The 56,677-nt window shown below is 70.7% G+C and carries 47 protein-coding genes, 2 pseudogenes and 1 riboswitch (1 of these 50 running past the window's edge); of the genes and pseudogenes, 24 read left to right on the plus strand and 25 right to left on the minus strand.

Annotated elements, in window-relative coordinates; genetic code table 11:
• Window positions 1-5, minus strand: a riboswitch (cyclic di-AMP (ydaO/yuaA leader) (it extends 170 nt beyond the left edge of the window).
• Window positions 6-250: 245 nt separating this feature from the next.
• The 3 genes from ABZV34_RS20175 to ABZV34_RS20185 all read right to left on the minus strand — a co-directional run bounded on the left by ABZV34_RS20175 (window position 251) and on the right by ABZV34_RS20185 (window position 2,951).
• Entirely contained in the window at window positions 251-1,141 is an 891-nt protein-coding gene (locus tag ABZV34_RS20175) for a hypothetical protein (protein WP_356278315.1), read from the minus strand.
• 243 nt (window positions 1,142-1,384) lie between these two features.
• Window positions 1,385-2,020, minus strand: coding sequence for a GNAT family N-acetyltransferase (locus ABZV34_RS20180; RefSeq protein ID WP_356278124.1), 636 nt, complete (start codon window positions 2,018-2,020; stop codon window positions 1,385-1,387).
• A gap of 220 nt (window positions 2,021-2,240) precedes the next feature.
• Entirely contained in the window at window positions 2,241-2,951 is a 711-nt protein-coding gene (locus ABZV34_RS20185) for a helix-turn-helix domain-containing protein (protein ID WP_356278127.1), read from the minus strand.
• A 131-nt stretch (window positions 2,952-3,082) separates the two neighbouring features.
• On the opposite strand from ABZV34_RS20185, the gene ABZV34_RS20190 reads away from it, so the two are divergent.
• On the plus strand, window positions 3,083-4,303 hold the full coding sequence (locus ABZV34_RS20190) for a saccharopine dehydrogenase C-terminal domain-containing protein (RefSeq protein WP_356278130.1): 1,221 nt from the start codon (window positions 3,083-3,085) through the stop codon (window positions 4,301-4,303).
• Window positions 4,304-4,465: 162 nt separating this feature from the next.
• On the opposite strand, the gene ABZV34_RS20195 is transcribed toward ABZV34_RS20190, so the two are convergent.
• Entirely contained in the window at window positions 4,466-7,840 is a 3,375-nt protein-coding gene (locus ABZV34_RS20195) for a pyruvate carboxylase (protein ID WP_356278133.1), read from the minus strand.
• A gap of 531 nt (window positions 7,841-8,371) precedes the next feature.
• Here ABZV34_RS20195 and ABZV34_RS20200 point away from each other — a divergent pair.
• From ABZV34_RS20200 to ABZV34_RS20220, 5 genes are read left to right on the plus strand one after another with little or no spacing between them, the layout of a single operon-like run.
• Window positions 8,372-9,997 (plus strand): TIGR02677 family protein, encoded by a 1,626-nt coding sequence (locus ABZV34_RS20200; RefSeq protein WP_356278136.1) that lies wholly within the window; start codon window positions 8,372-8,374, stop codon window positions 9,995-9,997.
• Window positions 9,994-11,166 (plus strand): TIGR02678 family protein, encoded by a 1,173-nt coding sequence (locus ABZV34_RS20205; protein WP_356278139.1) that lies wholly within the window; start codon window positions 9,994-9,996, stop codon window positions 11,164-11,166. Before ABZV34_RS20200 ends, ABZV34_RS20205 begins: the two co-directional genes overlap by 4 nt.
• Window positions 11,163-11,306 (plus strand): hypothetical protein, encoded by a 144-nt coding sequence (locus ABZV34_RS20210; protein ID WP_356278142.1) that lies wholly within the window; start codon window positions 11,163-11,165, stop codon window positions 11,304-11,306. The genes ABZV34_RS20205 and ABZV34_RS20210 overlap by 4 nt, the downstream gene beginning before the upstream one ends.
• Window positions 11,303-15,547: a TIGR02680 family protein gene (locus ABZV34_RS20215; RefSeq protein WP_356278145.1), complete on the plus strand. Its 4,245-nt coding sequence runs from the start codon at window positions 11,303-11,305 to the stop codon at window positions 15,545-15,547. The genes ABZV34_RS20210 and ABZV34_RS20215 overlap by 4 nt, the downstream gene beginning before the upstream one ends.
• Window positions 15,544-16,815 carry a TIGR02679 family protein gene (locus ABZV34_RS20220; RefSeq protein WP_356278148.1) on the plus strand — a complete coding sequence of 424 codons (1,272 nt, stop codon included), beginning with the start codon at window positions 15,544-15,546 and terminating at the stop codon, window positions 16,813-16,815. Before ABZV34_RS20215 ends, ABZV34_RS20220 begins: the two co-directional genes overlap by 4 nt.
• Before the next feature lie 309 nt (window positions 16,816-17,124).
• On the opposite strand, the gene ABZV34_RS20225 is transcribed toward ABZV34_RS20220, so the two are convergent.
• From ABZV34_RS20225 to ABZV34_RS20235, 3 genes are all read right to left on the minus strand, one after another.
• The gene (locus tag ABZV34_RS20225; RefSeq protein ID WP_356278151.1) at window positions 17,125-18,900 is read right to left on the minus strand and encodes a helicase-related protein; all 1,776 of its coding nucleotides are present in this window, start codon (window positions 18,898-18,900) and stop codon (window positions 17,125-17,127) included.
• Between the two features lie 83 nt (window positions 18,901-18,983).
• Entirely contained in the window at window positions 18,984-19,616 is a 633-nt protein-coding gene (locus ABZV34_RS20230; RefSeq protein ID WP_356278154.1) for an HAD-IA family hydrolase, read from the minus strand.
• Window positions 19,617-19,797: 181 nt separating this feature from the next.
• Entirely contained in the window at window positions 19,798-20,220 is a 423-nt protein-coding gene (locus ABZV34_RS20235) for a YjbQ family protein (RefSeq protein WP_356278157.1), read from the minus strand.
• 118 nt (window positions 20,221-20,338) lie between these two features.
• On the opposite strand from ABZV34_RS20235, the gene ABZV34_RS20240 reads away from it, so the two are divergent.
• The 6 genes from ABZV34_RS20240 (at window position 20,339) to ABZV34_RS20265 (ending at window position 25,729) form a co-directional block, all read left to right on the plus strand.
• On the plus strand, window positions 20,339-20,422 hold the full coding sequence (locus tag ABZV34_RS20240; RefSeq protein WP_349817350.1) for a putative leader peptide: 84 nt from the start codon (window positions 20,339-20,341) through the stop codon (window positions 20,420-20,422).
• A 150-nt stretch (window positions 20,423-20,572) separates the two neighbouring features.
• Window positions 20,573-21,469, plus strand: coding sequence for an ABC transporter permease (locus tag ABZV34_RS20245; RefSeq protein WP_356278159.1), 897 nt, complete (start codon window positions 20,573-20,575; stop codon window positions 21,467-21,469).
• The gene (locus tag ABZV34_RS20250; RefSeq protein ID WP_356278161.1) at window positions 21,442-22,275 is read left to right on the plus strand and encodes an ABC transporter ATP-binding protein; all 834 of its coding nucleotides are present in this window, start codon (window positions 21,442-21,444) and stop codon (window positions 22,273-22,275) included. The genes ABZV34_RS20245 and ABZV34_RS20250 overlap by 28 nt, the downstream gene beginning before the upstream one ends.
• A gap of 85 nt (window positions 22,276-22,360) precedes the next feature.
• Window positions 22,361-23,389 (plus strand): ABC transporter substrate-binding protein, encoded by a 1,029-nt coding sequence (locus tag ABZV34_RS20255; RefSeq protein ID WP_356278164.1) that lies wholly within the window; start codon window positions 22,361-22,363, stop codon window positions 23,387-23,389.
• A 1-nt stretch (window position 23,390) separates the two neighbouring features.
• Window positions 23,391-24,566 (plus strand): LLM class flavin-dependent oxidoreductase, encoded by a 1,176-nt coding sequence (locus tag ABZV34_RS20260; protein WP_356278166.1) that lies wholly within the window; start codon window positions 23,391-23,393, stop codon window positions 24,564-24,566.
• Window positions 24,567-24,640: 74 nt separating this feature from the next.
• Window positions 24,641-25,729, plus strand: coding sequence for an NAD(P)-binding domain-containing protein (locus ABZV34_RS20265; protein ID WP_356278169.1), 1,089 nt, complete (start codon window positions 24,641-24,643; stop codon window positions 25,727-25,729).
• 19 nt (window positions 25,730-25,748) lie between these two features.
• Here the strand turns inward: ABZV34_RS20265 and mltG are convergent, their stop codons facing one another.
• Together mltG and ABZV34_RS20275 are read right to left on the minus strand one after the other, a co-directional pair.
• Window positions 25,749-26,600, minus strand: coding sequence for an endolytic transglycosylase MltG (gene mltG, locus ABZV34_RS20270; RefSeq protein ID WP_356278172.1), 852 nt, complete (start codon window positions 26,598-26,600; stop codon window positions 25,749-25,751).
• Window positions 26,601-26,643: 43 nt separating this feature from the next.
• Window positions 26,644-28,443, minus strand: a complete 1,800-nt coding sequence (locus ABZV34_RS20275; RefSeq protein WP_356278175.1) for an ABC transporter ATP-binding protein — start codon at window positions 28,441-28,443, stop codon at window positions 26,644-26,646.
• A gap of 114 nt (window positions 28,444-28,557) precedes the next feature.
• Between ABZV34_RS20275 and ABZV34_RS20280 the strand changes: the two genes are divergently transcribed.
• Window positions 28,558-29,013 (plus strand): MarR family transcriptional regulator, encoded by a 456-nt coding sequence (locus tag ABZV34_RS20280; protein ID WP_356278177.1) that lies wholly within the window; start codon window positions 28,558-28,560, stop codon window positions 29,011-29,013.
• Between the two features lie 161 nt (window positions 29,014-29,174).
• On the opposite strand, the pseudogene ABZV34_RS20285 reads toward ABZV34_RS20280, so the two are convergent.
• Window positions 29,175-30,692, minus strand: a pseudogene (locus ABZV34_RS20285) (peptide-N4-asparagine amidase); the annotation flags it as partial.
• A gap of 278 nt (window positions 30,693-30,970) precedes the next feature.
• A complete protein-coding gene (locus ABZV34_RS20290; RefSeq protein WP_356278180.1) occupies window positions 30,971-31,696 on the minus strand; it encodes a hypothetical protein in 726 nt (241 codons plus the stop codon).
• Between the two features lie 323 nt (window positions 31,697-32,019).
• Here ABZV34_RS20290 and ABZV34_RS20295 point away from each other — a divergent pair, with 323 nt between their 5' ends.
• The 4 genes from ABZV34_RS20295 (at window position 32,020) to ABZV34_RS20310 (ending at window position 36,794) form a co-directional block, all read left to right on the plus strand.
• Window positions 32,020-33,894, plus strand: a complete 1,875-nt coding sequence (locus ABZV34_RS20295; protein WP_356278183.1) for an ABC transporter ATP-binding protein — start codon at window positions 32,020-32,022, stop codon at window positions 33,892-33,894.
• Complete coding sequence (locus tag ABZV34_RS20300; protein ID WP_356278185.1) at window positions 33,891-35,672, plus strand: ABC transporter ATP-binding protein; 1,782 nt, start codon at window positions 33,891-33,893, stop codon at window positions 35,670-35,672. Before ABZV34_RS20295 ends, ABZV34_RS20300 begins: the two co-directional genes overlap by 4 nt.
• Window positions 35,673-36,005: 333 nt before the next feature.
• The gene (locus tag ABZV34_RS20305; protein ID WP_356278188.1) at window positions 36,006-36,476 is read left to right on the plus strand and encodes a DUF5709 domain-containing protein; all 471 of its coding nucleotides are present in this window, start codon (window positions 36,006-36,008) and stop codon (window positions 36,474-36,476) included.
• 42 nt (window positions 36,477-36,518) lie between these two features.
• On the plus strand, window positions 36,519-36,794 hold the full coding sequence (locus ABZV34_RS20310; RefSeq protein WP_356278191.1) for a type B 50S ribosomal protein L31: 276 nt from the start codon (window positions 36,519-36,521) through the stop codon (window positions 36,792-36,794).
• Window positions 36,795-36,910: 116 nt separating this feature from the next.
• Here ABZV34_RS20310 and ABZV34_RS20315 read toward each other — a convergent pair whose 3' ends face one another.
• Window positions 36,911-37,705, minus strand: coding sequence for a metal-dependent hydrolase (locus ABZV34_RS20315; protein WP_356278194.1), 795 nt, complete (start codon window positions 37,703-37,705; stop codon window positions 36,911-36,913).
• A gap of 145 nt (window positions 37,706-37,850) precedes the next feature.
• Here ABZV34_RS20315 and ABZV34_RS20320 point away from each other — a divergent pair, with 145 nt between their 5' ends.
• Both ABZV34_RS20320 and ABZV34_RS20325 read left to right on the plus strand, forming a co-directional pair.
• Entirely contained in the window at window positions 37,851-40,364 is a 2,514-nt protein-coding gene (locus ABZV34_RS20320) for a DUF3516 domain-containing protein (protein ID WP_356278197.1), read from the plus strand.
• Window positions 40,365-40,383: 19 nt separating this feature from the next.
• A complete protein-coding gene (locus ABZV34_RS20325; protein WP_356278200.1) occupies window positions 40,384-41,250 on the plus strand; it encodes an acyl-CoA thioesterase II in 867 nt (288 codons plus the stop codon).
• Between the two features lie 23 nt (window positions 41,251-41,273).
• On the opposite strand, the gene ABZV34_RS20330 is transcribed toward ABZV34_RS20325, so the two are convergent.
• Window positions 41,274-42,353 carry a DUF6397 family protein gene (locus ABZV34_RS20330; protein WP_356278203.1) on the minus strand — a complete coding sequence of 360 codons (1,080 nt, stop codon included), beginning with the start codon at window positions 42,351-42,353 and terminating at the stop codon, window positions 41,274-41,276.
• Window positions 42,354-42,480: 127 nt separating this feature from the next.
• On the minus strand, window positions 42,481-42,894 hold the full coding sequence (locus ABZV34_RS20335) for a roadblock/LC7 domain-containing protein (protein WP_356278206.1): 414 nt from the start codon (window positions 42,892-42,894) through the stop codon (window positions 42,481-42,483).
• Window positions 42,895-42,986: 92 nt separating this feature from the next.
• Here ABZV34_RS20335 and ABZV34_RS20340 point away from each other — a divergent pair, with 92 nt between their 5' ends.
• Window positions 42,987-43,415, plus strand: a complete 429-nt coding sequence (locus ABZV34_RS20340) for a PPOX class F420-dependent oxidoreductase (protein WP_356278209.1) — start codon at window positions 42,987-42,989, stop codon at window positions 43,413-43,415.
• Window positions 43,416-43,546: 131 nt separating this feature from the next.
• On the opposite strand, the gene ABZV34_RS20345 is transcribed toward ABZV34_RS20340, so the two are convergent.
• From ABZV34_RS20345 to ABZV34_RS20365, 5 genes are all read right to left on the minus strand, one after another.
• Window positions 43,547-44,152: an ATP/GTP-binding protein gene (locus ABZV34_RS20345; RefSeq protein ID WP_153292055.1), complete on the minus strand. Its 606-nt coding sequence runs from the start codon at window positions 44,150-44,152 to the stop codon at window positions 43,547-43,549.
• Window positions 44,153-44,403: 251 nt separating this feature from the next.
• A complete protein-coding gene (locus tag ABZV34_RS20350) occupies window positions 44,404-44,799 on the minus strand; it encodes a DUF742 domain-containing protein (RefSeq protein ID WP_356278212.1) in 396 nt (131 codons plus the stop codon).
• Window positions 44,796-45,257 (minus strand): roadblock/LC7 domain-containing protein, encoded by a 462-nt coding sequence (locus ABZV34_RS20355; RefSeq protein WP_356278215.1) that lies wholly within the window; start codon window positions 45,255-45,257, stop codon window positions 44,796-44,798. The genes ABZV34_RS20350 and ABZV34_RS20355 overlap by 4 nt, the downstream gene beginning before the upstream one ends.
• A complete protein-coding gene (locus ABZV34_RS20360; RefSeq protein WP_356278218.1) occupies window positions 45,254-47,815 on the minus strand; it encodes a nitrate- and nitrite sensing domain-containing protein in 2,562 nt (853 codons plus the stop codon). Before ABZV34_RS20360 ends, ABZV34_RS20355 begins: the two co-directional genes overlap by 4 nt.
• Before the next feature lie 281 nt (window positions 47,816-48,096).
• Window positions 48,097-48,870, minus strand: a complete 774-nt coding sequence (locus tag ABZV34_RS20365; RefSeq protein ID WP_356278221.1) for an MHYT domain-containing protein — start codon at window positions 48,868-48,870, stop codon at window positions 48,097-48,099.
• 152 nt (window positions 48,871-49,022) lie between these two features.
• On the opposite strand from ABZV34_RS20365, the gene ABZV34_RS20370 reads away from it, so the two are divergent.
• On the plus strand, window positions 49,023-49,622 hold the full coding sequence (locus tag ABZV34_RS20370; protein WP_356278223.1) for a methyltransferase domain-containing protein: 600 nt from the start codon (window positions 49,023-49,025) through the stop codon (window positions 49,620-49,622).
• 4 nt (window positions 49,623-49,626) lie between these two features.
• Here the strand turns inward: ABZV34_RS20370 and ABZV34_RS20375 are convergent, their stop codons facing one another.
• The gene (locus ABZV34_RS20375; protein WP_356278321.1) at window positions 49,627-49,815 is read right to left on the minus strand and encodes a hypothetical protein; all 189 of its coding nucleotides are present in this window, start codon (window positions 49,813-49,815) and stop codon (window positions 49,627-49,629) included.
• Between the two features lie 45 nt (window positions 49,816-49,860).
• On the opposite strand from ABZV34_RS20375, the pseudogene ABZV34_RS20380 reads away from it, so the two are divergent.
• A pseudogene (locus ABZV34_RS20380) lies at window positions 49,861-50,146 on the plus strand (PadR family transcriptional regulator); the annotation flags it as partial.
• Here the strand turns inward: ABZV34_RS20380 and ABZV34_RS20385 are convergent.
• Window positions 50,123-51,013: an oxygenase MpaB family protein gene (locus ABZV34_RS20385; RefSeq protein WP_356278226.1), complete on the minus strand. Its 891-nt coding sequence runs from the start codon at window positions 51,011-51,013 to the stop codon at window positions 50,123-50,125. The pseudogene ABZV34_RS20380 and the gene ABZV34_RS20385 sit on opposite strands and share 24 nt — an antisense overlap.
• Window positions 51,014-51,110: 97 nt before the next feature.
• Between ABZV34_RS20385 and ABZV34_RS20390 the strand changes: the two genes are divergently transcribed.
• Both ABZV34_RS20390 and ABZV34_RS20395 read left to right on the plus strand, forming a co-directional pair.
• On the plus strand, window positions 51,111-51,425 hold the full coding sequence (locus ABZV34_RS20390) for a hypothetical protein (protein WP_356278229.1): 315 nt from the start codon (window positions 51,111-51,113) through the stop codon (window positions 51,423-51,425).
• A 134-nt stretch (window positions 51,426-51,559) separates the two neighbouring features.
• Window positions 51,560-52,420: a hypothetical protein gene (locus ABZV34_RS20395; protein ID WP_356278232.1), complete on the plus strand. Its 861-nt coding sequence runs from the start codon at window positions 51,560-51,562 to the stop codon at window positions 52,418-52,420.
• A 144-nt stretch (window positions 52,421-52,564) separates the two neighbouring features.
• Here the strand turns inward: ABZV34_RS20395 and ABZV34_RS20400 are convergent, their stop codons facing one another.
• From ABZV34_RS20400 to xylA, 4 genes are all read right to left on the minus strand, one after another.
• Entirely contained in the window at window positions 52,565-52,747 is a 183-nt protein-coding gene (locus ABZV34_RS20400; RefSeq protein WP_356278235.1) for a hypothetical protein, read from the minus strand.
• A 146-nt stretch (window positions 52,748-52,893) separates the two neighbouring features.
• Window positions 52,894-53,949, minus strand: a complete 1,056-nt coding sequence (locus tag ABZV34_RS20405) for an acyl-CoA desaturase (protein WP_356278237.1) — start codon at window positions 53,947-53,949, stop codon at window positions 52,894-52,896.
• Between the two features lie 502 nt (window positions 53,950-54,451).
• Window positions 54,452-55,069, minus strand: coding sequence for a hypothetical protein (locus ABZV34_RS20410; RefSeq protein ID WP_356278240.1), 618 nt, complete (start codon window positions 55,067-55,069; stop codon window positions 54,452-54,454).
• A gap of 419 nt (window positions 55,070-55,488) precedes the next feature.
• Entirely contained in the window at window positions 55,489-56,655 is a 1,167-nt protein-coding gene (gene xylA, locus ABZV34_RS20415; protein ID WP_356278243.1) for a xylose isomerase, read from the minus strand.
• Window positions 56,656-56,677: the final 22 nt, after the last annotated feature.

Consider the following 56,677-nt stretch of genomic DNA (forward strand, 5'->3'; position numbering starts at 1 on the left):
CAAGCGACCCGGCGAGGTTCGCCGGAGGAAGTCGTGTGGCCTGTCGCCAACTTAGCCAACTTGTGTGCCTCACGTGAAGATTGAAGTGCGAAGTGTCCGATATGTAATTGTGACCTTCGTCGTACTCACAATCTCGGGTGAGTTTGCCCACCGGACGCCGGATCGGGTCACCGGCGGCCCACCCCACTCGCCGTACGTCCGCCACCGTGCGCCTGGCACGGAACAGGCCTTCGACCCGTGTCCGGCGGTGTCAGCGCAGTTGCGCCCGCGACTCGTTGGCGCGATGCGCCGGGTCCGCAAGGGCCATCAGGTCCGCCGGAGCCGCCAGGTCCGGTGGCTGCGCGACAGCCGCTGCTCCCGCCAGGGCCGGTGACTCCGCCGCGGCCGGCGGGACCGGTGGTTCCGACAGACGAGGACAGCCGTTCGGCCGGTTCTCCGCACGGCGCGAGGGGAACAGGACCGTCAGGGCCCGCACGGGTCTTCGCCAGCGCCCGTGCAGCAGCCCCAGGACGATCGCGGCCGCCACGGCGATCAGGTGTTCCCGACCCGCCAGATTGGGTCTGACGATCGACTCCCACACCATCGAGCCGCCGGTGAGCGCGAACACCACGGGCGCCCGTCGGACGACCGCGAGGTAGGTGAACAGACCCACCACCGCGGCGGACGGACCGGTGTCCAGCACCTGCCCGGTCTCGGGCGGCAGCCCCAGACCCCACCAGCCCGGCCCCATCGCGATCATCACGCGTACGGTGAGGGTGCCCGCCAGCGTGGTGACGTACGCGATGGCCAGGGTCCGGGCCCGGCCGAGAGCGAGTTCGGCGAGGGCGAAGGCGAGGAACAGCTGGGTGATGCCCGCCCACACCGGCAGGTCGAGGGCGGGGACGTACAGCGACACGGGGGTGCGCAGCAGGGCCAGCGGCAGCGGCAGGGCCGCCTTGACGCCGCCGGTCAGCCGCACCACCGTGGCGCCGGTCGGATGCTGGGCGATCGCGTGGAAGAAGATGACCCCGAAGGCGGCCACGAACGCCAGCACGAGTCCGGACAGTCCGCGGCGCAGGAGTTGCCGGATCGGTTCGACGACCATGCCGTGCCACTCGCCGCGCAGGGTGCGTCCGACGAACGACACGATCCGGTACGGCATGCCGCCCGGCCGCCCGCGTGCGTCGTCGCCCGCGGTGGCCGGCGGTGGACCGTCACCGGGTCCCACCGTCCGTCCACGACCGTTGCCGACATCGCCGCGACGCTCTTCCACCGCCCTGAGCAATGCCCTCTCCCCCCACCACCCGTAGGACGTCTCCTCGTATAGAGGGACGAGATCTTGATTAGGTTGACTCAGGCCGCGTCCTCTCCCTGACGCGGGCCCGGCCCCCACGGCCCGCGCGGCTCAGGGCGAGCGGCGCGGGCGGCCCGTCGGCCTGCCCAGATAGGTCAGGGGGCCCGGTTCCGGCACGGGGATCTCGTGGAAGCCGACACGGTCGTAGAAGACGCGGGCCGACGTGTTGGCGGTGACCATGCCGAGGTGGACGGCGGGGACACCGCGATCCGCGAGCGCGTCGAGGAAGGTGTCCATCAGCGCCCGGCCATGGCCCCTGCGCTGCCAGTCCGGGAGCAGGTCGATGTGCAGATGCGCGGGATATGCGGCGAGCTCGGGGAGGATCATGCGTTCGGGGCGGTGCAGCAGGTCGATCATCGTGTCGCCCGGCGTCCGCGGTGGCGTCGTACTCCGGGGGTAGCGCGAGGCGACACCCGGTATCCAGATGTCGCGGAACGCGCCGACGAACCGCGCGGTGTCGGCGGTGCCGAGGACGTAGCCGACCGCCCGGCCGGTCCCGTCGTCGAGCACGAACGCGAGCTCCGGTTCAAGATGACAGTAGGGGTGCGCGAACAGGGACGGCATCAGCTCCAGGTCGGGATAGAGGGCCCGTGAATCCCCTCCGTCGTGGGCCGTCATCACGCATACGTGCGCCACCGCCGCGCGGTCTTCGGCCTTGTACGGGCGGATCGTCGGCTGATGAGTCATGAGCCGTATCCTCCCTGTATGGGAGCGCTCCCGCCACCGTCTGGACCGCTGGAACCGTCCCACCCGTCCGAACCGCCCCACCCGTCCGTCCGGCCCACTCGAACCGCTCGCCCCCCAGCCCCCCGCCTCACCGACTCCCAGCCCTCCAGCCCCCGGCCCCTCCCGGCTCCCGGCCACGGGACCCCGTCCGCGGGGTATCGCTCCGCGGCACCGCCCGCCGTCACCGGGCGCGCAGCGTCTCCCACCGCGCCGCGGCGCTGTCCAGCAGCATCTCCAGAGCCGTGGGATAGGCACTGTCGACCATGCGGGTCGCCAGAAGGGGCGCCGCCTCCGCGATCCGGGGATGGGTGGCGCGCGGCAGCCGGGCGTACGTCGAACGCCACATGTCCTCGTCGGCGCTGCGGCTCTCGCGGGGCAGCGCCAGCGAGGCCGCGTCGAGCGCGGCGAAGGCCAGCGTCTGGTCGATGAAGGCCTGGTAGATCCGTACCGTGTCCGGCAGCGGGAACCCCGCCGTGCGCAGGACGTCGAGGATGGCCTCGTCGGCCGCCAGTTCGTGGGCCCGGCCGGTGACCCGGTTCGCGGTCAGCAGGGCCGCCTGCGGATGCCCGACGTACACCGCGTGGATACGCAGCCCGAGGCCGCGCAGATCCGACCGCCACTCCCCCGTGGGCCGCCACCCGTCCAGGGCCTGGCCGATCAGCGCGTCGCCGATCGCGAGGGTCAGGTCGTCCATACCGCGGAAGTACCGGTACAGGGTGCTGGGATCGGCGTCCAGGGCCAGGCCGAGACGGCGGGCCGTGAGTCCCGCGCTGCCGTGCTCCCGCAGCATCCGCAGGGCGGTCTCGACGATGAGCCGCTCGGACAGCACGGTGCCGCCCCTGGTGGGACGCCGACGCCGCCGCTTCTCCTCGGGCACCACCGCTTTCGGCACGGCGCCTCCTCACTCCTTATGCCAACACCATTGACCTTATCCGGGCGCCCGGCGTTGGATCTCCCGCCAGGGGCGCCGCGTCACCGGTCCGCGCGGGCACGTCCCCACTCCGCAGAGAGGAAGTCCGTGTCATGCGTGTTCTGCTTGTGGGAGCCGGCGGTGTGGGCACCGCCATCACCCGGATCGCGGCCCGTCGCCCCTTCTTCGACGAGATGGTCGTGGCCGACTACGACCTGAGCCGCGCCGAGGCCGCGGTCGCCGCCCTCCCGGACGCCGAAGGCCGTTTCCGCGCCGAGCGCGTCGACGCCTCCGACCAGGACGCGGTGACCGCGCTGCTGGGCCGGCACAGGTGCGACGTCCTGCTCAACGCCACCGATCCGCGGTTCGTGATGCCCCTCTTCCAGGCGGCGCGCGCGGCCGGTGCCACCTACCTCGACATGGCGATGTCCCTGTCACGCCCGCATCCCGAGAGGCCGTACGACGAGTGCGGGGTCATGCTCGGCGACGCGCAGTTCGCGCAGGCCGCCGACTGGGAGAAGGCGGGCGCGCTGGCCCTCGTCGGCATGGGCGTGGAGCCGGGACTGTCCGACGTCTTCGCGCGGTACGCGGCCGACGAACTCTTCGACGAGATCGAGGAGATCGGCATCCGTGACGGCGCGAACCTCACCGTCGACGGCTATGACTTCGCCCCGTCCTTCAGCATCTGGACCACCATCGAGGAGTGCCTCAACCCGCCGGTCGTCTACGAGGCGGACCGCGGCTGGTTCACCACCGCGCCGTTCAGCGAGCCGGAGGTCTTCGACTTCCCCGAGGGCATCGGCCCGGTGGAGTGCGTGAACGTGGAGCACGAGGAGGTGCTGCTCGTCCCGCGCTGGGTCGACGCGCGGCGCGTGACCTTCAAGTACGGCCTGGGCGAGGAGTTCATCCAGACCCTCAGGACGCTGCACCTGCTGGGCCTGGACCGTACGGATCCGGTGACCGTGCCGAGCGCCTCGGGCCCGGTGGCCGTGTCGCCCCGCGACGTCGTGGCCGCCTGTCTGCCGGACCCGGCGACGCTCGGCGAGCGCATGCACGGCAAGACCTGCGCGGGCACCTGGGTGCGTGGCACCAAGAACGGCGCGCCGCGCGAGGTCTACCTCTATCACGTGGTCGACAACCAGTGGTCGATGGCCGAGTACGGCTCCCAGGCGGTGGTGTGGCAGACGGCCGTCAACCCGGTCGTCGCCCTCGAACTCCTGGCCACCGGCGCCTGGACCGGCTCGGGAGTCCTCGGCCCGGAGGCGTTCCCCGCCCGCCCGTTCCTCGACCTGCTCACCGCGTACGGCTCGCCGTGGGGCCTACGGGAGCAGTGACCGCCCCGGCCGCCCGGCGACCCCGTACGGCCCCGGCGACCCGGAGCCGTGAACTCCCCGAGTCCCGGAGCCGGCCGAATGGCGGCACGGTTCCGGGACTCGGGCGATCGCCCTCGCGGGGTCCGACCGTAGCCAGAGGTGTCCCGCGCTGTCCGAGGATGCCTAGGCGATCACCACCAGGAGATCGCCCGCCTCGACCTGCTGGACGGAGCTGATCGCCAGACGCCCCACCGTCCCGGCGACCGGGGCGGTGATGGCGGCCTCCATCTTCATCGCCTCGATCGTCGCGATGGTCGCGCCCGCCTCGACGGTGTCCCCGGCCGCGGCCGACAGCGTCACCACACCGGCGAACGGCGCGGCGACGTGCTTCGGGTCGGACTTGTCGGCCTTCTCCGCCGCCGGCAGGTCCGAGGCCACCGAGCGGTCACGCACCTGGATCGGCCGGAGCTGGCCGTTGAGCGTGGCCATCACGGTACGCATGCCGCGCTCGTCCGCCTCGCCGATCGCCTCCAGGACGATGAGGAGCCGCACCCCGGGGTCGAGGTCCACCTCGTGCTCCTCCCCCGGCCGCAGACCGTAGAAGAAGTCCTTGCTCGGCAGGACGCCGGTGTCGCCGTAGGCGTCGCGGTGCGCCCCGAACTCCTTGGCCGGGCCTGGGAACAGCAGCCGGTTCAGGGTGGCCCGCCGGTCCTTCTCCAGTCCGTCGCGGTCCTCGGCGGACAGTTCGACGACCGGCCTGGGCGCCGCACGGCCCTTGAGGGCCTTGCTGCGGAACGGTTCCGGCCAGCCGCCGGGCGGGTCGCCCAACTCGCCGCGCAGGAACCCGATCACGGAGTCCGGGATGTCGTACGCCCCGGGGTCGGCCGCGAACCGCTCGTGCGGGACCCCCGCGCCGACGAGGTGCAGGGCGAGATCGCCGACCACCTTGGACGACGGCGTGACCTTGACCAGACGGCCGAGCATCCGGTCGGCGGCGGCGTACATCGCCTCGATGTCCTCGAAGCGGTCGCCGAGGCCCAGTTCCCGTGCCTGGACACGCAGGTTGGACAGCTGGCCGCCGGGGATCTCGTGGTCGTAGACGCGTCCGGTGGGCGAGGCGAGGCCGGCCTCGAACGGCGCGTAGATCCTGCGGACGATCTCCCAGTACGGTTCGAGGTCGCCGACCGCCCGCAGGCTCAGCCCGGTCGGTCGCTCCGAGTGGTCGGTGGCCGCGACGATCGCCGACAGCGACGGCTGCGAGGTGGTGCCCGCCATGGAGGCGACCGCTCCGTCCACGGCGTCGGCGCCCGCGTCGATCGCGGCGAGGTAGGTGGCGAGCTGGCCGCCTGCCGTGTCGTGGGTGTGAAGGTGGACGGGCAGGTCGAACTCCCTGCGCAGCGCGGTCACCAGCTTCGCGGCGGCGGGTGCCCGGAGCAGCCCGGCCATGTCCTTGATCGCCAGGACGTGCGCGCCGGCGTCGACGATCCGCTCGGCGAGCCGGAGGTAGTAGTCGAGGGTGTAGAGCTTCTCGGCCGGGTCGGACAGGTCCGAGGTGTAGCACAGGGCGACCTCGGCGACGGCCGATCCGGTCTCGCGCACGGCGTCGATCGCGGGGCGCATCTGGCCGACGTCGTTGAGCGCGTCGAAGATGCGGAAGATGTCGACGCCGGTCCGGGTGGCCTCCTCGACGAAGGCGGTGGTGACCTCCGTGGGGTAGGGGGTGTAGCCGACCGTGTTGCGGCCGCGCAGCAGCATCTGCAGGCAGAGGTTGGGCACCGCCTCGCGCAGCTGGGCAAGGCGGTCCCACGGGTCCTCGGACAGGAAGCGCAGGGCGACGTCGTAGGTGGCGCCGCCCCAGCACTCCAGGGACAGCAGCTGCGGCAGTGTCCGGGCCACGGCGGGGGCGACGGCCAGCAGGTCCTTCGTCCGTACCCGGGTGGCCAGCAGGGACTGGTGGGCGTCCCGGAAGGTGGTGTCGGTGACGGCCACCGAGGTCGACTCCCGCAGCCACCGCGCGAAGCCCTCCGGTCCCAGCTCGGTCAGCCGCTGCTTCGACCCGGCGGGCGGTTCACCGGCCGGTACGTCCGGCAGTTTGGTCGTGGGGTCGATCAGGTGCGGGCGCTCGCCGTGCGGCTTGTTGACCGTGACGTCGGCGAGGTAGGTGAGCATGCGGGTGCCGCGGTCGGCGGAGTGGCGCGCGGTCAGGAGATGCGGGCGTTCCTCGATGAACGAGGTGGTGACCCTGCCCTCCTGGAAGTCCGGGTCGTCGAGCACCGCCTGCAGGAACGGGATGTTCGTGGACACGCCGCGGATGCGGAACTCGGCCACCGCACGGCGGGCGCGCCGCACCGCGGTGGCGAAGTCGCGGCCCCGGCAGGTCAGTTTCACCAGCATGGAGTCGAAGTGGGCGCTGATCTCCGAGCCGACGAAGGCGGTGCCGCCGTCCAGCCGGATCCCGGAACCGCCGGGCGAGCGGTACGCGCTGATGGTGCCGGTGTCGGGCCGGAACCCGTTGGCCGGGTCCTCGCTGGTGATCCGGCACTGCAGTGCGGCGCCCCGGAGCTGGATCCGGTCCTGGGAGAGGCCGAGGTCGGCGAGGGTCTCGCCGGAGGCGATGCGCAGTTGCGCCTGGACCAGGTCGACGTCGGTGACCTCCTCGGTCACCGTGTGCTCGACCTGGATGCGCGGGTTCATCTCGATGAAGACGTGGTTGCCGTCGCGGTCGAGAAGGAACTCGACGGTGCCGGCGTTGCGGTAGCCGATGCTCTGCGCGAAGGCGACCGCGTCGGCGCAGATGCGGTCCCGGAGGGCGGGGTCGAGGTTGGGCGCCGGGGCCAGTTCGACGACCTTCTGGTGGCGCCGCTGCACCGAGCAGTCACGCTCGAACAGGTGGATGACGTTGCCGTCTCCGTCGGCGAGGATCTGCACCTCGATGTGGCGGGGGTCGACGACGGCCTTCTCCAGGAACACCGTGGCGTCGCCGAAGGCGGACTCGGCCTCGCGGGACGCCGCCTCGATGGACTCGCGCAGGTGCGCCGGGTCGTCCACGCGCCGCATGCCGCGTCCGCCGCCGCCGGCGACCGCCTTGACGAACAGCGGGAAGCCGACGTCCCGCGCCGCGGCCGTGAGCTCGTCCATGTCGTTCGACGGCTGCGACGACCGGAGGACCGGGACGCCCGCGGCGCGGGCGGCGGCGACCGCGCGCGCCTTGTTCCCGGTCAGCTCCAGTACGTCGGCGCTGGGGCCGATGAAGGTGATCCCGGCCTCTTCGCAGGCCTGGGCCAGCTCCGGATTCTCGGACAGGAATCCGTATCCGGGGTAGACGGCGTCCGCCCCGGCCCTGCGAGCCGCCCCCACGATCTCCTCGACCGACAGGTAGGCACGCACCGGGTGCCCTCTCCGGCCGATCTCGTAGGCCTCGTCGGCCTTGAGGCGATGCAGCGAGCCGCGGTCCTCGTAGGGGAACACCGCCGCTGTTCCCGCGCCCAGTTCATAGGCGGCGCGGAACGCGCGGACGGCGATCTCACCACGGTTCGCGACAAGTACCTTCCGGAACATGCACAGTCCCTTCCTGACGTTCGCGACGGGCGCGCCCGACGGGCGCCCTCGTGACTGTTGCCCTGTCTACACCCGCTCAAGAACGGCACGGGCCGAATCGCCACCGGCCGGTCGCTCGTCCGCGGCATCGTGAAGATCATCATCGTGCGGTCGGCCGGTCCTCGGAACGCCGCTGCCGGACGTCGGGTGCGGCGGTCTTCCCGGGCCCCGCACGATCAGCCGAGAAAGCTCAACCGCACCTGGCGTGCGGGGTTGGAGACGTTCGTGTCCGCCAACCTCCGTTAAGGCAATCCCAGGTTAACCAGGTCGGGTCGTCGCCGGAGTCGCTCGGCGCCATGGGTGAGTTCCTGAGCAACGCCGAGACATGGTTGATGTCGCCGAAGGCCGAGTGAAAGACGTAGCCCTCGTCCACCTGTCTGTGTGGCGCAGGAGCGTCGGGGACCGGGCCTTCCCGGTCCACCTCAGCGCAGCCTCGGAGCATTTCCAGCTACACAGCAACGGCAGCCGAATGCTCCACGTAACCTCACAGACATGGAGAAACCCGCGCCCGGCACACCGCCGGAATCCGGCGACGACGCGACGCGCAGGCGGCTGGACGCGTACGCCTACCTGAGCGCGCCGGAGCGACTGGAGCACATCGCGATCATGCGAGTCTTCTGCGGGACGCTCCTGGCGGACCTGGCCGTCCCGGACGTCATGGCGAAGCTGCGCGAGTCCGGCGGGGCAGGTGCAAAACTCGACGCCGACACCCTCACGGCACGGCTGGAACAGCTGGAGCGGTGGGGCAACCTGCTCCGCGGCAGCCACACGGTGAAGGCGTCCAGCATCACCGAGTACCAGCGTTCCCGCGCCCGCTACCAGGTGTCGAGGCTCGGCGAACGCATCCAGCGGGACGCCGACGGGGTGCTGGCCGAGGCCGATGCCGCTCGCGAGGTGAGCAACGAGCTGCTGGCCCTGGTCGAGCGCGGCCTCCGGGAGCTCGCCGAGCTGGTGTCCGAGCCGGGCGGTATCGCCCCGCAGGACGGGCTGGAGCGGGTCAGCACGCTGTTCGTGCAGTTCGCCGAGTTCGCAGACTCCATCCGGGACTTCTACGCCTACCTCGGCCAGGTGCTCGCCCGGTACGACCTGGACAGTGCCGAGTACCAGGGCTTCAAGGAACTGCTTCTGGACTACGTCGAGGCGATCACGGAGGACGTGGCCTTCCGGGCCCCCCGGATCTCGGCAGCACTGGACGCGCTGTGGCCACACCTTCCGGTCCTGCTGGACCGACTGGACGCGCACGCCCAGGGCCTCACCGGGCTCTCCGCGCAGAGCGAAGGCCGATCGGAGGCCCGGGTGCAGCGCAGCCGTGGGCGCGAGCTCGCGGACTGGGAGGGGCTGCGCGGCTGGTTCAGCAGCACCGACGGTCAGGGCAGCCAGGTCGACCAACTACGGGACGCCACCCTTCGGGCGCTCCAGTCCCTGCTGGCCAACGCCAAGCGGATGCTCCGTTCGGCTACCGGGGAGATGTCACGCCGCCGGGACCTCCTGCGGCTGGCCCGGTGGTTCGACGAAGCGGCACCGCAGGACGCGCATGACATCGCCGTCGCCGCCTTCGGGCTGTACGGCGCCCGACACCTGGGCATACCGCCTGCCACCGACGAGGTGGTGCCGGCCTACACCAGCTGGTGGACCGGACCGGTGGTCGAGGTCCCCGTCGCGCTGCGAGAGAGGGGCAGCCGCGCACAGCGGGGCCGGACGTCGTCGGTGGAGGACCACTCCGCGCAGAAGAAACGGCTCCGGGAGGCCGCGCGTGAGCGGGCGGCGGCCAGGAAAGCGGCGGCGGACGAACTGCGCAGCGCGTCGGGCCGTTTCGACGACGTGCGGCTCACTTCGGCGGCGCTGAGCCTGCTCCTGGAGCTGCTGGCCACGGCGCTCGGGAACGCTCAGCTGGAACGTCGCGCCGGTGCGGCCGGGGAGCGGGCGCCGGAGTTCGGCCTGGACGCGGCGTGGAGCGAGGACGCGGATCTGGGCATCTGGCTCACCGTGCACCGTACGGCGGGCACTCGCACGCTCCTCCACTCGGCCGACGGGGACCTGCTCCTGGACGACCTGGAGCTGGTCATCGGCCGGACCTCCGCCACAGCCGCCGGTGAGTCGGAGATGAACGTTTCATGACCCTTCCCTCCGCCCACGACGTGGCCCTGGCGGCCGAACGCCGGTCCGCTGCACGGCTGTTGCTCGCCCATCCTCTGGTCACTTCGGACGGCCCGCATGCCGACCTCTTCCCACTGGTCCGCAGGCACGCCGACTGGCTGGGCAAGCGATTCCAGCAGGTACTCGGCTACCGCCTTCTGGTCGACAGCTCCTACGCCCGGCTGTTCAAGGCCGGACTGGGAGCGCGGGCGGGACATCGGCTCGTGCGGTCCACCGGCACTCCCTTCACCCCGCACACGTATTCCTGCCTCGCGCTGGCTCTGTCCGTACTGGTGACCGCACCCGAGCAGATGCTGCTGTCTCAGCTGACCGCCGACATTCGGGCCGCGGCTGCCGATGCGGGCGTCGAGCTGGAGGCGACGGACCGCGCAGCCGGGAAACGGACCCTGGTCGCGGCTCTGCGCCAGCTGGTCGAGTGGGGCGTACTCATCGAGACGGAGGGCCACGTGACTGCCATCACCCAGGAAGCCGACGGGGAGGCTTTGATCACGGTGGACCGCGAGCTCGCACGCGTCGTCGTGGCCGGACCGCTCGCCCAATCCCGGGACGGCGCCGACCTGGTCCGGCGAGCCGCGGACCCGGGCTTCGGAGGACCTCGTACTTACGTGCGCCGGATGCTCGTCGAAACACCCGTCGTCCACCTCGACGAACTGACCGACGCCGAACGCGACTGGCTTCGCACCCGCCAGCGCCGGGAAGCCCAGGCATTCTTCGAACTCCTCGGTCTGGAGACTGAGATCCGTGCCGAGGGAATGGCGCTGGTCGACTCCGAGGAAGAGCTGACCGATCTCCACCTTCCCGGCACGGGTACCGTCGCCCAGGCCGCACTGCTGCTGCTGGAACGGCTCGTTGAACGCCTGCGCCCATCCGATCCCGGACATCCGGCGACCGGCGGCGTCCTGGTCGTCGGAGTCGCCGTTCCGGACGGCTTGGTGAATGAGCTGCTGGCCGAGCTGGTCACAGAGTACGGAGGCCGCAGCAACTGGCAGCGCGGCTACCTGGAAGATCTCCACGCTCTGCGGGAAGCGGTGCTGGACCTGCTGTCCCGCATGCGGCTGCTGGCCCCTGCCGGTCCACTGCGGGCCAAGGGGGACGGGCTACCGAAGAGCTGCCGGAAGGCCGTCAGGTGACCGACGTCCGCGGAGCCCGGCCCTGCGACGAGGGCTGGGTACTGCTCGCCGCGGCGGCCCGCTATGCCACCTGCGTCACCGTGCGTACGGCCGACTCGACCCGCAAAAATGCCGACGCACAGCAGGAGTTGACGCTATGACCGCCGATGCACGTGGCCTCGTCCCGCTGCCCCGATCCAGCCCGTCGACGACGACAGCGGGTACCCGCTTCCGTCTGCACCGCGCGGGCATCCAAAACGTCTGGCAGTACGACGAGCAGGAGTTTGCCTTCGGTGACGGGCGGCTGCTGCTGCGCGGCAAGAACGGCGCGGGGAAGTCCAAGGCCCTGGAGATGCTGCTCCCGTATCTGCTGGACGGGGACTCCCGGGCGCTGGATGCGACCGGTACCGGGCGGACGACGCTCACCTGGCTGATGCTGGACGGGTTCGAGCAGACCAACCGCCTCGGCTACCTGTGGGTGGAGTTCCGGGGTACGGACGAGGGCGGCGACCACCGCTATCTGACGCTCGGTGCCGCCGTCCGTGCTTCGAAGTCGACGCAGAAGGCGGTGGCGACCTTCTTCGTCACCCCGCTGCGGGTCGGTGAGGACCTGCGCCTGGTCGAAGCGGGCAAGCCACTTCCCGTCGACCGGCTCAAGGAGATCGTCGGTTCCGACAACGCGACCGACCGGGCGGTCGGCCACCGTGCTCGCGTGGCGCGGGACCTCTTTGGAATCACTGATACGACGCGCTACCGAAACCTCACCCAGCTCCTCCACCGGCTGCGACGTCCCACCGTCGGGGACCGCATCGAGCACGGGGGCCTGGCTGTCCTGCTGAGCGAGACCCTGCCCGGGCTCGACGAGGAAGTGGTAGAGAAGGTGGCACGCAACCTTCACGACCTGGACGCCGTACGGGACGAACTCGGGCGCCTGGAACGTACCGACACGGCGCTACGCAAGTTTCTCGCCGACTATCGCCGCTACCTCGCCGGAGTCCTGCGCGCCTCCGCCCGGAACGTGAGCAGGGAACTGGACACCCTCTCCCTACGACGACGATCGGCCGGGGACGCAGCACAGCGGACGGGCGACCTGAAAAGGCGGGAGGAGGAGTCGGAAGCCGGGCTGGAGACTCTCCGCGAGGAGGAACAGACTGCCCGGACAGAGCTCGCCGCTCTGCACGCCAGCCACGCTTACCGCAGCCTGCGCGAACTGTCGGAACGCCGCAGTACGGTGGAGGCCCTGCACACCACGGCCACGACCGCCTTCACCGCCCTGCGCAACGCGCACGACGCCGAAGAGGGCGCGGCCGAACGACTGGCCGAGGGTGTCGAAGGCCTGGGGAGCCGGCTCACCGAGCTGGGGACCGAACACCGGGAGCTGCTGACCCAGGCGGAGAAGGCAGGGCTCCCCGCCGGACATCTCGGCGACGCGGTGGCGCTGCCTCGCACGCTCCGCACCCAGGCGACGCGGACGGAGCTGACCAGCCCGGACGGGGAGCCGCAGACCGTAGACCACCGGCCGGTGGTTCGCGTGGACACGGCCACGGCAGAGGCCGGGCTGCGGTCCTGGCAGGGGCAACTGGAGGATGCCGAAGCTGTCGTACGGAACCGGGCGCGGATGGTCCAGGAGGTGACCCGCCTCTCCTCACTGGCCGACGGGGCCCGGACCAGGGCCGCTCAGGCCGACACGGAGCGGGAACGGCTTGAGGGCGAGACGGAGGAGGCCGCCGACCGTCTCGAAGTCAGCCGCGAGAAGGTCGCGGAGGAGAGCCGAGGATACGCCGACGAGGTCGCCGCGTGGGTGGAGAGCACACGGACCGCAGCGGGGCCCGACTGTCCGCCGCTGGATGCCGTCCTCGCTGAAGTGGTCAGTGAGACCTCCTCCGATGCCCCGTTCTCGGAGCGTACGCTGCCACCCGACATCGACACCCTCGCGCGGCAGGTGGCTCATGTGGCCTTGGAGCCGTATGCCGATGACCTCACCCGGCACCGCGACGCACTGGCGCTCGGCGTCGGCCGGCTCGGTGAGGAGATCGACCGCCTGTCGCACGAGCAGCGCGACTGGGAGCGGCGTACCGACCCCGAGCCGCCGCCCCCGTACCACCGCGCCGCCGAGAGGAATCCGGCCGGTGGAGCACCCTTCTTTCGGCTGGTGGACTTCGCGGAGCACGTGACCGCCGCCGACCGGGCCGGCCTGGAGGCGGCGCTGGAGGCGAGCGGAATCCTCGACGCCTGGGTCAGCGCGGAAGGGATCCTCCTCGACCCGCTCACCAGGGACACCCTTTTCCAGCCGGACCCTGAACTGCCGCCAGGAGCACAGAGCCTTGCCTCGGCCCTGCGTCCGGCCGCACAGCCGAAGTGCGGCGTCACCTCCGAGCAGGTGGAGCGCCTGCTGGCCGCCATCGCGCTCGCACCGGCCTCGGAGACCACCGCTGCCAGCGCGGTCCACTTCGACGGAAGCTGGCGGCTGGGGGCCCTGCGCGGCCGACACCACAAGAGCGTCGCCGAGTACGTGGGGGCCGCCGTACGCGCCGAGACCCGGCGGCGCGTCCTCGCCCAGTTGGAGGACCGGCTTACGCAGACGGAGCAGTTGCTGACCGACGCCCGTGCCGAACTCGCCGCAGCCGATTCCAGGCGGCGGGCCCTCGCGCTGGCGGAACGGGACTTTCCCCGAGCCGGGCAGCTTTCCGACGCCTGGAGCAGGACCACGTCAGCCGAGAAGACGTCGCGGGATCTGACCGCCAAGGCGACCCGTGCGGCACGGCTGGCCGAGGAGGCCCGCGCTCTCGCCGTCTCGGCGCGCACCGAGGTGGACGCCACCGCGACCGCCCATGACCTGCCCAGCGACGCGACCGCCCTGGACCGCGTACGCACCGCGCTGGCATCCCTGCTCAGCGGTATCGGTCACCTGCGCAGAGCGCTCAACGGCACGCTCGGTCGACTCGGCGGAAGTCAGGCGGAAGGCGGTCGGTACGAGCGCGCCCGAGAGGGGCGTGTGGACGCGGAGGGAAACTACCGGCTTCGCCTCCACCAACTGCACACCGCGCAACAAGATCTGCGGACCCGTGAGGCGGCCGTCGGATCGTCCGAGGAGGAGATCCTGACCCGCGAGCAGGACGCCGAGCGACGCATCGTGAACGCCTCCGGCGCCATCCCGTCGGCAGAGCGCGCCCACAGCGAACTCCGCGATCAACGCGTGCGTGCGGAGGAGGAGGAGAAGCGCCTGCGCGAGGAGCTGGCGGAGCAGGAGACGACCGTCATCGACACCGGCCGCACCCTCCGCGAGGCTCTCGACCGTCCGGAGGTAGTCACCGGGGCGGGGCTGGAACGGCTCTCCCTGGTCGAGCACGTCTCGGACAACCCCGGTTCGGATGTCCGCGACCGTCTGCGCGCGCTGCGTGCACTGGCCGACGCGGTGGAGCAGGCACTCGGCCGTTCGAGGGGAGAGGTGTCGGACAGCACCCTGCTCAACCGCCACACGGAGTTGCGCGACCAACTGGCGGGCGGATACGACGCACAGCTAGAGGAACGCGACGGCATCAAGGTGTGCCGCCTGCTCGACGATCATGGTTCGCACGATGTCGCGGTCGTCGGCGAGCGGATCACCGTACAGTCCGCGGAGGCGAGGGGGCGGCTCACCGAGCGCGAGAGCGAGGTGTTCCAGCGGTTCCTGACCGGCGAACTCGGCGATCATCTCTCCACGCAGGTCATCACCGCGGCCCATCTCGTCGCGGCTCTCAACGACACTCTGAAGACTGTACGGACCTCGCACGGTCTCGGCGTGGAGCTGCTGTGGAAGCTCGACGAGGACGTGGACGCGGACGTGCGGGCAGCCGTCGAGCTGCTGCGCAGCCCGTCGAGCCTCCGGACGCGCGAGCAGACCGAGCAACTACGCGAAGTGTTGCAACGCCGTATCGAAGACGCGCGCCGTGCCGACCCTTCGGCCGGCTACACCGCCCATCTGCGGACCGCACTGGACTACCGCGCGTGGTTCCGTTTCCACACTTTCGTGGTCGAGGACGCCGTCCCCGGGCGTAAGAGGAAACTGACCGGACGCACCGGACTCAGCCAGGGAGAGCAGCGCGTGCTCTCGTACCTCGTGCTCTTCGCAGCCGCTGCCGCGCACTTCACCAGCCTCGCCGAGTGGGCACCGCACGCTCCTCGGTTGATCCTCCTGGACGACGCCTTCGCCAAGGTCGACGAACCTACCCATGGGCGGCTGGGCCGCATCCTCGTCGAGCTCGATCTCGACTTCGTCCTCACGAGCGAGCGGCTGATGGGCAACTGGGCCGAGGTTCCGTCCCTGCACATCTACGAGTGCCTCCGCGACCCCCATGTGCGGGGGGTGGCCACGTTGCACTACACCTGGAACGGTCGGCATCGGCGACTGGCATCGGTATGAGCGGACTCCCGGCCGCCACACGCGGCTGGCTGGCAGGCCCCGGTCTCGCCCGGCTTTGGGGCGCGGTACGCAAACGTCTGGAAGGCAACGGCGTGCAATCCACCGGCTCCGTCCGGCTGACCGCTGTGAGCGCCCAGGAACGGAACGACCTGTCACTCCTGCTGGGCAAACCACTCACGGGTACGGCCGTGACCGTGCGGCTCGACGCAATCGACGCACGCTTGCAGGCCTCGGCTGCGGGACTCGGGCTCAGAAGCGTTCTGGAGGAGCTCGGCCCCCCGCTCACCGACCGCCGCGCGGCCCGCGAGGACGACGCGGCACAGCGCCGCCACGTGTGGTCGTCGCTCACCACGTCTCTCGACGCCTCTCCGCTCGCCGGGCAGGAATGGACACGGCAGTGGTCCGACGCGCTGCGCCGCACCGGCGTTCCGAGAGGGGTGACGCCCGAAGCGGCGGTGCGGACGCTTCGGCAGGCGGTCCAGGTACTCACCGTGCTGGTCGTTCCGGAACGCACCGGCACACGAGGTCGAGGAGAGCTCGCCGCGATGGCGACCGGTTCGGCGCACGGTCTCGACGACGGCACTTGGCTGGCTCGCCTCGTCCAACGCGGCGTCGCCCTGGCCCATGACACCGAGCTCCCCAGCAACGCGGCCGGTCGGCGCGCGTTGTGGCGGCTGGTCTCCGTCACCCCGGACGAGGTCTCAAGCACCGTGCTGACCTACGGTCTACGCCCCCTCGGCGAGGGCTGGCGAGAAAAATCACTGCGAGAGCGGGCCACCCATCACGCCGAAACCCACCTGACATCGCGCGATCTGCTCGACCTTCGTCTCCAACTGCCCGCCGGAACCGTCATCCATATCTGCGAGAACCCGCGCGTGGTGGAAGCCGCAGCCGACGCGGCCTGCGCCAAGCCCCTGGTCTGCACCTCCGGCAGCGCCGCCACGGTGGTCCTCACACTCCTCGACGCCTTGGCCGCCACCGGCTGCGGCTTCGCCTACCACGGCGACTTCGACTGGCCAGGCATCGCGCTGGCCAATCGGATAATCCGCCGCTACGAAGCCCTACCGTGGCGCATGGGCTCCGAGGACTACGAACGCCTCGCCGCTGACAGCCAGGCGGAGGCCGTCCCTCAACTACCCCTCGACGGCCGCCCGGTCGAGGCGGACTGGGACCCGGGCCTCGCCCCTGCCATGACCGCCCTCGGCGTCGCGCTCCATGAGGAAGCCACGCTTGACCTGCTGGTAGAGGACCTGTCCGGCCCGACGTAGTGGAGCGATGGCGAACGGTTGTGTGCATGTCGGTGCCGCGGCTCAGCAACCGCGGCACCGCCCGCTTGCAGATTCCGGCGTGCAGGTGGACCGCCCAGAGGTAGGGGGACTTTGGCTATCGATCACGAACCTTGCACACGGTCTGCTGCAGAGCATGGGCCGCCGCATCCAGGCCAACGCCGCCTCGCCGGGTTCGGCGTCCCTGCTGGCGGCGCGCCTTCGCCAACTCGGACGCCGGCGGGTGCTCGACCTGTCGCGGATCAGCCCGAATCACATGACCTCCGCGCTTCACTCTTCACTCTTCACTCTTCACTCGCGAGACGATAGGTCGGAAACGCTCAGTACAAGCGCCGCGGTGAGGATCTGCGGTGGCTTCGTCGACATCAGCTGCTGCTGGTCGAGCACTGCGAGACGTTTCCGAAGCCGTACACCGAGCTCGACAGCCTTGCGCCGGAGGCTCTCGGAGGACTCCTTGGGCTTCTCGCCCATCCGTTCCTTCTCGAAGGCCGCCGCAGCATCAAGGAGCAGCCGCTCGCTCTCAGAGGTCAGACGCTTGGTCACCAGTTCCCGGGTCTTGATCAACTCTGACAGGCGACGGGGCTGGACCTCGGCCAGGTATTCGGGAAGCTGGTTGGAGATGATCCAGCTGGTTGCCTTGTCTTCGGCGTCTGCGAGCCAGGGAAGCCCGCGTGCGATGTCGATCGCCGCACCGTTGGGCGCCGCGGCGCAGTCGAGGTAGGGCGCGGGGCCCGCCGGGTGCACGGTGCCGTGGCTGTCGACGTGAGCGTAGGAGAACCGTCGGGGCACCGACTCACCGGTGGCGTCCGTGACCTCCTCGACAACCCCGACGAGGAGGTGCGGTTCTTCGAGGGTGGCCGAGACGAGGACGGTGCCCTGATTGAGGGCGCCCCCGAAGTTCCGGATGGTCTCGTCCATGACGGCGTCGTGCAGCGGGTGGCCGGGGGCGAGCAGGTCGGCGCGGTCGTCGGGCTGGACGTGGCTGAAGTCGAACGTGACGCGGTCGTATTGGGTGGCAATTGGTCCGTTGCCTGCTGAGCGGATGTGCTGGGGCACGTTGGCTATCTCGTAACGCCCCTGTTCGCGCTTGACGATCCGGCCACCGAGCCGGGTGAAGGCCTCCTTGAAGGTCGATTCGATGTCGTGCGGCTGAAGACGTCGGGCGCGGGCTTCGTCCATCGCGGCACGCAGAGCGCGGAGATCGGCATCCGAGAAGTACTCCGAAGCGAGCGCACGCTCGTCCAGGAGGCCCTTGAGGCCGTCTCCGACGGTGGTGTCGATGACCTCGTACATCCGATCCTTGACAGCTGGCTGCTCACCGTACTGGATGGCATCGAGGAGCAAGTCCCGCAACGGGGTCTCGGCGAACGCCTCTCCCAGGACATCGAAAACCTTCCCGCCGTACGTCTCGCGCATCTGGTCGAGCTTCTCCAGCAGGCGCGTGAAAACCTCGCCCTCGCGGGTGTTGGAGGCGACAAGGTTCCAGAGCCGGCAAACCTCCTCCTGGCCGATGCGGTGGATGCGGCCGAAGCGCTGCTCGATGCGGTTGGGGTTCCAGGGCAGGTCGTAGTTGACCATCAGGTGTGCGGCCTGCAGGTTGAGTCCCTCGCCGGCGGCGTCGGTAGCCAGTAGGATCTGCACGTCGCGGTTCTTGGTGAACTCCTCGGTGATCTGCCGCCGTTCGGCCCGGCGCACGCCGCCGTGTATGGCCCTGACGGCATCGGGCTTACCCAGAAGCGACCCGATCTTGCCCTGCAGATAGTGGAGGGTGTCGCGGTGCTCAGTGAAGATGATGAGTTTTCGAGGACGGCCATTGGCGTCCGTCACCAGCGCGTGGTCTCGGAGGAGGGCGGAAAGCTCGGTCCACTTGCGGTCCGTACCTGCCTCTCGGACCCAGTGCGCCGTCTTCACCAACGCCCTCAACTCGATGAGCTCGACGTCGAGTTCCTCGACCGTCCACTGCCGCCCGGCTACCGCGAGATCCTCGCCGCCTTCGACAAGGCCGCGGAAGGACTCCACGCCAAAGACCTCTGCCAGATACTCGACACCGGCACCGAACCCCGCCACGTCGAGACCATCCGGGCCAAGCGGAAACGCCTGGTCACCCGCGGCATCCTCGCCGAACCCGAACCCGGCCTGGTCACCCTGCTTCAGTCGATCACGAGGCCATGGGAACGGACGAGCTCTTCGACCTCTGCCAGCGTTGCCGCGCAGAAGTCCGCTTCCTGAAGGGCGCTTCCCGAGTGAGCGGTGGTGAGTCCCACGACGGTGCAGCCGGCGGCTTTGCCTGCCCGGACGCCAGCGGGGGCATCCTCGACGACCAGGCACCGGGACGGATCGACGCCCAGGCGCGAAGAGGCCAGGGCGAAGCAGTCGGGTTCGGGCTTGGCCCGCTCGACATCGGCGCCGAAGACCTGCACGCCGGGCAGAGGCAGGCCCGCCGCGGCGAAACGTTGATGCACCGATTCGCGATCCCCCGAGGTCACAATGGCCCACGCCTCAGCCGGCAGGACCGCCAGCAGGACGGCTGCCCCCTCGACTGGAGGAAAGGCATTCCCCTCCCGCGCAAGAAGCTGATCCAGAACCCGCCGCTCGGCGACCGGGTCCAGTGAGGGAGCCACGTCCCCCACCGTGTCCTCGGGCCGGCGCCCGAACGTGAACCGCCAGACTGTATCGGGGTCCAGGCCTCGCATCAATGACCAGGAGTTCCATACCCGGCGATGGGCGGCAGCGGAGTCCAGCAAGACCCCATCAACATCAAAGAGCACAGCAGCAATCGTCATCTGTGAATGATCTCAGGACGCCCGACACCAGCCGCAGACTCCCAGGTTACAAACGGGCATGTACAACACCCAATCATGCTTGTCCAGCGAGTCTCGGTCCCACAACATGGTGCCGACTCGGTCTGAAAGTTGCTAAAACGCCGCATAACACCCACTCAGATACCTACGGTCGGCACCCTCGTCACGTGAGGAACGACAGTCGAACCTGCCGATGAGGGTTGTCCCTATTGGTATCCACCAGGCACACCGACTGCCAGGTCCCCAGCTCCAGTCGCCCGCCGAGCACCGGCAGTGTCGCGTGGGGCGGGACGAAGGCGGGGAGCACATGGTCACGGCCGTGACCAGGGCTGCCGTGGCGGTGCTGCCAGCGGTCGTCGGAGGGAAGCAGGGTGTGCAGGGCGGCGAGGAGGTCGTCGTCACTGCCGGCGCCGGTCTCGATGATCGCGATCCCGGCCGTGGCGTGGGGCACGAAGACGTTCAGCAGGCCGTCGCGCCCGGCCGCCGCCTCCCGCAGGAAGGTCTCGCAGTCACGGGTGAGGTCGACGACCGTCTCCGCGCTACCGGTGGTGATGTTCAGGACTCGGGTGGTGAAGGCATCGGACATGCCCCGATTCTCGCCCGTGCGCCGGGCCGCGCCTACGACCGGCCGGCCCGCGGGAGGCGGGGTCCATTCCGCGAGACACCATTGACCGGGCACCGGCGACCTGACTATTTTCTGCCGCATGTTGCGTTCAGCCCTGCTCACCACGCGCGGTCACATCGACCTGCTGCGGGTGGCCTCCGCCGCGTGTCGCCGCGGCTGCTGACGCCTTCTCACCTCTCGCCCGTACGGCTCTCTCTCCTCCCGGCGCGCCCGCGCTCCGCCCCACCCGCACGTCACGAGGCCACACCTGGCTCCTGACGCGGCGGGGCTCCGGCGTACCCCCTCCGGCCGCTCTCCTCCCCGTGGAGCATCCATGACCATCAGCCATGCCCCGCCCGGCTCTTCCGAGTCCGGTATTCCCGGAATATCCGCGACTGTCGAGCACACCGCGCGGCCACCGGCACCGCCCGAGCTCGTCCCGGTCGTACCGAGCTCCACGCGCCGTGCCCGCGTCCCCCGCTGGCTGCGCCGCACCTCCGGTCCCCTCCTGCTTCTCGCTCTCTGGCAACTCCTCAGCTACACGGGCGTGCTGGCCTCCGGCGTCCTCGCCCCGCCCGGCACCATCGCGCGGGTCGGCGCCGATCTGATCACCGACGGGTCGCTGCCGAACGCGATGGGCGTCTCCCTGCAACGCGTCGCCGTCGGACTCCTGTTGGGAACGGTCGTCGGCACCGGTCTCGCTCTGGTGTCCGGGCTCTTCCGCATCGGCGAGGACCTGGTGGACGCGAGCGTGCAGATGCTGCGGACCGTGCCCTTCGTCGGGCTGATCCCGCTGTTCATCATCTGGTTCGGGATCGGCGAGGCTCCGAAGATCGCCATCATCACGCTGGGCGTCTCCTTCCCGCTCTATCTGAACGTGTACGCCGGTATCCGCGGCGTCGACTCCCGGTTGATCGAGGCCGGGGAGTCGCTCGGGCTCTCCCGCTGGGGGCTCGTCCGGCACGTCGTGCTGCCGGGCGCGCTGCCGGGGGCCATGACCGGACTTCGCTACTCCCTCGGCATCGCCTGGCTGGCGCTGGTCTTCGCCGAACAGATCAACGCGGACGCCGGGATCGGCTTCCTCATGGTGCAGGCCCGTGACTTCCTGCGGACCGACGTGATCGTGGTCTGTCTGATCGTCTACGCCTTCCTCGGCCTGCTCGCCGATTTCGTCGTCCGCTCCCTCGAAAGGCTGCTGCTGCAATGGCGACCGACGTTCACAGGCCGGTGACCGCGGAGAAGGCCGCGGCGGCGGCGCACATCCCCGCGCGGACACAGCCGCCCGCGCACCCGCCGGCACAGACCCTGTCGCGCGCACAGGCGGAGGCGTCCGCGGCCCTCCCGGCCGTACGGGTCCAGGGGCTCACCCGCGTCTTCGACGGCCGCACCGTCATCCAGGACCTCCATCTCGACGTAAGGCCCGGGGAGTTCGTGGCACTGCTCGGCCGCAGCGGCTGTGGCAAGTCCACGCTGCTGCGCATCCTCGCCGGACTCGACCGCGACATCGAGGGCTCCGTCCTCGTCCCGCGCCGCAAGGCCGTCGCGTTCCAGGCGCCGCGACTGATGCCATGGAAGAGGGTGTGGCGCAACGTCCTGCTCGGACTGCCAGGCAAGCCCGAACGCTCCGTCGCCGAGCGGGCGTTGACCGAGGTCGGTCTCACCCACCACTCCGACGCGTGGCCCAGGACGCTCTCCGGTGGTGAGGCCCAACGTGCCTCACTGGCCCGCGCGTTGGTGCGCGAACCCGATCTGCTGCTGCTCGACGAGCCGTTCGGGGCGCTCGACGCCCTCACCCGGATCACCGCGCAGCGGCTGGTCGGCGAGCTGTGGCGGCGGCGCGGCTGCGCGGTCCTGCTGGTGACGCACGACGTGGAGGAGGCCGTGCTCCTCGCCGACCGGGTCCTGGTCATGCACGAGGGCGCGATCGCGTACGAGACCCAGGTCGAGCTGGACCGCCCGCGCGACATCGCCGACCCCCGTTTCGCCCCTCTGCGTGCCGGGCTCCTGGAGCGCCTGGGTGTCGACAGTCCGTCCTGACCTCCCCACGCCCCCGAACCTCCCTCCACCGACCGCGCGACGCCCACGCTCGCCCCGCACCCGGACCGACCGAACGGACATCGCCATGCGACGACGCCTCGTCCCCGCCGCTCTCCTCCCCCTGGCCCTGCTGCTCACCGCCTGCGGCGGCACCTCGGCGGCCGACACCGCCGCGGGTGCCGGAACCGACGGCAAGGGTTCCCTCACGCTCGATGTCGGTGACCAGAAGGGCGGTTCGGAGGCGGTGCTGCGGGCCGCCGGGGAGCTCAAGAACCTCGACTACAAGATCAAATGGTCGACGTTCACCTCCGGGCCGCCTCTCCTGGAGGCCGTCAACGCCAAGGCCGTCGACATCGGCGGGGTCGGCAACACCCCACCCGTCTTCGCGGCCGGGGCCGACTCGAAGGTCTCGGTGGTGGCCGCCTGGCGCGGCACGTCCAAGGGCGAGGCCGTCCTCGTACCGAAGAACTCGGCGCTGAGGCGCCCCGAGGAGCTGAAGGGCAGGTCCATAGCCGTGGCGCAGGGTTCGTCCGCGCACTATCAGCTGATCGCCTCGCTCAAGAAGGCCGGTCTGAAGCTGAGCGACGTGAAGGTCAAGTACCTGCAGCCCGCCGACGCGCTGGCCGCGTTCACCGGCGGCAAGGTGGACGCGTGGGCGGTGTGGGACCCGTACACCTCGCAGGTGGTCGAGGCCGGGCAGGGCCGGATCCTGACGGACGGCGACGGGGTGGTCAACGGGCTCAGTTTCCAGGTGGCCGCGCCCGGTGCGCTCGGGGACAGCCGGAAGGCGGCGGCGGTCAAGGACTACCTGGCGCGGCTGCGGCGCGCCCAGGACTGGGTCTACGACCACCCGGACGCCTGGGCGAAGGTGTGGGCGAAGGACACCGGACTGCCGTACGGGGTGGCGCTCGCGTCGGTGAAGCGGACCAACGCCAGCCGTATCGCGGTCGCCGTCGACAAGCCGCTCATCGCCTCGGAGCAGCGGATCGCGGACACCTTCACCGGCCTCGGGCTCATCCCGCGCGAGGTCGACTTCTCGGCGTTCGTCGACCCCCGCTTCAACGGCGGCCTGCCGCCGTCCACCACCACCCCCCGCGTCTACAAGGAGTCGTGACATGGCCGTCCATCTCCACTGGTTCCTGCCGACCGGCGGCGACGGCCGCACCCTGGTGGACCGGCACGCGTACGCGTCCCACGCCCTCGGCCGCGCGCGGCAGGCCGACGGGGTCAGGGCCCCCGACATCGCGTACCTGGCCCAGATCGCCAAGGCCGCCGAGCAGTTGGGCTTCGAGGCCGTGCTCACCCCCACCGGCACGTGGTGCGAGGACGCCTGGCTGACCACGGTGGCACTGGCCCAGCACACCGAACGGCTGAAGTTCCTGGTGGCGTTCCGGCCCGGTGTCGTGTCGCCGACCCTCGCGGCGCAGATGGCGGCGACCTACCAGCGGATCACGCGGGGACGGCTGCTCCTCAATGTCGTCACCGGTGGCGACGCGGCCGAGCAGCGGCGCTTCGGCGACCATCTCGGCCACGACCAGCGGTACGCGCGTACGGACGAGTTCCTGTCCGTGGTGCGTGGCGTGTGGAGCGGGCAGCCGTACGACTTCGACGGGAGTCACTACCGGATCGAGGGTGGCCTGACGGCGCTGCCGCCCGACCCCCTGCCCGAGATCTTCTTCGGCGGTTCGTCGGCCGCCGCGGGGCCGGTCGCGGCCCGGCACGCGGACGTCTATCTCACCTGGGGCGAGCCTCCGGCCCAGGTGCGGGAGAAGATCGACTGGATTCGCTCGCTGGCCGAGCGCGAGGGGCGTACGGTCCGGTTCGGTATCCGGCTGCACTCCGTCTCGCGCGACTCGTCCGCCGCGGCCTGGTCGACCGCGAACCGGCTCCTCGACGACCTCGACGCGGACACGGTCGCGGCCGCGCAGTCCGCACTCGGGCGCAGTGAGTCGGTGGGCCAGCAGCGCATGCTGGCCCTGCACGGCGGTTCCCGGGACAAGCTGGAGATCTCCCCGAATCTGTGGGCGGGCGTGGGTCTCGTACGGGGTGGCGCGGGCACTGCTCTCGTCGGCAGCCACGACGAGGTCGCCGACCGGATCGAGGAGTACCACGCTCTGGGCATCGAGCACTTCGTGCTCTCCGGGTATCCGCACCTGGAGGAGGCGTACTGGTTCGGTGAGGGCGTGATCCCGGTTCTGGCCGCGCGGGGACTGCTGCCTCCGGCCCCGCAGCCGCTGCCGCGTACGGCGGCGGGAGGCGGTGCGCCGCTGCTGGTCGCGGGCGGCCGCTGAGGAGCTCCCGTCGGGTGGATCACACCCGGTCCACCTGGGGGAAGATCTCCGGCTCCGGCCGAGTTGGTAGAAGCGTGAACAACACTGGGGCGCAGGCGCGCGCGGTCGATGTCGTGGTGGTGGGTGCCGGTCAGGCGGGACTGTCCAGCGCCTACCACCTGCGGCGCACCGGATTCGAGCCGGAGCGCAACTTCGTGGTGCTGGACCACGCGCCGCGGCCCGGCGGCGCGTGGCAGTTCCGCTGGCCGTCGCTGACCTACGGCAAAGTGCACGGAATGCACTCGCTGCCCGGCATGGAGCTGGAGGGCGCGGACCCAGCACGTCCGTCCTCCGAGGTCATCGCCGAGTACTTCGACACATACGAGCGCACGTTCGATCTGCGGGTGCGGCGGCCCGTCGAGGTGACGGCCGTCCGGGAGGGCGCCGAGGGGCGACTGCTCGTCGAGACCTCGGACGGCGCGTGGTCGGCGCGGGCGCTGATCAACGCGACGGGCACCTGGGACCGGCCGTTCTGGCCGCGCTATCCGGGGCAGGAGACCTTCCGCGGACGGCAGTTGCATACGGCGCAGTACCCCGGGCCCGAGGAGTTCGCCGGGCAGCGGGTGGTCGTCGTGGGCGGGGGTGCGTCCGGCACCCAGCATCTGATGGAGATCGCTCCGTACGCGGCCGCGACCACCTGGGTGACACGGAAGCCGCCGGTCTTCCGCGAGGGGCCCTTCACCGAGGACTTCGGCCGGGCGGCCGTCGCGCTCGTCGAGGAACGGGTACGGCAGGGGCTGCCGCCCAAGAGCGTCGTCTCGGTGACGGGGCTGCCGTTGAACGACGCGATCCGCCAGGCTCTCGCCGACGGCGTGCTGGACCGGCAGCCGATGTTCGACCGCGTCGTCCCGGACGGCGTGGAGTGGGCGGACGGGCACCGCGTGGCCGCCGACGTCATCCTGTGGGCGACCGGCTTCCGCGCCGCCATCGACCATCTGGCACCGCTGCGGCTGCGCGAACCGGGCGGCGGTGTCCGCGTCGAGGGCACCCGCGCGGCGGCCGATCCGCGGATCCATCTGGTCGGCTATGGGCCGTCGGCCAGCACCATCGGCGCCAACCGGGCCGGACGCGCGGCGGTACGGGACATCAGGCGGCTGCTGGCCGGAGTGCCGGCCGGCGCCTGACGCCCCGCACGGCCGCCGTTCAACTGGACGACGACGAGGCCGAGGACCCGCTCGCCCGGTTGTTCCGGTTGAACTCGGCGACATTCCTCTGATGCTCCTCGTAACTCGCCGTGAAGCGGGTGTCGCCCGGCCTGACGGTGACGAAGTACAGCCAGTCGCCCGGGGTCGGATTGATCGCGGCGCGCATCGCGTCCCCGCCGGGGTTGGCGATCGGTGTGGGCGGCAGGCCCATGCGCTCGTAGGAGTTGTAGGGGCTCTTGAGCTTCGTGTCGCTCGTGGTCGTGTTCAGCGTGGACCGGTTCAGCGCGTAGTTGAGCGTGGAGTCCATCTGCAGCGGCATGCCCTGCTGCAGCCGGTTGAAGATCACCCGGGCCACCTTGGCCATGTCGGCCCTGGTGGCGGCCTCCGCCTGGACGATGCTCGCGATGGTGACCACCTGATAGACGTCCATCGCGTTGCGCTGGGCTCCCGCGGTGATCGGGTTCCCGTGGAATCTCTTGTCGGCCGTGTCGACCATGAAGCGCAGCAGCGACTCCGGCGTCGCCGCCTCGTCGACCGGGTACGTCGCCGGGAACAAGTACCCCTCGGGGTTGCCCGCCGCGTCGCCGGGCAGTTTCAGGTGAGCCTTGGCCAGGGACTTCCTGGTGGCGCCCGCGGGCAGGGCGAGCGCTTTGTCGACCGCCCGGTAGACCTGGCCCGCGCGCCAGCCCTCCGGGATCACGAGGGAGGCGCGGGGCGCCTCCTCGCCTCCGACGATCAGCAGCGGCACCGCCACGGCGGTGACCGCCGCGACGGCTCCGGTCGCGACGAGGGCGACCCGGCCCCGGCGCGTCAGTCGAATCGTGCTCCGTCGCGGAGTGTTCTTCTGCATGCGGGCACGGTAACCCGATGATCGCCACAAATCCGGCATATCGTCATCTTGTCGGTTCCAGTTGGGCGTCCCGGCGGACGAGAGCCGCATAGCGCCCGTCCCGCCCCAACAGCTCCTCGTGGGTGCCGCGTTCGACCGCGTGGCCGGAATCCAGGACCACGATCTGGTCCGCGCCCCGGATGGTGGACAGGCGGTGCGCGATGGTGAGCGTGGTCCGGTTGGCCGACAGCGCGTCGATCGCCTCCTGGACGGCGTGCTCCGTGCGGGTGTCCAGGGCGCTGGTCGCCTCGTCGAGGATGAGCACCGGCGGGTCGCGCAGGATGGTGCGCGCGATGGCCAGGCGCTGCTTCTCCCCGCCGGAGAAGCGGTGGCCGCGCTCTCCCACGACCGTGTCGTACCCGTCGGGCAACGACGCGATGTGGTCGTGGATCTGGGCCGCCCGCGCCGCCGCCCGCAGCTCCTCGTCGGTGGCGTCCGGCCTGGCGAAGCGCAGGTTGTCCGCGACCGAGGCATGGAAGAGGTACGTCTCCTGGGAGACGACGCCGATTCCCCGCGCGAGCGTGTCGAAGTCCAGGTCGCGCACGTCGATCCCGTCGAGCGTGACACGGCCGCCCGTGACGTCGTACAGCCTGGGCACCAGATAGCTGAGCGTGGACTTGCCGGAACCGGTCGGGCCGACGACGGCGAGGCTGCCGCCGGCGGGCACCGTGATGTCGATGCCGTCGAGGATCGGAGCGTTCTTGTCGTCGTAGCGGAACTCGACGTCCTCGAAGCGGATCTCACCCTTGACCTGGTCGAGGTGGACCGGCCGCTCCGGCTCGGTGATGTCGATGGGCAGGTCCAGGTACTCGAAGATGCGCTGGAAGAGCGCGAGCGAGGTCTGGATCTGGACACCGGTGGACAGCAGGCTCACCGCCGGGCGGAACAGGCCCTGTTGGAGCGAGACGAAGGCGACCAGCGTACCCAGCGAGACGGACGGGCCGCCGAACTGGATGGCCATGCCCGCGGCCCAGTAGATGACGGCGGGCATGGCGGCCATCACGATGCCGATGACGGACATCCGCCAGCGCCCCGCCATGTTCGACTTCACCTCGAGGTCGACCAGGCTGTCCGACTCGGCCTCGAAGGCCTTGGTGAGCGAATCACCGCGGCCCATCGTGCGGCCGAGCAGGATGCCGCTGACGGAGAGCGACTCGGTGACGGTGGCGGCCATCGCGGCCATCTGCTTCTGCCGCTCGGTGGCGATCTTCTTGCGTTCGTTGCCCACGCGGCGGCTGATCCACACGAAGGCGGGCAGCAGGAGCAGCGAGACGACGGTGAGACGCCAGTCGAGGGCGATCATCGCGACGATCGTGGCGACGACGCTCGTGAGGTTCGAGACCAGCGAGGTGGCGGTGGAGGTCACCGTCGCCTGCATGCCGCCGATGTCGTTGGCGATGCGGGACTGGACCTCTCCCGTGCGGGTGCGGGTGAAGAAGGCGAGCGACATGCGCTGGAGCCGGCCGTAGACGGCGGTGCGCAGGTCGTGCATGACGCGCTGGCCGACCGTCGTGGAGATCAGGGTCTGCAGTACGCCGAAGATGCTGGTGACGACCGCGCTGAGGATCATGCCGAGCGCGAGCAGGCTCAGCAGCCCCGTACGACCCTGAGGGATGGCGACGTCCAGGATCTCCTTCAGCAGGAAGGGGGTCGCGACCGTGACGAGGGACGAGGCGCCGACGAGCACGCCGACGATCGCGAGGCGGCCGCGGTAGGGCCGGAAGAGCTTCAGAATGCGGCGCACCTGCCGCGGCTGCTCGCTCTCGGCGGGTGACGGGGTCCAGGTGGATCGTTCGGGACGCATGGGCTCCTACGGAGGGTGAGGGAACGATTACAGAGACGGAGGGACGATGACTCACGGAGCTTAGCTCATTGTTACCTATACTCACAATGAACCGCATCCTGTTATTGTTCCCGTATGACCACCCCCGACGCCGACGGCCTCCTCGCCGAGCAGTTGCTGCGGCTGACCCGCCGCGTGCACCGCATCCAGAAGCGTCATCTGGAGCAGCGCGGGCTGGGCATCACTCCGGCCCAGTCCCGGCTGCTGCGCACGCTCGCGCACTACGGCTCACCGCCGCGCATGGCCGATCTCGCCGAGCGGCTGGAAGTGGTCCCGCGGGCGGTGACCACGCTGGTCGACGGGCTGGAGGCGAGCGGAAAGGTGCGCCGGGTCCCCGATCCCAGCAATCGGCGGGTGATCCGGATCGAGGTCACGGACCAGGGGCGCGCGGCTCTGCAGGAGCTGCGGGGCGCGCGCCGGTCGGCCGCGGAGGAGATCCTGGCTCCGCTCTCGGACGAGCAGCGCGAGGTGCTGGGCGGGCTGCTGGACACCCTCGTGGACGGGATGCCCCGCCTGGAGAACCGCTGCTGAGGGACAGCTCACGGAGCTCGGCGCACGCGGCGGGTCCCGCGCACCGGCTCCGCGATGCCGGAGCAGGTGCGCGCCATCTCCTCGGGCTCCTTCGGTGAACTCCTCGAGTCCTCCCTTCGGGCCTCGACGGTTCCGGGAGACCTCGGCGGCCCCGAGTGATTTCAGCAGGACCGGTGATCCACCGTCAGCACTCCCTGCTCAGTGACGAGAACGCGGTCATGGCAACCGTCGGATCCACGCAGGGCGTAGCGCTCGCTCGTCGTGCCGACCGCGTGCCGCTGATCGCGCGGCGCGTCGGCCGTGTACGTCGCGTCGCCGTCATAGGTGTCGTCGAGCCGTGACCACGCGGTCCGCCGCCCGGCGCGCAGGTCGTCCACCGCCGCCCGGTCACCGAGCCGCATCACGGTCCGCAGCCGGCCGTCCGGGCCGAGCGTCGTCGTGCCGTCCATCGTGTACGTCCGGTGGGTGCGCGTCGCCTTGATCGGTCCGCGCCCGTCGACGGTGACCGTCTCGTCGTCGCTCCAGGTGGCCTTCAGTCCGTCGGTGTCCTCGCCGTCGGCCCACCGGTGCGCGGAGGTGTTCGCGAGCACGCGACGGACGGTGGTCGTCACCCGGCCGTGCGAGGTGTCGACGTAGCCGGAGACCGTCAGCCGGTGGCCGCCCACCATGTCGAGGCGCTCCGGCGAACCGGGGGTGTAAGAGGAGGTGTTGGCGAGTCCGTCCGCCTCGGCCCCGGTGAGCGCGCCGCTCAGGTGGGCGCGCCGCGCGTCCTGCCAGACGAGGACGTTGACGGGGGCGCTCCAGCCGCTCTGCCCCTCCGGCACACCCACGACGGACACGTCGACGCGGTGCGGACGGCCGTCGTCGAGAACCCCGGCGAAGGGCGAGAGGTCGTACTCGATGGGCTTGACGTCGAAGGCGCGCGGTCCCGGGATCACGTACCAGAGGAAAGGGTTGGACCAGCCGCCGGTCCACACGTTCGGGAACGGCTCGGCGATGCCGGCGAGTCGGCCGTCGACCTTGATCTGCACCTCACGGTACGGACCGCCCGGCGCCTTGCAGGAGTAGGGGGCCGAGTCGGGCACCGTCAGGTACCAGAACTCCTCGCAGCCGCCGCCGGAACCGGTCGCGTACACCTCGGCGACGATGCGCTCGCTGTTGCGCGGGGTGGTGAGCGTGCCGTTCTGGAGGGTGAGGACACGGCTGGGGGTGTCGGGGGTCGCGGCCGGCCACGTGGGCCTTCCCTCCGCATAGAAGGTCAGCGTGACCTTCACGTCGAGGACGCCGGTGTACGTGTCGTCGACGACGTTCCCGATGAGCATCTCGACATCGCCACCGCGCCGGAACGTGTCGCTGTAGCGCGTGACGTCCTTCTCGACGGACCACTCGATGCCGTCGGGCGAGGGCTCGGGAGTGGACGTACGGAAGATCTCCACACCACCGACGTGCAGATAGCCCAGCCGGTCGTACTGGCGGCCCTTGACCTTCCCGTCGAGCCGCAGGACGACCTTGCTCCAGCGGTCGCCGCAGCCGCCGGGTGGTGCGTACGTCCCCCGGTACGGCGTGAAGTCCCTGAACCGAGCCTCGGCGAGAGTCACTTCGCAGGACTTGGCGTCCGGCCTGGACATCGCCGGGGCGGCGGTCAGGGGATCATGCCAGTCGGTGCCGAACTCCGCGGGGGCGGTGACGGGCGCGTGGGGAGTGGTGGCGGGACTGCCGGTGTGCGTGACGGGGGCTGCCGCGGCGGCTGTCACGGGGGCGTGAAGCGCGGCGCTCGGTAAGGCGGCTGCCGAGACAGGGCCCGTCGCGAGGCAGGTGCTCGCCGCGACAACCACTCCGGCGAGCATGGACATGACGATCCGTCTTCTCATGTGCGGTGTTCTACGGGGAGTCGGGACACCCCGCAATGGGCCCTCGGGACCGCCAGGCCGCGGCGCACCCTGGGCGGCCCGGGTGACTACGCCGCCAGATCCGCCCTGTCCCCCATCACCACGACGGGGTGTCGGCGCGGATCGAGCGTGCGCAGCAGATGCTCCATGGCCGGCTTGGGCAGGCTCACACAGGCCGACGTTCCGCTGCCGTGATCCAGGTGCAGCCAGATGCCGCCGCCCTTCGACCGGCCCTGCGGGCGGCTCGGGTCGTCGGGCGGGGTACCCGGGCGGCGGTTGAAGTTGATGGCGATGACATAGTCGAAGTCGTGCCAGTAGGACTTCGCCCAGCCGCGGGGGGCCTGGTAGGTCGGTGACCGGTCGTACGGGAGAAGGGCGCCCGGGTCGTGAAGCACTCCGCCGGCGTCGGTCAGCGTGAACACCCCGACGGGGCTGCGCTTGTCGTCCTCGTGATGGTCGGTGGTCCAGCCCTTCACCCCGTTGTGCGCCTTCCCCACGCGCCGTGGGTCCCAGGTGGATCCGGACTTCGTGTAGAGAACGACCGTCGAGTCGGCGGAGTTCCTGCCCGCGCCGTAGACAGCCACGACCTGACGGGAGTTGGACGGGATGCGCGACCGCAACCCGTCGCCGACCCCCGGGATCCGCGTACCACCGACGCCGCCCGCGAGGGCCCGTCCGGTCTTCCCGCCCGGCCCCTTCGCCGCACCGCCTTCTCCGCATGCCGAAAGGGTCATCGCGAGGACTCCGCACGCGGCCGCGGCGAGCCCCGTCCGCATCGCACCGTTTTTTCGCATGCGGTCCATCGTCGCACCACTTATCGGACGAACAGCCCCTTACCCCCGCCCCTTTGGACACATGGCGTCCTCCCGGACTCGCGCCCGGCGGCCCGGAACGCGGGCGCGACCGGGGGCGTCGTCCTGCCCGGGACAGGTCGCGGCGGGGACGGGCCGGACGGGCCGAAACCTTGTCCCAACGGAAAAAACCGCTTGCCTCGGACTGCGTCCTGCCGCGAACCTTTCACGGTTTGCTGCCGGCCTCCGCGACCGGCTTGGTCGCCGAAACGTTACGGCTTCCCCTCACCCCTGAACGCACCCCTTACACGAGCCACTGGGACGCCATGCAGATTCAAGACCTTCCCTATCCAGACCCGGGTGTGCCGGACGCCCGTTCCGGCCCCCGATTCCTGCGGTGGCTCGGCCGGAATCAGCTGGGCGGCCAGTTCAAGGCCCTGGCCTGGGGACTGCTGCACTTCGTCGCCGTCGCCGGGCTTCCGTTCTGCGTGGGCCTCGCCGTGCAGGCCGTCGTCGACAGGTCCGGCACACGGCTCGCTCTGACCGGTGGGCTGATGGCGCTGTGCGGTGCGGGGATCGCGCTGGGCGAAGCCATGCTGCACCGGGCCGCGGTCACCAACTGGATCACCGCCGCCGCACGTGTCCAGCAGTTGCTGGCGCACAAGACCGCCCAGCTCGGCTCGGCGCTGACCCAACGCGTCGCGGCCGGCGAGGTCGTCGCCGTCTCCACCGGCGACGTGGAGAAGATCGGCTGGTTCGTGGAGGCTCTGTCGCGGTTCGCGGCGGCCGCGCTGACCGTCGTCCTCGTCTGCGTCGGCCTGGTCGTCTACCAGCCGGCCCTGGGCGTGATCGTCGCCGTGGGCGTGCCCGTCCTGGCGCTCGCCGTGCTGCCGCTGCTGCCTCGCGCCACCCGCCGCGCCGACTTCCAGCGGGAGAAGGCCGGACGCGCCACCGAGCTGGCCTCCGACACCGTCGCGGGTCTGCGCGTGCTGCGCGGCATCGGTGGCGAGGAACTGTTCCTCGACCGCTACCGCCGTGCGTCCCAGGAGGTCCGCCGGGCAGCCGTGCGCAGTGCCCGGATGTGGTCGCTGATCTCGGCCGTCCAGGTGCTGCTGCCCGGCCTGCTCATGATCGCCGTCATCTGGCACGGCGTGCACCTGGCCCGCGACGGCCGGATCACGGTCGGCGAACTGGTCACCGTCTACAGCACGGTCATGCTGCTCACCTACCCGCTGCGGCACTTCGAGGAGATCGCCATGGCGTACTCCTTCTCCCGTCCGTCCGCCAAGCGCGCCGCCCGGGTGCTGTCCCTCGAACGGGCCACGGACAGTGGCGGGTCACGCTCGGCCGAGGTGCCGCGCGGCGACCTGTACGACCCCGTCACCGGGCTTCTCGCGCCCGCGGGGCGGCTCACCGCCGTGGTCTGCGGCGACCCGGACGTGGCGGGCGTGCTCGCCGAGCGCCTGGGTGGCCATCCCTCCGTCCAGGGAACCTCGGTGCTCCTGGGAGGCGTACCGCTCGACGACCTGCCGCTCGGCTCCGCGAGGACGGCCGTCCTCGTCCAGGACAAGGACCCGGTGCTGCTGTCCGGCTCGCTGCGCGAGCTGTTCGACGTGCCCTCCTCGGGTGCGGTGAGCGCCGCCGAGGCGCTGGCCGCCGCGCAGTGCGGCGACGTCCTGGACGCGCTGACGCAGGGCTCACTGGACGCCGAGGACCCCATGGACGCCCGCATCACCGAGCGCGGACGCTCCCTGTCGGGCGGCCAGCGCCAGCGGCTGGCCCTGGCCCGGTCACTGGTCACCGACCCCGGCGTGCTGGTCCTGGACGAGCCGACCTCCGCGGTCGACTCCCACACCGAGGCGCGGATCGCCGACGGTGTCCGCGCCCTGCGCACCGGACGCACCACGGTCGTGTTCACCTCCTCACCGCTGCTCCTCGACCACGCGGACCGGGTCGTACTTGTCCACGAGGGCGAGGTCGCGGCCGTCGGGCTACACCGCGAGCTGGTGCTCGGCGAACCGCGGTACCGGGCCGTGGTCACCCGCGAGACGGACGAGGAAGCCACCGACGACGGTGACGGTGGACGGGCGGGCGTCGGCACCGGCGACACGGCGGACGGGCGCGAAAAGTTGGACGAGCTCGACAGCCTCGGCGGGAACAGCAAGATCGACACACTGGAAGAAATCGAGGAAACCGCATGATCGGCGTGGCACCACCGGCGTACGACCCGGCGGCCCCGACGACGGCGAACACCCTGCCCGTCGGCGCCGCCGCGACCGTACGCGCCTACATCACCGAACTCTTCCAACGGCACCGCCGGGCCTTCCTGCTGCTCGTCACCGTCAACACGGTGGCCGTGGTGGCCTCGATGGCCGGGCCCTACCTGCTGGGCGCGATCGTCGAGCGGGTCTCGGACCACGCGCGGGATCTCCACCTGGTACGCACCTCCGCGCTGTTCCTCACCGCGCTCGTCATCCAGGCCGTGTTCGTGCGCGAGGTGCGGCTGCGCGGCGCCATGCTCGGCGAACGCATGCTCGCCGACCTGCGCGAGGACTTCCTCATCCGGTCGGTCGGACTGCCGCCGGGCGTCCTGGAACGGGCCGGCACGGGCGACCTCCTGTCCCGCATCACCACCGACATCGACCGTCTCGCCAACGCCATGCGCGAAGCCGTGCCCCAGCTCGCCATCGGCGTGGTGTGGGTCGTCCTGCTGCTCGGCGGGCTGGCCGTCACCGCGCCTCCCCTCGCGCCCGCGGTCCTGGTCGCCGTCCCCCTGCTGGTCGTCGGCTGCCGCTGGTACTTCAAGCGTGCCCCGTCCGCCTACCGCTCGGAGGCCGCCGGCTACGCCGCCGTCGCCGCCGCCCTCGCCGAGACCGTGGACGCCGGACGCACCGTCGAGGCGCACCGCCTGGGCAAGCGCCGCATCGACCTGTCCGAGCGCCGCATCAAGGAGTGGACGGCCTGGGAGCGCTACACGCTGTGGTTGCGCTCGGTGCTCTTCCCCGTCGTCAACCTCACCCATGTCACGGTCCTCTGCTCGGTCCTCATGATCGGCGGGGTCTTCGTCCTGCGGGGCTGGATCGATGTGGGCCAACTGACGACGGGTGCGCTCATCGCCCAGATGCTGGTCGACCCGGTGGGCCTGATCCTGCGCTGGTACGACGAGCTGCAGGTCGCCCAGGTCTCGCTCGCGCGGCTGGTCGGCGTCCGGGACATCGAACCGGCCGCCGGCGACCCGGAGGTGCGGCCGGACGGGCGCGACGTGCGCGCCGACGAGGTGCTGTTCGGCTACCGCGCCGGCGTGGACGTGCTGCGGAAGGTCTCCCTGGAGGTCGCACCGGGGACCCGCCTCGCGCTGGTCGGACCGTCCGGTGCGGGCAAGTCCACCCTGGGAAGACTGCTCGCCGGGATCTACGCCCCCAGAGCCGGCCACATCACGCTCGGCGGCGCCGAACTCTCGCGGATGCCCGCGGAGGCCGTCCGTACCCACGTGGCCCTGGTCAACCAGGAGCACCACGTCTTCGTGGGCTCCCTGCGCGACAATCTGCTGCTCGCCCGGACGGGAGCGGCCGACGCAGAGCTGTGGGCGGCCCTGGGCGCGGTCGACGCCGACGGCTGGGCACAGGCTCTGAGCGACGGTCTGGACACCGAGGTCGGTTCGGGCGGCCTGGCGCTCACCCCGGCGCAGGCCCAGCAGATCGCGCTGGCCCGGCTGGTCCTGGCCGATCCGCACACGCTGGTGCTGGACGAGGCGACCTCGCTCCTCGACCCGCGCGCGGCCCGTCATCTCGAGCGCTCGCTGGCGCGCGTCCTCGACGGTCGTACGGTCGTCGCCATCGCCCACCGGCTGCACACCGCCCACGACGCGGATGTCATCGCCGTCGTGGAGAACGGCCGGATCAGCGAGCTGGGAAGCCACGACGACCTGGTCGCCGCGGACGGCGCCTACGCGGCCCTGTGGAGGTCCTGGCACGGATGATGTGATCATGATCAAGCGACGTGCCACGGACGTTCTCGGGCCGCGCCGGAGCGGTCGGGGGCGCATGCGTGGACCCGGGGAGAGGGGCCCGTGCCGGTCTGGCGGGGGCCTTCCCACCAGTGTCCGGGTCCTCGCTTCGTGCACGGGTCCGTCCCGCGTCGGAGCCTGTGGCGTTGCGCGGTGCCGAACCGGGGTGGAAGGCTGGATGTCGGCACCGATTCGGGGAGCGTCCGGGAGCCACCCGGTTCGCGCGGGGCGGGGCCGGTGTCCAGTGACCGTGCCCGCCGTCGAGCGTGGTGGGACCGGGCTCACCCGCATCACCTGGAGGTACCCGTGGAGAGCGCCGACGGATGGGGAGACGATGTCTACCAGCCCGACGGATCCGAGGTGCAGGACGACGCGGGGCTGCTCGACGTCGAGGACACCCTGGACTCCGACGGTGTGGGCGACCCACTCGACCGTGGCTGGTCCCCGCCGGAGCGGCCGTGGGCGGTGGAGCGCTCCGGGGTGACCGCCTCCGAGCGCAGGCACGGCGAGACCTTGGACCAACGCCTCGCGGAAGAGCTGCCCGAGGTCACGGAGCCCGGGGGCGACGGCATCGGGGACTACCAGGACGGGGACGGCGAACCCCTGGACAACGAGGTGGGCGCCGTCCGTTCCGGCCGTCTCGTCGCCCCGGCCGAAGGAGCGCACGAGGACGGGGAGAACGGGCTGATCGCCACCGACGTCGGCATCGACGGCGCCGCCGCCTCGGCCGAGGAAGCCGCGATGCACATCGTCGACGAGGACACCCTGTCCGGCTGACCGGGCGCTCCCCGGCCTGCCCTTCCCACGCAAGGAGAACCCATGCAGCAGGACAAGCAGCCCGACTACCACGCTGTCGTCTTCCGGGACCGGGCCGCCGGATTCGCCTTCCTCACCCGGTCCACGGCGACGAGCGAGCGGACCATCGAGTGGGACGACGGCGAGACCTACCCGGTCGTCGACGTCGAGATCTCCTCGGAGAGCCACCCCTTCTACACCGGCAAGGCCCGGACGGTGGACTCGGAGGGCAGGATCGCGCAGTTCGAGAAGCGCTACGGAAACTCCGGACAGGCCGGGGACAAGAACGACACGGCGTGACGCCCTGAGACCGTCGCGTCCGGCCGCCGGCGCGCCACATCCACCGGGCACGGGAGCACCGCACCCGACGGGAACGGGAGCACCGTCGTCGCCGGACGCGGCGCTCCCCCGGTCGGTCAGATGAAGTTGAGGGCCGCCGCGCAGCCCACCCCGCCCAGCAGCATGAACACCGGCATCAGCACCTTGAGCTCCACCCAGCTGCCGGCCCGGAAGCGCATCACCTTGGGCGGCCCGATGGGATACCAGCGCCTGCGGCCGAGCGGGATCGGCCACAGGATCGGGCAGCCGGACACCGTCAGCGCGTCCCCGATGTCGTGCACCAGCGCTCCCAGCACGATCGGCAGGCCGAGCCACAGGTACTCCTGGCCGGGCGCGGTGAACAGCCAGTCCGAGCCGTTGCCCGGCTTGTCCAGGATTCCGGCGAGGATCCAGGCGCTGGTCGCTGCCAGCAGCCAGACGAGGACGTCGCTGCTGGACCCGCGCGCGGCCCGCCACAGCAGCCCCTCGATCGCGAGCACCATGTGCACGAACAGGATCGCCAGGACGGCCCAGCGCCCACCGGTGATCGCCAGCAATGAGGACCCCGCGCCGATCACCACCGCCCACAGCCACGTGTGCGTCAGCGTGCGATGGCCACCGGAGCGCCGGGGGTCGCCGGCCTTGCGTGTCGACTTGTAGGCCGCGTACGAGAGCTTGTCGACGATCTCGCACAGACCCCGTGAGATCGGCCCGAAGGCCCGCGAGATGGTCGCCGCCTTGTGGTCCAGGTCGGGGGCGAGCGCGGCCCCCGCGCAGATCAGGGCCCCGACAAGGAGGACCGTCCAGGGCATGGTGTGACCGGTGGCGGCGGCCGCCGCCCCGACACCGAGCCAGGCCGCGGCCCCCGACAGTGAGTGTGCTGGTCCCATCATGGCCGTTCCCCGCCCCATTCCACTTGTACCGCTGTCCAGTTGCCCGCGTGCGCTGACGCTTCGCCGGCGCCACAGCGTAACGTTCGTGATCTTCGGCCGGACATCCGATTCCCCCATCGGGCGGGTCGACAGGCAAGATGGGGGCGTGACCCTTATCGATCAGCTGCCGCAGACCGCAGATCCCGACGCCCTCTACGAAGCCTTCGAGTCGTGGGCCGGGGAACGCGGTCTCACGCTCTATCCCCACCAGGAGGAGGCGCTGATCGAGGTGGTCTCGGGGGCGAACGTGATCGTCTCGACCCCCACCGGCTCGGGGAAGAGCATGATCGCCGCGGGGGCGCACTTCGCCGCGCTCGCCCGGGACGAGGTCACCTTCTACACGGCACCGATCAAGGCACTCGTGTCGGAGAAGTTCTTCGAGCTGTGCAAGATCTTCGGCACCGAGAACGTGGGCATGCTCACCGGCGACGCCTCCGTCAACGCCGACGCGCCCGTCATCTGCTGTACCGCCGAGGTCCTGGCGTCCATCGCGCTGCGGGACGGCAAGCACGCCGATGTCGGCCAGGTCGTGATGGACGAGTTCCACTTCTACGCGGAGGCCGACCGCGGCTGGGCGTGGCAGATCCCGATCCTGGAACTGCCACAGGCGCAGTTCATCCTGATGTCGGCGACGCTCGGCGACATGTCGATGTTCGAGAAGGACCTCACCCGGCGCACCGGCCGCCCCACGTCGGTGGTCCGCTCGGCGACCCGGCCCGTGCCTCTCTCCTACGAGTACGTGCTGACTCCGCTGACGGAGACGCTCACCGAACTGCTCGCGACCAGGCAGGCCCCGGTCTACATCGTCCACTTCACCCAGGCGCAGGCCGTGGAGCGGGCGCAGGCACTGATGAGCATCAACATGTGCACCCGGGAGGAGAAGGACCAGATCGCCGAACTGATCGGCAACTTCCGGTTCACCACCAAGTTCGGCCAGAATCTCTCCCGCTACGTGCGCCACGGAATCGGCGTCCATCACGCGGGCATGCTCCCCAAGTACCGTCGGCTGGTCGAGAAGCTGGCCCAGGCCGGCCTGCTGAAGGTCATCTGCGGCACGGACACTCTGGGCGTCGGCGTCAACGTCCCCATCCGTACCGTGCTGTTCACCGCGCTGACGAAGTACGACGGCAACCGCGTACGTACGCTGCGCGCCCGTGAGTTCCACCAGATCGCGGGGCGCGCGGGACGGGCGGGCTTCGACACGGCGGGGTTCGTCGTCGCCCAGGCCCCCGAGCACGTGATCGAGAACGAGAAGTCCCTCGCCAAGGCCGGCGACGACCCGAAGAAGCGTCGCAAGGTGGTGCGCAAGAAGGCTCCCGAGGGCTTCGTCGGGTGGACGGACAGCACCTTCGAAAAGCTGATCTCCTCCGATCCCGAGCCGCTCACCTCCCGCTTCCGGGTGACCCACACGATGCTTCTGTCGGTGATCGCCCGGCCCGGGAACGCCTTCGAGGCGATGCGGCATCTGCTGGAGGACAACCACGAGCCGCGCAAGCAGCAGTTGCGGCACATCCGGCGGGCGATCGCGATCTACCGCTCGCTCCTCGACGGCGGCATCGTCGAGAAGCTGGACTCGCCGGACGCCGAGGGCCGCATCGTGCGTCTCACCGTCGACCTGCAGCAGGACTTCGCGCTCAACCAGCCGCTGTCGACGTTCGCGCTCGCCGCGTTCGACCTCCTGGACCCCGAGTCCCCGTCCTACGCCCTGGACATGGTGTCCGTCGTGGAATCCACGCTGGACGACCCGCGGCAGATCCTCGCGGCCCAGCAGAACAAGGCGCGGGGCGAGGCCGTGGCCGCGATGAAGGCGGACGGCGTCGAGTACGAGGAGCGCATGGAACGGCTCCAGGACGTCTCGTACCCCAAGCCGATGGAGGAGTTGCTCTTCCACGCCTACAACACCTACCGCCAGAGCCACCCGTGGGTCGGCGACCATCCGCTGTCGCCGAAGTCCGTGATCCGTGACATGTACGAACGCGCCATGTCCTTCACCGAGTTCGTCTCCTTCTACGAGCTCGCGCGCACCGAGGGCATTGTCCTGCGCTACCTGGCCAGCGCCTACAAGGCCCTGGAACACACCGTCCCGGACGACCTCAAGTCCGAGGACCTGGAGGATCTGATCGCCTGGCTGGGCGAGTTGGTGCGCCAGGTCGACTCCAGCCTGCTGGACGAGTGGGAGCAGCTCGCCAACCCGGAGGTGATGACGGCCGAGGAGGCACAGGAGAAGGCCGACCAGGTCAAGCCGGTCACCGCGAACGCCCGCGCCTTCCGTGTCCTCGTCCGCAACGCGATGTTCCGCCGCGTCGAACTCGCCGCGCTCGACAACGTCGACGAGCTGGGCGCGATGGACGCCGACTCCGGCTGGGACGCCGATGCCTGGGGTGAGGCGATGGACAAGTACTGGGACGAGTACGAGGACCTCGGCACCGGCCCCGACGCCCGCGGCCCCAAGCTGCTGTCCATCGTGGAGGAGCCGCAGAACAGCCTGTGGCGCGTCCGTCAGACCTTCGCCGACCCGAACGGCGACCACGACTGGGGCATCAGCGCGGAGGTCGACCTCACGGCGTCCGACGCGGAGGCCCGTGCCGTCGTCAAGGTCACCGACGTCGGCCAGTTGTGAGCACAGGAGAATCCCACACATGACGAACCCCGCCGAGAGACTCGTCGACCTGCTCGACCTGGAGAAGATCGAGGTCAACATCTTCCGTGGCCGCAGCCCGGACGAGTCGCTGCAGCGTGTATTCGGTGGCCAGGTGGCGGGCCAGGCGCTGGTCGCCGCCGGGCGCACCACGGAGGGCGACCGGCCGGTGCACTCGCTGCACGCGTACTTCCTGCGGCCGGGCAGGCCGGGCGTGCCGATCGTGTACCAGGTCGAACGGGTCCGGGACGGGCGCTCTTTCACCACGCGGCGTGTCACCGCCGTGCAGCAGGGACGCACGATCTTCAATCTGACCGCCTCCTTTCACAAGCCTGAGGAAGGGACCTTCGAGCACCAGCTGCCGCCGGCTCGCGAGGTCCCCGACCCCGAGTCCCTGCCGACGCTCCCGCAGGAGATCACCAGGCATCTGGGCACGCTTCCTGAGTCGTTGGAACGCATGGCACGCCGCCAGCCGTTCGACATCCGGTACGTGGACCGGCTGCGCTGGACGCCGAACGAGATCAAGGACGCGGAGCCGCGCAGCGCGGTGTGGATGCGGGCCGTGGGACCGCTGGGCGACGACCCGCTCGTGCACACGTGCGCCCTCACGTACGCGAGTGACATGACGCTCCTGGACGCCGTCCGCATCCCCGTGGAGCCGTTGTGGGGTCCGCGGGGCTTCGACATGGCCTCCCTCGACCACGCCATGTGGTTCCACCGGCCGTTCCGGGCGGACGAGTGGTTCCTGTACGACCAGGAGTCGCCCATCGCGACCGGCGGGCGAGGACTGGCCCGCGGACGCATTTACGACCTGAAGGGACGCCTGCTCGTCTCCGTCGTCCAGGAAGGTCTGTTCCGGGCACTGTAGCGATGTGACAAACCGTCTGGTTGTCAGGTGTTTCTGCGGCGCAACCAGCCGAGCAGCCCGCGTGGCCACCCGCGTTCTCCGGCCGCGGGCAGGTCCTCGGGGGTGGCTGTCTCCGGCCGCGAAGCCACCGTCGCGGAGACGACCGGCGCGGCGGCGACCGGCCCGGCGGCGACCGGCACCGGGGCAGCCGGAGCGAAGGCGGCTTCGCGGCCGGAGACAGCAGGCCGAGAGGCCACCGGAGACGGACGGGTCCGGGACGAATGGGCTGGGGCCGATCCAGCCGGTTCCGGGACGACGCCGTGCTCGACCCTCTGCGTCGGACGCGGTGCGGGGTGCGTCTCTCGGGCTTCGGCGACGGCCTGACCCAGGTCGGCGCGGAGCCAGCTGATCTCGTCGGGGTCCTCGGCTGTCATGATCCGGGAGACGAGGTGCGCGGCGGGCGAGTCCGGCGCGCCGTGGGAGAGGCGTTCGGGGCGGAAGCGGTTCAGGCAGGCGCGCTCGTACGGATCCCTGATGACCTCCGCCACCTGCACGGGGTCGAGCAGGGAGGCCACGACCGCCGCCCTCGCCCAGGGGCCGTCGGTCTGGCGCAGCAGGAATCCCATGTGCCGTCCCCGCCAGTTGCGGGGCCGGAGGTCCAGGCCGGCCTCCAGTTGGTCGCGCAGTCCCTCGGGCGTACGGCCCCTGAGCAGGGGAGCATTCTGCCTGTCGGACGGGAACCGGAGCAGTTCCTCGGCCAGATAGAGCCAGACCACGGCCCGGTAGCGGTTGAGATAGAACTTGACCGGTACCACGAGGCCCAGGCGTGCGAGGCGTGTGAACCTGGCGGTGGAAATGCCCATGAGGGCGGCACCCTCTGTCGTACCCACCGCCTTGACGCGCTCTCGCAGCGCCTCGGGAAAGCCCTCTTGGGAACGCACCCGGCCGGTCTCCGCACGGGTGACCCGACGTCCTCCTCCCCCTTCGTCGGGAACTGTGCGTACGTGTCCGAGGTGCACGGCCAGGTCGAACTCACCGCGCCTGAGCTCCAGTTCCCGGGCGGCCCGGGCGAGCGACCAAGGAGCGGACTGCGCGACTGACTGCGTGACGGTGTTACCGGACATGACGGTCTCCCCCGTGGAGTGCGGTGCTCGCGCCGGTGTGCGCTTGCCTCGGGAAAAACCGTAGCCGGTCCGGACGATCTCGCGGCGTGCCTGTGGATAACTCCGCCGCGGAACACGTCTCCGCAGGTCAGGAGTCCAATGAAGGGGATCGTTCCGGCTGGCGCGTGTCCACCCGCAAGTGTTCGCCGACACGGTTCACCAGCAGGGTCATCTCGTAGGCGACCTGGCCGATGTCGGCCTCCGCGGCACTGAGAACGCACAGGCAGCTGCCGTCTCCCGCCGCGATGACGAAAAGCACCGCGTCGTCGAACTCGATCATCGTCTGACGCACCTCGCCCGCGCCGAAGTGACGACCGGAGCCCTTGGCCAGACTGTGCAGACCCGACGAGACCGCCGCCAGGTGTTCGGCGTCCTCGCGCCGAAGTCCCGTACTCGCGCCCGTCACCAGCCCGTCGTTGGAGAACACCAACGCGTGCCGTACGTGTTCGACGCGCTCGGTCAGGTCGTCCAGCAGCCAGCCGAGCCGCGTGTTCTGCTCCATGTCCGTCTCCCCGTGTCGTGTCCCCCTCAGGCCGGAGGATTCGACCAGCCAGCCTTCCCCACGTCCGCCCTGCGAGCAAGGAGGATGGGGACATGGCACAGAAGATGACCGACGAGCAATGGCGGGCCTTCGTCTCGCACGGCACCCGCACCGGGAAACTGTCGACCGTCCGGGCGGACGGGAGTCCGCATGTGGCGCCGATCTGGTTCCTGCTGGACGGCGACGACCTGATCTTCAACACGGCGAAGGAGACCGTGAAGGGACGGAACCTGGCCCGTGACGGCCGAGTCGCCCTGTGCGTGGACGACGACCGGCCGCCGTTCGGCTTCGTGGTGCTGGAAGGGCGGGCCGAACTGTCGGAGGACCCGGACGAGTTGCGCCTCTGGGCCGCCCGCATCGGCGGCCGCTACATGGGTGCGGAGCGGGCGGAGGAGTTCGGGAAGCGCAACGGAGTCCCGGGCGAACTCGTCGTACGCGTGCGGATCGACAAGATCCTCGCCTACTCCGCGGTGTCTGACTAGGTGGTGCCGTTCGGGTCGGGCCGGCTGTGAGAAGCGGTGCCTCGCGGCCGAGCCGCTCCGGCGACCCCTGTGTGTTCCGAACGGCACGTCCTGGATCCCCTCGCCCGTGGGCCTCTGGCGACTCGGCGGCCTCAGCCGACGGAGTCGAGCAGCCGGGCGGTGTGCACCCGCCCGGCGTACTCCACCAGTCGGATCAGCACCTCCTTCCCGGAGTCGCGGTCACGGGCGTCGCAGAGCACCACCGGTGTGCCCCGGTCGAGGTCGAGGGCACGGGACACGTCCTGGGCTCCGTAGGCCCGGGCGCCCGCGAAGCAGTTGACGGCCACCACGAACGGGATGTGCCGGTGCTCGAAGTAGTCCACCGCGGGGAAGCAGTCCTCGAGCCGCCGGGTGTCCGCGAGGACGACGGCGCCGAGCGCGCCCAGCGACAACTCGTCCCACAGGAACCAGAACCGGTCCTGGCCCGGGGTGCCGAACAGGTAGAGGGAGAGACCGGACCGGATGGTGATGCGGCCGAAGTCCATGGCGACGGTCGTCGTGGCCTTGCGGTCCACTCCCTCGGTGTCGTCCACCGACTGCCCTGCCTCGCTCAGCAGTTCCTCGGTACGCAGGGGGCGGATCTCACTGACCGCGCCCACCAGAGTGGTCTTGCCCACGCCGAACCCGCCGGCGACCAGTATCTTCAATGCCAGCGCGGACGACTCGGCGGCCGAGGCGTCGGAGTTCTCGGAGACCATCGATCACTTCCCTCGGGAGTGCCGACCGAGGTCGGCGTGGCCCGTCCGTACGCTCTGTGGTGGGACCCAGGTGCACGGCGGGCGCTTCGGTGCGTTCGGTACATGTCTGCGGGTGCGCGAAGTCAGCATCATGGCAACTGCGCCTTCCTCGCGAGGGAACGGACCGCTAATGGACCGTTGCGACCGTCTCGCGGCTGTTCGGCGTCCGGAAGTGGGCGAAGACGGGTACGCGTCGGGCCGACAACGTTCATCTAGAGCGCCCTCAGCCCTTCGATCACCTCGTGAAGGATCCGTTCGTCGGGCAGCTGTGCGGGCGGTACCGGGCGGCTGACCGTGACGCGGCCGCGTTCCAGAAGGTCGCCCAGCAGAACTCTGACCACGCCCACCGGCAGGTCGGTGTCCGCGGCGAGTTCGGCCACCGACTGGGTCTCGACGCGGCACAGGTCGATGAGGTGCCGGTGCTCCGGCCCGAGCAGCGAGTCGTCGTCGGCCCCGGGCGCGGTCGTGTCGAGCGTGACCAGGGCGATCAGGTCGAAGCGGACCCCGGCGGGGCCGGGTTGGGTGCGGCCGCCCGTCATCGCGTACGGGCGGACGAGGGGCCCGGCCTCGTTGTCGTACCACTGGCTGCCCACCACGTCCTCGCTCATCCGTATCGGCCTTCCTCGGCCGATCCGGCGGCGGGCGGTTGCGCGGCGGCGCGCGGAGGCGCGTGGAGATGCTCGCCGACGCGCTTGACCAGCCGTGCCATCTCGTAGGCCACCAGGCCGATGTCGGCCGTCGCGGCGGTGAGAACGGAGAGACACGATCCATCGCCCGCCGCCGCCACGAGCAGAAAGCCGTCGTCCATCTCGACCAGTGTCTGGCGTACGCCTCCGGCACCGAAATGACGGCCCGCGCCTTTCGCCAGGCTGTGGAAGCCGGAGGCGACGGCGGCCAGGTGTTCGGCGTCCGCGCGTGCGAGGCCGGTGGAGGCGCCGACCGCCAGCCCGTCGTTCGACAGCACCACCACGTGCCGTACTTCGGCCACGCGCAGCACCAGGTCGTCCAGCAGCCAGTCGAGTTCGCCGGATCTCTGGGCAGCCCGCAGGCTCGGGTCCTGAATCACGCGGGGTCTCCTTCGCCGCTGTCGCCACCCGCATCGGGGGCTGTGGTGCCGCCGTGACCGGATGTCCGGCCGCTACCGCGCGCCCAGCCGTCGCGATAGGCGGTCATTCGGTCCCGTACGAGTTCGGGAGTGCGGCTGTCCCCGCTCCTGGGGCCGGGGACATATACCGGCTCCTCGGGGCGCTGTTCGCGCAGTTGGGGTGCGAGGTGGGCCTGCCGTACGCGTGTGGGGAGGCCGTCGTCACCGTCGGAGGGTTCCGGGGGACGGTGCAGCCGCAAGGTGGTGACTCCCGGTGGTGGTTTTTCGGATGAGGTCTTTCCCGGGGCTTCGTCGGCGGCCTGCACGGGAGCCACCAGGACGGGCCGCTCGGCGGCCGCCTGGACCTGGACGGCCTCCCTTTCGGGGGCGGCCGGCACGCGCGCGTACTCGCGTTCCGCGGGCCCTTCGGTGTCCGCCCCGCGAGGGGGTCGTTCCGCCGGACCTGACTGCAGCAGCGCCGTGGGGAGCAGGACGACCGCGGTGGTGCCTCCGTAGGGCGAGGTCCGCAGATGCACCTTGATGTCGTGCCGGGCGGCGAGCCTGCTGACCACGAAGAGACCGAGCCGGTCACTGTCGGACAGGTCGAGCGTCTCAGTCTCCTCGATGCGCCGATTGGCCTCGTCGAGCGTCTCCTTGCCCATCCCGAGCCCCCGGTCCTCGACCTCCAGTGCGAAGCCGTTGCCGACCGGCTCACCGGTGATCCGGACATGGGTGTGCGGCGGTGAGAACTGCGCGGCGTTCTCGACGACTTCCGCCAGGAGGTGCGTGAGGTCCGCGACAGCGGCGCCGATGACGGACGTCTCCGGGAACTGCCGTACCTCCACGCGCGCGTAGTCCTCGACCTCGGACACGGCGGCACGGACCACGTTCGTCAGTGAGACCGGCATGCGCCAGGCCCGGCCGGGAGCCGCCCCCGAGAGGATGATGAGGTTCTCGGCGTGGCGCCGCATACGGGTGGTGAGGTGGTCGAGCCTGAAGAGGTCGGCCAGTTCGTCCGGATCCTCGGACCGGCGCTCCATGCTGTCCAGCAGGCTGAGTTGGCGATGCACCAGGACCTGGCTGCGCCGGGCGAGATTGACGAAGACTCCGGAGATTCCGCTCGCGAGTTCCGCGCGTTCGACCGCGGCGCGCAGGGCGGCCCGGTGGACGGTGCTCAGGGCCTCCGCGACCTGACCGGTCTCGTCCTCGGAGGGCGGCCCGGACGGGGCCTCGGCCCGCACGTCGATCTCCTCCCCCGCACGCAGTTTGCGCATGGCGTCGGGGAGTTTGCGCCGGGCGATCTCAAGTGCCCTGTTGCGCAATGCCACCAGTTCGACGACCAGTCCGCGGCCGATGCGCACGGAGATGACGAGTGACGCGGCGACGGCGGCGAGACCGAACAGGACGGCGGCGCCGGCGGGCGTTCGCAGACCGCGGGTCAGCGGGTAGTCCCGGCCCTCGGCACCTCGGCCCGCGTGAGCCTCGATCGTGCGCATGCCGTCACGCACGCGCGCGTGAGGCGCGTTCCAGTCGGCTTCCGGCGCGGCGGCCAGGGCGGTGGCGCCCGGGCGGGACGCGAGCGCCCTGTCCTCGACGGCGCCCATGTCGGTGTACGCGCTTCCGCCCATGAGGTCGTGCCAGGAGGCTTGTTCAGCCCCTCGCAGATCCGCGACGGACGCGTCGGTCAGCGCACGACGGGTGGCGACGGCTCCGGCGAACAGCCGCAGTCGTTCACCCTCCAGGGTGCCCGCGAGCCGCGCGCCGGCCAGCACCGTGTCCTCTTGTGCGAGCGCCTCCCTTGCGCGGGAGAACTCGAGGAGCACGCGCGCCTCGGATCCCGGACCCGGGTCCTGGACGCTGGTGAGCGCGCCGGTCACCGAGAAGGCGGTCGAAATGACCTCGGTGTACTGCCCGTAGGCCTCGTCCCACCCGGTACGGCGCTCACGTACGGCGCTGCGCAGCGTTCGCAGGTCCTCCGCCGCGGTGACGAAGAAATCGAGGCGTCCGGCCACCCCGGCAGGCAGGTCGGCGCCGTCGGCGACGGTGTTGCGGTCGCCGAGCCGCAGTTTCGCCACCGCGCGGTCGGTGCGTTCCGCGAACGTCCTGAGGTCGCTCTGCCGCTCTGACCCCGGATCGGTCGCGTAGCGGACGGTGGCCGTCCGCTCGGCCTGCAACGCGGTGACGGCGTTGTCGATCGGGACACGGATCATGGAGTCCACGCGTTGCAGCTGTCGCAGTCGCGCGACGTCCTGAGCCGTGGTCACCGTGGCATACGCCCACAGCGCGAACAGGGAGACGACCGGCACCATCAGCAGGCAGACGATCTTGGCCCGTACGGTGCGGGGGCGCGGGTTCCAACGACCCGCGCGACGCGGGATCGCCCCGGGGCGCGGGTTCTCCTCGGCTCCCGTCCCGTCGGCGCCCTCGTCTAGGCCGCCATGCTCCTCGGCGGGCGGGCCGGCGTGGGCACGACGGCCGCGCGTCGGAGCCTGGGACGGCGGCTCGGCGCCGGGTGCGGGGGTTGTACGGGGTGTACGCATGGCCTCCTCACTCAATGATTCGGGGGTTATCCGGGCGGGTCGGCCAGGCGCCGAGCCGCGGCTGGTGCCGCGGCAGGCGACGTTCGCTCTTCGAGGAGCGGCGTCCGGTGCGTGCTCCGGGACCCCCGGCCGGAGGCTGGGGGAGCGCCGGCCGGAGATCCTCGTACTGGACGTACTCGGGCTTTCGGCCGGTGCGGCGAGCGGGGGCACCTCCCACGCCCTTGAGGCGGTGGGGGCACGTGCCGGGCGTCGCGACGGGCCGAACGTTGCCTGCCGCGGCACTAGCGGGCGGCGCTCTCGACCGGCCGCTGGGCCGCCGCGGACGCCTCGCGCTCGCGGGCCGATGGTGACAGGGCGACGAACGCCGAGGTCAGGAAGAGATAGGACCCGAGGCCGACGGCGAGGGGGAAGACGAACTGCATCACCGTGGCCCCGGGAAGAGCCTCACCGGAAGGGCTGACGCGGACGCTCACCGCCAGCATTCCGGTGTAGTGCATGCTGCTCACGGCGCCTCCCATGACGAGTGAGGCCCCGCCGACGGCGACAGGTGACTTGATGTTGAGCCCCGCCCACAGGGCCACGGTCGCCGCGACCACGGCGATCACCACCGAGAGTCCGACGAGCATCGGGTCGTAGCGCACGGAGCCGTGCAGTCGCAGCGCGGCCATGCCGAGGTAGTGCATGCTCGCGACGCCGAGCCCTGTGGTGAGTCCGCCGAGGGCGAGCGCGCGTCCCCGGTCACGGCCGTAGCCGACGGCGAAGACGCCCGCGCCCACGACGACCAGGGCCACGAGCAGGCTCAGGATGGTCAGCGGGACGTCGTAGCGGATCTCCGTGCCGCTGACGCCGAACCCGAGCATCGCGACGAAGTGCATCGTCCAGATGCCGGTGGCGATCGCCGAGGCCGCCGCGAGGAGCCAGTTGCGGCGCGCACGGCCGGTCGTGGCGAGCGCGCGGACGGTGCAGCGCAGCCCGAGAGCGGCGCCGGTACAGGCCATCGCGTACGACAGCACGGGGGTCAGCCAGCCGAAGGCGGCGTGGTCCAGGTGTCCCATGGCTCACGGACGCTAGTCCGGCCAGGGGCGCAAAAAGGGGGCGCATTTCGAAAGGTGTTGCAATATGACGCAGAAAGTCAGGCGAGCGATCGCGTCACGCTCGAACGTGTGCGCAGCGTCGCCTTTCGTGTCGGTGCGGGATCATGCGGAACATGAGCCACGACCACACACACGTCCGGGAGTTCTTCTCACCACGCGCCGCCGACTGGGACGCCAGATTTCCCGACGACGGGCCCGCCTACGCGGCGGCGGCGGCCGAACTCGGCCTGCGCGAGGGCGACCGGGTACTCGACGCGGGCTGCGGCACCGGGCGGGCCCTGCCGCCGCTGCGAGCGGCCGTGGGGCCGTCCGGAGTGGTCATCGGGGCCGATCTGACCCCGGCGATGCTGACGGCCGCCGTAGGGGCCGGGCGGGACCGCGAGGGGCAGCTGCTGCTCACCGATGTCGCCGCGCTGCCGCTGCGCACCGGGGCGCTCGACGCCGTGTTCGGCGCGGGCCTCATCGCCCATCTGCCGAACCCTCGGGCGAATCTGCGGGAGTTGGCGCGAGTGGTCCGTCCCGGTGGCACGCTCGCGCTGTTCCATCCCATCGGCCGGGCGGCTCTCGCGGCCCGGCAGGGCCGCCGGATCACGCCGGACGATCTGCGAGCGGAGGCGAACCTGCGTCCTCTGCTGGCAGGTTCCGGATGGGACATGACGTCGTACGTCGACGAGGACGAGCGCTTCCTGGCGCTCGCCGTGCACCGGAGCTGAGACCTCACACCGTCGCGGCGATCCCGGCCACGAAGGCGTCGGGGATGTCGAGCATGATGGTGTGCCCCGCCCGGGGGACGCTCACCACGCTCACACCGGCGGCCTCCAACCCTTTTCTGTCGCCCGGTTCGCCGCTCAGTTCCCCTTGGAGGCGGACACGGGCCACCGTCGACCGCTCCAGCAGGTCGCGCATGGTGGGCGTGGTGCCCCGCGCGAGCGTCGTAGTATCCCGCGATCACTGGAGATGGCGGGCATGCCGTCGCGGACGACGGAGCCGGGCGCCGTGGCCGCCCCCCCGGCAGGTCCTGACACTCACCGAGGACGGCAAACGCACACTGCACCGCAGGCTCACCTTCCTGGAAGAGCCGGCGAGCTTCCTCTCCGAAGGCGACCGGCCGCTGCGTGCCGAGGAACTGGACGACCCCTACGGACGCGGCGTCCTCACCATCGCCCGGGCCACGGGTGTGGCCGAACTGTCCTGGCTGCGGACCACGGTCGCCTCACTCGACGCGCGTGACGGGTGAGGCGGGACAGCCGCGCACACCTGGCACCGGACACGTCCCCAGTTCGGCGACGCGGTAGCCGTTCGGGTAACCCTTGATCTCCCGGTTCTGCCGTGCGTAGTGCGGGGCCCGGCGGGGCGGCAGCAGCCGGACCAGACGGCCGCGCGCCCGGACCGCACCGCGCACCAGCACGCGGGTGGCGGCACCCGGCGGCTCGTACCGGAACGCCCGCAGCAGCGGTTCGTCGAGCAGCGCCATCGTCGAGGCACGGAGCAGGGGCGCCAAGGGGCGCGGGTACCAGGAGGCCATCAGGTCGAGGGTCGCGTCGGAGACGCGACGCGCGCCCTCGTTCCACCCGAAATGGGCCTCTTCGTAAGCGTCGAGGCATGCCTCGAACTCCTCGTACGTCTCCGGAATGTCCTCGATGCCCATGTACCGCCCCAGAGTGCCGTAGTGGACGGCGGACGCGACGATCTCGTGCCGTGACATCCTGCGCCACCCGTAGGCGTCGATCCACCGTTTGGGCACGACCACGAAGGTGCAGAGCACGTACCGCATGTCCGCGTTGCCGATGTCGTAGCTGCGGTGCATCTGGTTGATGCGCCGGATCGCGGTGCGCCCCTCCTCGGAGCCGAAGCCGTGCTCGACGACGGTGTCCAGAAGCAGCGCTGTGTCGTCGTACCGCTTCTGTGTGCGGTCGGTGAGTTCCGCGGTCTCGGCGAGCAGCCGGCCGATGCCGGGGACGGCGTACGTGCGGTAGAGGGCCAGCTCCAGGGCGCGGGCGAGGTCCCAGGGGAACTCATAGACGGAACTGAGCCGGTAGATCTCCGACGCCTCTTCGCGCGGGTCCATCCGCCGAATCCGCTCGAGTCGTTCGTAGCGCTTCACCGAGCCGTCCCCCTTCTGCCGCCGAGGCTTCAACTCTACGTTGAGTAGCAGCACCGGAACGGTCAGCGATGACGAGCCCGCAGGGGAAGGCGGTCCGATGTCCGGCATGTTCGCCAGATACCGCAGGTTGTGGGGCCCCAGGACGGCCGAGGGAACCGGGGGCCGACGGCCTGCGAGGCAGCGCCCCGAGAAGCGTGCGCACAACCTGTTCGAGGCCGCCGCCGCGTACGTGTCGGCGTGTGCGGAGGACGACCAGGAGCGGATCGACGAAGCCGCGACCTGGGTGTCGCCCGAGGCACTCTCGTTCGGGGTGAACGAACTGGCCTGCCGCGCCGTCATCGCCCTGGCCCGCGAGCGTGACGAGTCACCCCGTACCGTGGCGCGGACGCTGCTCGGTCTTCCAACCGGCTGAAAGCCAGGGGCGTGACGGTCGTTTCGCCCCTGTCCAGCCGGATAACTGCAGCTCCGCGTGGGCTTCGGGCCCGTGACAAGCACCTTCCGGTCGCACTAAGGTGCGCCGACAAACGTAGCGATGGGGAGGTTGGGATGGCCGGGACGGACGATGACGCCGTCGCCACCGGGGACGACGACGCGCTGTATGTGCTGACGGCGGTGCTGCTGACGCCCGCGAAGTTCCCGAGCGTGCTGGGGGACGACTACCCGGAGGCCTGTGCGGCGCTGGATCTGGCTCCCCTGTCCGACGGGTACGGGATCGTGCTCGGTCAGGACGGCGACGGCGCGCGGTGGACGGTCGTCATCGACGATGTCTCGTTGGTCGCCGTCGCCATCGCGTCCTGGGACTGCGGCATGGAGCACGAGCTCTCCCCCGACGAGCGGACGGTCGTCTGCGCGCTGCCCGGATGGCCCCTCGCGGTCGCTGTCGCGGCGCCCGGGGTTCCCGCCCCGCACGACCCCGCGCCCGAACTCGCGGAGCGGGCGCCGCTCAGCCCTCCGGACACCACCGGCTGGGGACCGGCGCAACGACGTCTCGGCGCCGACGAGATCGCCCTGCAGTGGGCGACCTGGCGGGAGCAGGTCGACGACGACGAGTTCGTCACGGCGGAGAGCAAGACTGAGGCGGCGGACAAGGCTCAGGAAGAGAACCCGCCTCAGGACAAGTCGTCGAGCGACGGCAGGAACCGCAGCGGTATCCGCCGGGTGCTCGCGGAGGCGCGGTCGTACGTGGACACGCCACCGCCACCCGGCCGTGTGCGCTCGTCGTTCGCCACCGGCGATGCCCGGACCCTGCGGGCCGACGGCCCGGGCTGGTCGATGGTCGCCCGGACCGACGACATCGCGTTCGTCCTCCTGGACGACGAACCCGGTGAGGTCCTGCCCGTCGGACGCGGTCCCGAACTGCCCGGTCTTCTGGAAGCCCTCGACAAGATGGCCGTTCGCCCCAGCTGAGCACCGCGCCGCCCGACCACCGCGAACGGTGCGTGCCGCCGCCCGCGGGCCGTACGGCCGCCGGGTCCGCCTCCGGCGGCGTGACCGTCTCCCGCTACGCCGGGCGGGGTCGCGCCGGGCCGGGCCGCACCGGCCCGGCCGCGCTCAGCGTCCGATCTCCTTGCGGGTGATGCGGCGCAGCCGGCGCCGCTGTGAGGGGTCCAGCGTCAGGTACGCGGCCGCGGGAACTCCCACCACAATCAGGAAGGAAGCCCACCAGGGCAGCCAGATCAGCAGGATGAGGCCGACCGCCACACCCCCTGCGGCGATCTTCGCGTTCTTCGACATATGTCGCCTCCTTCGCGGCTACTGCCGCTCTCTGTCCTGAAAACGGGTCCGCGCCGTCCGCGGTTCCAGTGCGCGACCCGGAGACATCCCTGAGTCGCTCCCTTACTCGCCCCTGAGTCCTTCCGCCGCCCCGAGTCCTTCCGCGACTACTCGGCCCTGAGCGGCTCACCGACCTCGTACATGTGACGCAGGGCCTGCCGGTAGGAGTCGACGAGCCCCGTTTCCGCATAGGGGATACCCAGTTCCCGACAGTGTGCGCGTACCAGTGGCTGGGCGCGCCTCAGATGGGGCCGGGGCATGCTCGGGAACAAGTGATGCTCGATCTGGTAATTGAGGCCGCCGAGGAACCAGTCAGTCAGGACAGCGCCGCGAATGTTGCGCGAGGTGAGCACCTGGCGTTGCAGATGGCCCCAGCGTTCACCGTCCGGGTCGGGCATCTCCATGCCCTTGTGGTTCGGCGCGAAGGCCATGCCCAGGTGCAGGCCGAACAGCGCCTGGTGCAGTACGGCGAAGACCAGCGCCCTGCCCATGGACATGGAGGTGAGCAGCAGCGTCGCGTACGCCGCGACGTGCGCCACCAGCAGCAGGGCCTCCACCGCCCGCTCGCGCGGCGTCTGCCTCCGCAGGTCCCGGAAGCCGTGGACCTTCAGAGCGACACCCTCCAGAAGGGTGAGCGGGAAGAAGAGCCAGGCCTGGTTGCGGGTGAGCCAGCGCCGGAAACCGACCCGCTCCTTGGCCTGCTCACCGGTGAAGACCAGGACGTCGGCGACGACGTCGGGGTCCTTGTCGATGTGGTTGGGGTTGGCGTGGTGCCGGTTGTGCTTGTCGTTCCACCAGCCATAGCTCATCCCCAGGAGCAGGTTGCCGTGGATCAGGCCGATCACGCGGCCGGTCCTCTTGCCGGCGGTGATCTGGGAGTGGCCCGCGTCGTGGCCTATGAAGGCCGTCCGGGCCGAGAACACGGCGAGCGGCGGGGCGAGGAGCGTCGTCCACCATGTGTCACCGAGCAGAACGACGCCGGTCACGATCGCGGCCAGGAAGAGCGTGTTCACGGTGATCGTGAGCGCGTACCAGCCGCGGCGCCGCTCCAGGAGACCCTGATTCCTGACGACGCGCAGAAGAGGCGCGAACCCGCTTCCGGGGGACTGCCCGACGTCTACCCCCGGAGGGTGTTCCGCGACGGCTGCGGCGGTGTCGGGCATGGTGGGGTCTCCGGTTCTCTCAGGTATGGGCTGACCTGATGAAACGTACGAATCGGGGCCCATCGGCAGCCATGGCGCCATCACCCGGATAGGTACGGAGGCTTCCCCCGCACGCACAGGGGGGCTACCTGCACCCCGGGTGCGGGGTGAGCCGTTTCAGTGCGGCGGCGTACCCGCGGCCGGTGGCATCCTGCCTCCCCTGCCCGTCCTTCCCGGACTGGCCGAACGACCCGGACGACCGCCCGTGGATCGGGTCGGGACCGCCAGGAACTGACGCTCGCAGTGCGTGCCTGGTGGTTCGGCGGAGCCGTGGCGCTGTCCGTGCTCGAGGACGAGTGGATCGTGGGGAAGGAGGCACTCGCACGCGCGCGTGCCACGCTGGCGTCCCCCTTCGCGTCGAGGCCGTGCGTCCGCGCGACTGCCTACCCGATCCAGACCTCAGGATCGCTTTCGTACGACACGCGCGCGTGAGGCGCGAACGGCGGCCACGCGTGCGTACCGGTCACACCAGTGGTGCGGTGAGCCTGTGCGTGCCGTCGCCGATGTCCGCGGCCAGACTGCAGGCAACCTTGTCGATGCCTGTCCTGTAGGTGCTGGAATCCGGGTACTGCACGAGGGTGCCGCGGACGGTGCCCGCCGGCTGCTGTGCCGCCTTGCGTTCCAGGGGTGCTGCGCAGAGGGCCGAGGCGGCCTTCTTGAGAGCGGCGTCCGTGGAGTAGGTCCCGTTGAGCTCGCTCACTTTGACGACTTCCGCGTCGTGCGGTGCGCCGCACGAGCGCTTGACGGCCTGACCGGGCCGGGCCGCGCTGCTGTCGAAACAGTCGCCTGTTCCCAACATGTAGTACGGCACTTCGTCGTTGGCCAGATGGGGGACGAGTGACTGGAGACCGCTCGGTAGATCGCTGAGCAGACCGCTCGGCAGCTCCGACGGAAACTCCGAGGGCAGCGCACTTGGCAGTTCACTGGGCAGCTCGGACGGGAGGCTCAGTGAGGGCGAAGGAGAATTCTTCGTGCCGCTACCGCTCTCGGTGGGCCCCTTCCTGTCGGGCTTGTCGCTGCCGCCGCCGGCCGAAAGGATCACGGCGACGACGGCTGCGAGGACCACGACCGCGACGAGCACCAGGAGCAGGGGGCTACGGCGCCGCCCTCCACGATGCCCTCCAGGGCCACCGGGCGGCGCGGGAGGCGGTGGCGGGGGGTGCCAGCCGCCGCCACCGTCCTGTGACGGGGGGCCGTAACCTCCCGAAGGGGAGCCATGGCCGCCGGACGAGGGCACGTAGCCTTCGGGCGGCGGACCAAATCCACCGCCTCCTGATGGCGGTGTGTTCTCCGGCGGCCGAGGGGGCTGGGGCGGTAAGGGCGGCATGGCCATACCGTCCAGAGTCACCTCGAACCGGTCACAAGGCGACCCCCGCGCGCAAGTTGATACGGACTCATGCCCTGGACCGCATGATTCCGGGGAATCCCGCGGAGATCCGCACCGGAGGGCGCGGGCCCGCAGCACCAGGGAGCGGGCCTCACGCCTCACCGACGCGTCGATCAGCCCCGTGCGCCGAGCAGGTGATCCATGGCGAGCTGGTCGAGCCGCTCGAAGGCCATGCCGCGCACGGCAGCCGCCTCCACGTCGAACTCCTCGAAGGCCGCACGGTCCTCGAGCAGCGCCTGCAGGCCGTCAGCCGCGGTGGGCTGCGTCAGTTCGTCCAGGCGCGAGGCACGCAGCGCCTCCTGGACCTCGGGGTCGGCCCGGAAGGCGGCCGACCGCTCCCGCAGGATCAGGTAGTTGCGCATGCAGCCCGCCGCGGAGTCCCACACTCCGTCGAGGTCCTCGGTGCGCGGCGGCTTGAAGTCGAAGTGCTTGGGTCCCGCGTATCCGGCGCTCTCCAAGAGGTCGACCAGCCAGAACGCGGAGCGCAGGTCGCCGGCCCCGAAGCGCAGGTCCTGGTCGTACTTGATGCCGGTCTGGCCGTTGAGGTCGATGTGGAAGAGCTTGCCCGCCCACAGTGCCTGCGCGATGCCGTGCGGGAAGTTGAGCCCGGCCATCTGCTCGTGGCCGACCTCGGGGTTCACGCCGTACATCTCCGGGCGTTCCAGCCGCTCGATGAACGCGAGCGCGTGACCGACGGTGGGCAGCAGGATGTCGCCGCGCGGCTCGTTCGGCTTCGGCTCGATCGCGAACTTGAGGTCGTAGCCCTGGGCGATCACGTACTCGCCGAGGAGGTCGAAGGCCTCCTTCATGCGGTCGAGGGCGACACGTACGTCCTTGGCGGCGCCTGACTCCGCACCTTCACGGCCACCCCAGGCGACGTACGTCTGGGCGCCCAGCTCGACCGCCAGGTCGATGTTGCGGATCGTCTTGCGCAGCGCGTAGCGGCGCACGTCCCGGTCGTTCGCGGTGAACGCGCCGTCCTTGAAGACGGGGTGCGTGAAGAGGTTGGTGGTGGCCATCGGCACCCGCATGCCGGTCGCGTCCAGGGCCTGGCGGAACCGCTTGATGTGCGACTCGCGCTCACTGTCCGAGGACCCGAAGGGGATCAGGTCGTCGTCATGGAAGGTCACACCGTAGGCACCCATGTCGGCCAGGCGCTGCACCGACTCGACCGGGTCGAGGGCGCGCCGGGTGGCGTCGCCGAACGGGTCCCTCCCCTGCCAGCCGACGGTCCACAGGCCGAAGGTGAACCTGTCCTCGGGGGTGGGCTGGTAGTTCATGCCGCGGCTCCTTGCTAGCTCC

The organism is Streptomyces sp. NPDC005195 (genome assembly GCF_040608315.1).
Lineage (GTDB): Bacteria > Actinomycetota > Actinomycetes > Streptomycetales > Streptomycetaceae > Streptomyces > Streptomyces kaempferi.

Excerpts from the sequence above, each read along its gene's own strand:
- ABZV34_RS20180 (WP_356278124.1), bottom strand. The coding sequence starts at position 2,020 with ATGACTCATCAGCCGACGATCCGCCCGTACAAGGCCGAAGACCGCGCG.
- ABZV34_RS20190 (WP_356278130.1), top strand. The coding sequence starts at position 3,083 with ATGCGTGTTCTGCTTGTGGGAGCCGGCGGTGTGGGCACCGCCATCACC.
- ABZV34_RS20300 (WP_356278185.1), top strand. The coding sequence starts at position 33,891 with ATGATCGGCGTGGCACCACCGGCGTACGACCCGGCGGCCCCGACGACG.
- ABZV34_RS20245 (WP_356278159.1), top strand. The coding sequence starts at position 20,573 with ATGACCATCAGCCATGCCCCGCCCGGCTCTTCCGAGTCCGGTATTCCC.
- xylA (WP_356278243.1), bottom strand. The coding sequence starts at position 56,655 with ATGAACTACCAGCCCACCCCCGAGGACAGGTTCACCTTCGGCCTGTGG.
- ABZV34_RS20335 (WP_356278206.1), bottom strand. The coding sequence starts at position 42,894 with ATGGAGCAGAACACGCGGCTCGGCTGGCTGCTGGACGACCTGACCGAG.
- ABZV34_RS20340 (WP_356278209.1), top strand. The coding sequence starts at position 42,987 with ATGGCACAGAAGATGACCGACGAGCAATGGCGGGCCTTCGTCTCGCAC.
- ABZV34_RS20345 (WP_153292055.1), bottom strand. The coding sequence starts at position 44,152 with ATGGTCTCCGAGAACTCCGACGCCTCGGCCGCCGAGTCGTCCGCGCTG.
- ABZV34_RS20175 (WP_356278315.1), bottom strand. The coding sequence starts at position 1,141 with ATGCCGTACCGGATCGTGTCGTTCGTCGGACGCACCCTGCGCGGCGAG.
- ABZV34_RS20395 (WP_356278232.1), top strand. The coding sequence starts at position 51,560 with ATGGCCGGGACGGACGATGACGCCGTCGCCACCGGGGACGACGACGCG.
- ABZV34_RS20390 (WP_356278229.1), top strand. The coding sequence starts at position 51,111 with ATGTCCGGCATGTTCGCCAGATACCGCAGGTTGTGGGGCCCCAGGACG.
- ABZV34_RS20325 (WP_356278200.1), top strand. The coding sequence starts at position 40,384 with ATGACGAACCCCGCCGAGAGACTCGTCGACCTGCTCGACCTGGAGAAG.
- ABZV34_RS20235 (WP_356278157.1), bottom strand. The coding sequence starts at position 20,220 with ATGTCCGATGCCTTCACCACCCGAGTCCTGAACATCACCACCGGTAGC.
- ABZV34_RS20295 (WP_356278183.1), top strand. The coding sequence starts at position 32,020 with ATGCAGATTCAAGACCTTCCCTATCCAGACCCGGGTGTGCCGGACGCC.
- mltG (WP_356278172.1), bottom strand. The coding sequence starts at position 26,600 with ATGCAGAAGAACACTCCGCGACGGAGCACGATTCGACTGACGCGCCGG.
- ABZV34_RS20350 (WP_356278212.1), bottom strand. The coding sequence starts at position 44,799 with ATGAGCGAGGACGTGGTGGGCAGCCAGTGGTACGACAACGAGGCCGGG.
- ABZV34_RS20260 (WP_356278166.1), top strand. The coding sequence starts at position 23,391 with ATGGCCGTCCATCTCCACTGGTTCCTGCCGACCGGCGGCGACGGCCGC.
- ABZV34_RS20360 (WP_356278218.1), bottom strand. The coding sequence starts at position 47,815 with ATGCGTACACCCCGTACAACCCCCGCACCCGGCGCCGAGCCGCCGTCC.
- ABZV34_RS20195 (WP_356278133.1), bottom strand. The coding sequence starts at position 7,840 with ATGTTCCGGAAGGTACTTGTCGCGAACCGTGGTGAGATCGCCGTCCGC.
- ABZV34_RS20275 (WP_356278175.1), bottom strand. The coding sequence starts at position 28,443 with ATGCGTCCCGAACGATCCACCTGGACCCCGTCACCCGCCGAGAGCGAG.
- ABZV34_RS20400 (WP_356278235.1), bottom strand. The coding sequence starts at position 52,747 with ATGTCGAAGAACGCGAAGATCGCCGCAGGGGGTGTGGCGGTCGGCCTC.
- ABZV34_RS20205 (WP_356278139.1), top strand. The coding sequence starts at position 9,994 with ATGACCCTTCCCTCCGCCCACGACGTGGCCCTGGCGGCCGAACGCCGG.
- ABZV34_RS20370 (WP_356278223.1), top strand. The coding sequence starts at position 49,023 with ATGAGCCACGACCACACACACGTCCGGGAGTTCTTCTCACCACGCGCC.
- ABZV34_RS20375 (WP_356278321.1), bottom strand. The coding sequence starts at position 49,815 with ATGCGCGACCTGCTGGAGCGGTCGACGGTGGCCCGTGTCCGCCTCCAA.
- ABZV34_RS20315 (WP_356278194.1), bottom strand. The coding sequence starts at position 37,705 with ATGATGGGACCAGCACACTCACTGTCGGGGGCCGCGGCCTGGCTCGGT.
- ABZV34_RS20330 (WP_356278203.1), bottom strand. The coding sequence starts at position 42,353 with ATGTCCGGTAACACCGTCACGCAGTCAGTCGCGCAGTCCGCTCCTTGG.
- ABZV34_RS20365 (WP_356278221.1), bottom strand. The coding sequence starts at position 48,870 with ATGGGACACCTGGACCACGCCGCCTTCGGCTGGCTGACCCCCGTGCTG.
- ABZV34_RS20200 (WP_356278136.1), top strand. The coding sequence starts at position 8,372 with ATGGAGAAACCCGCGCCCGGCACACCGCCGGAATCCGGCGACGACGCG.
- ABZV34_RS20215 (WP_356278145.1), top strand. The coding sequence starts at position 11,303 with ATGACCGCCGATGCACGTGGCCTCGTCCCGCTGCCCCGATCCAGCCCG.
- ABZV34_RS20220 (WP_356278148.1), top strand. The coding sequence starts at position 15,544 with ATGAGCGGACTCCCGGCCGCCACACGCGGCTGGCTGGCAGGCCCCGGT.
- ABZV34_RS20290 (WP_356278180.1), bottom strand. The coding sequence starts at position 31,696 with ATGCGAAAAAACGGTGCGATGCGGACGGGGCTCGCCGCGGCCGCGTGC.
- ABZV34_RS20240 (WP_349817350.1), top strand. The coding sequence starts at position 20,339 with ATGTTGCGTTCAGCCCTGCTCACCACGCGCGGTCACATCGACCTGCTG.
- ABZV34_RS20255 (WP_356278164.1), top strand. The coding sequence starts at position 22,361 with ATGCGACGACGCCTCGTCCCCGCCGCTCTCCTCCCCCTGGCCCTGCTG.
- ABZV34_RS20405 (WP_356278237.1), bottom strand. The coding sequence starts at position 53,949 with ATGCCCGACACCGCCGCAGCCGTCGCGGAACACCCTCCGGGGGTAGAC.
- ABZV34_RS20280 (WP_356278177.1), top strand. The coding sequence starts at position 28,558 with ATGACCACCCCCGACGCCGACGGCCTCCTCGCCGAGCAGTTGCTGCGG.
- ABZV34_RS20250 (WP_356278161.1), top strand. The coding sequence starts at position 21,442 with ATGGCGACCGACGTTCACAGGCCGGTGACCGCGGAGAAGGCCGCGGCG.
- ABZV34_RS20310 (WP_356278191.1), top strand. The coding sequence starts at position 36,519 with ATGCAGCAGGACAAGCAGCCCGACTACCACGCTGTCGTCTTCCGGGAC.
- ABZV34_RS20230 (WP_356278154.1), bottom strand. The coding sequence starts at position 19,616 with ATGACGATTGCTGCTGTGCTCTTTGATGTTGATGGGGTCTTGCTGGAC.